The sequence below is a fragment of the Ectopseudomonas khazarica genome, assembly GCF_004521985.1.
Taxonomy (GTDB): Bacteria; Pseudomonadota; Gammaproteobacteria; order Pseudomonadales; family Pseudomonadaceae; genus Aquipseudomonas; species Aquipseudomonas khazarica.
The window spans coordinates 56,859-99,060 of sequence record NZ_SBHZ01000018.1; the positions used below are offsets into that span (position 1 = coordinate 56,859).

Consider the following 42,202-nt stretch of genomic DNA (forward strand, 5'->3'; position numbering starts at 1 on the left):
GCCCTACGTGAGACCACATGTTGCAACCGTAGGGTGGATGACGCTCTTCTCATCCACCATCGCGTACAGCAAACGGTGGACGGGTGAAGCGTCGTCCACCCTACGTGAGACCACGTGTTGCAACCGTAGGGTGGATGACGCTCTTCTCATCCACCATCGCGTACAGCAAACGGTGGACGGGTGAAGCGTCGTCCACCCTACGTGAGACCGCGTGTTGCAACCGTAGGGTGGATGACGATCTTTTCATCCACCACCACGTACAGCAAACGGTGGACGGGTGAAGCGTCGTCCACCCTACGTGAGACCACATGTTGCAACCGTAGGGTGGATGACACCTCTTCTCATCCACCACCGCGTACACCGAACGGTGGACGGGTGAAGCGTCGTCCACCCTACGTGAGACCGCGTGTTGCAACCGTAGGGTGGATGACGCTCTTCTCATCCACCATCGCGTACAGCAAACGGTGGACGGGTGAAGCGTCGTCCACCCTACGTGAGATCACGTGCTGCAGTCGTAGGGTGGATGACGCTCTTTTCATCCACCATTGGGCAAGGCCGTCAGAAGTTGGTGCTGAGGCTGGCGTAGAAGGTGCGCCCCGGCTCGTTGTAGGTGTAGGCGCCGGCCTCGCGGCTGTTGCCCTCGCGGTACAGGCGCTTGTCGAACAGGTTGCTGACACCCGCGCCGATGCTCCAGTTCTTGTCGATGGCATAGGTGCCGCCGACCCCGACCAGCGCATAGGGGGCGATCTCCCGGCGTGCATCGCCACTCAGCACGTTGCCCTGGTAGTCATACTTGCCCGGCGTCTGCCGGCCGTACCAGGTCACCGTGGTCTGCAGCGACAGCGGGTCGGTCACCTGCCAGTCGAGGGTGGAGTTGACGGTGAACTCGGGGATGATCGACAACGGCTCGCCGGTTTCCTTGTTCTTCGATTGCAGCATCCAGGTGAAGTTGGTGTTCCAGCTCAGGCTGCTGGCCAGCGGCATCTTCAGGTTGCCCTCGAAGCCTTCGACCACCGCACGCGGAATGTTGGTCCACTGAAACACGTTGGCCACGCGCGTGCTGCTGCCCTGGGTGAAGTTGACCGAACCCACCGGTGTACGGCCCGCTTCGACCTTGTCTCGGTAATCGTTACGGAACCAGGTCAGGCTGGCATGGTAGTCGGCGGATTCGAACTCGATGCCCAGCTCCTTGTTGACGCTGGTTTCCGCTTCGAGATTCTCGTTACCCACCAGGAAGCAGCCCGGCCCGCCTGTGACGAAGTCCCAGCAGCCGAGGCCGTTGCTGTACAGCGCGTAGGACGCGTTGCTCTGGTACAGGTTGGGCACCTTGTAGGCCCGTGCGATACCGGCCTTGAGGGTGAAGTGGTCGTCCAGGCGATGCGACAGGTTGAGCGACGGGCTCCAGTTGCCGCCGCTCAGGCTGTTGTGGTCGTAACGCAATCCGGGCGTGAGAACGGTGCCGGGACGCAGCTCGATGTTGTCTTCGACGAACAGCGATGCGGTACGCATGGCGATGTTGCCATCGAAGCGAGTCGGGTAACCGACGCTCTGGATCGCGGCGAGATCGGAGACGCCATCTTCCATGCGCTGCTCGTTCCACTCCGCCCCCAGCGTCACCACCTGCTCGAACACGGCCGAGATCGGCAGGCTCACTTCACTGTGCGCGGTCAGGCTCTCCAGCTCGATGGTGCCGAACTGGTCACTGTAGATCGCCCCCTCCGGCCCACCGGCCAGGCCTTCCTTGAGCCGGTTGTTGCGCGTGCGCTCGTACTGCAGGTAGTTCATCGTGGTACCGAAATCCCAGTCGCCGTGGTGCGTGACGCCGTAGGTGTTGCGGTACATGCGGTTGGTTTCGCGGCCGATCCAGGCGCTGCGGTAGTTGTCGACCACGGCACTGCTGGACAGGTTGTTCATGCTGTCGCCGGTGTAGATGTTGCCCTGGCGGCTGAAGCCGGCCTGCAGCTCGAGGGTCTGCGACTCGTCGAGGCGCCAGGTCAGGGTGCCGTCCACGTCACGGTTGCGCACCCCTTCACGACCGGCCAGGGCAGCATTGGAGGCGCTGACGGCACGGCCTTCGTTGATGTCCTCGTCGTCAGAATCGGTCTTGTTCAGGTTGCCGTACACGCGATACGAGAGGGTATCGGTCAACGGGCCGCTGAGCCCGAAGTTGAGGCGGCGGGTGGCTCCCTCCTCGCTGTGCTCGGGCATGTTGGCGTACAGGCTGAGGTTGCCGTGGTGCTCCAGGCCGGCCTTCTTGGTGATGATGTTGACCACGCCACCGGCGGCGCCGCTGCCATAGCGCGCGGCGGCGGGGCCACGCAGCACTTCGATGCGCTCGATCTGCTCGGCCGGCACCCAGTTGGTGTCGCCGCGCGTGTCGCGGTCACCGCGCCAGCCATAGCGCACGGCATTGCGCGAGCTGACCGGCTTGCCGTCGATCAGGATCAGGGTGTTCTCCGGGCCCATGCCACGGATATCGATCTGCCGATTGTTGCCGCGCGCACCCGAGCCGCTGTTGCCGGTCAGGTTGACCCCCGGCTGCTTGCGGATGATCTCGGCGACATCGTTCATCGGCGGCGCCTTCTGGATGTCCTCGGCGGTGATCACCGACACCCCGAGCGCCTGCTTGAGTTCTTCCTGGGCCGTACCGAGCACCTCGGTAGGCTGCAGCTCAAGCGGCTCTTCGGCGGCCATGGCGAACCCTGGCAGCGCCAGCAGCACAGCGATGGCCAATGGATTGAACGAGTGTTCACGACACGATTGCAGGTACATAACCCCTCCCCGGCGCGCCGCCCAATCGGGCGGCACAACAACTAATGCGAATGATTTGCATCAATAAATGGCGAGGCGTAGTCTGCCACCCTGTTTGCAGCAAGAGGTTTGCGCGCCGAGATTTGTTCTTTGCGCCAGAAGCACGCAGAGGTGCCCCGATGACCAGCAGTACCCCCATCGTCCGCGCCGGAGAGCTGGCCCAGTTGTCCGGTGACGCCATCCGCCTGGTCGGTGGCGAGAGCCGTGCCGACCGCCTGTTCCAGGGCCACCTGAGCTGGCGCCGCCTGCGCAGCGGACTGTCGCTGCACTGTTCCGACTGCCTGGAACTGCAGGACTTCGCCACCCAGGCCGAGGCCCGTCCGCACCTGAACTTCATCCTCTTCCTGCAGGGGCGCAGCGAGGTCAGCTACGACGGCAAGCCATTCACCTTCGGCACCCCGCGCACGGGCTGCGAGGGAGTGACCATCGCCCTCAACGAACCGATGCTGTTCGCCCGCCGCGCGCGCCGTGGCCAGCACATCCGCAAGGTCTCGGTCAGCCTGACCCCGGAATGGTTCGAAGCGAGCGGTTTCGAGGCCCAGGCGGAGCTCAAGGCTTTGCTGCAGGGGGACTATCGGCCGCTCAACGTGCTGCGCTGGCAACCCTCGGCACGCCTGCTGACCCTGGCCGAGCAGGTGCTGCACCCCGGGTGCGGCAATCGCCTGCTGGAGAACCTGTACCTGGAAAGCCGCGCCCTGGAGATCGCCGGCGAGGCCCTGAGCCTGCTGACAGGGCAGTCAGCCAGTGCACCGAGCAACCTGCGTCCGCACGAGCATCAACGCATTCGCCGCACCCTGGAACTGCTGCACAGCGGTACGGCCGATGGCTGGTCACTGGAGGACATCGCCCAAGAGGTAGGTTGCTGCGCCAGCACCCTGCAACGGCAGTTCCAGGCAGCCAAGGGCACGTCGCTGTTCGAGTATCAGCGCCAGCGCAAGCTGCAGCAGGCGCGTGAAGCGCTGGAACAGCAAGGGGTGAGCGTCAGTCAGGCGGCCTGGATCGCCGGCTACGGCAGCGCCGCCAACTTCTCCACGGCGTTCAAGCGCGCCTTCGGCATCAGCCCCAAGCAGGTCCGCGCGCGACTGTAGCGATCACCCGCCAAGCCGCGCCCGGCGCGGGCGAGAGGCCTACGCCCCTCCCGCAAGCGGGAGAGGGTGTTGCGCGCAGCCGCTGTTACCGGGCGCTGATCACGGGGGCGGTGAGCTTTTCCAGCAGGCCGGCCTGCGCATTGCGCGGGTTCTGGTTGCCGGTGGGCTGCTGGCGCACGTAGCGACCGTCGGACTGCAGCACCCAGGCCTGGGTGTTGTCGGTCAGGTAGCTTTCCAGCTCCTTCTTGACCCGGGTGATGAGCTTCTTGCCCTCGACCGGGAAGCAGGTCTCCACGCGCTTGTCGAGGTTGCGCTCCATCCAGTCGGCACTGGACAGGTAGATCAGCTCGTCGCCGCCGTTGAGGAAGTAGTACACGCGGGTGTGTTCGAGGAAGCGACCGATGATCGAGCGCACCTGGATGTTGTGCGACACGCCCGGCACGCCCGGGCGCAGGCAGCACATGCCACGCACCACCAGGTCGATCTTCACCCCGGTCTGGCTGGCCTTGTACAGCGCGCGGATGACCTTCGGATCGGTCAGCGAGTTGAACTTGGCGATGATGTGCGCCGGCTTGCCCTCGGCCGCCGCCGCGGTTTCCTTGGCGATCAGGTCGAGCAGGGTCTTCTTCAGGGTGAAGGGCGCGTGCAGCAGCTTCTTCATGCGCAGGGTCTTGCCCATGCCGATCAGCTGGCTGAACAGCTTGGAGACGTCCTCGCCGAGCGCCACGTCGGCGGTCAGCAGGCTGTAGTCGGTGTACAGACGGGCATTGCCGGCGTGGTAGTTGCCGGTACCCAGGTGCGCATAGCGACGAATCTCGCCGTTCTCGCGACGCAGGATCAGCATCATCTTGGAGTGGGTCTTGAAGCCGACCACCCCGTAGATCACCACCGCGCCAGCGGCCTGCAGACGGCTGGCGAGCTGCAGGTTGGACTCTTCGTCGAAACGCGCACGCAGCTCGATCACCGCCGTGACCTCCTTGCCGTTGCGCGCTGCCTCGACCAGTGCGTCGACGATCTCCGAATTGGCGCCGGAGCGGTACAGCGTCTGCTTGATGGCCAGCACGTGCGGGTCCTTGGCGGCCTGGCGCAGCAGGTCGACCACCGGGGTGAAGGACTCGAACGGGTGCAGCAGGAGGATGTCCTGCTTGCTGACCACGTTGAAGATGTTCTCCGAGTTCTGCAGCAGCTTGGGGATCACCGGGGTGAACGGCGCGTACTGCAGGTCCGGGTGGTTATCCAGGCCGGTGATGCTGAACAGGCGCGTCAGGTTGACCGGGCCGTTGACCTGGTACAGCTCGCCTTCGGTCAGGCCGAACTGCTTGAGCAGGTGATCGCGCAGGTGCTTCGGGCAGGTGTCGACCACCTCCAGGCGCACCGCATCGCCGTAGCGCCGGCTGAACAGCTCGCCGCGCAGGGCGCGGGCCAGATCTTCGACGTCCTCGGTGTCCACCGACAGGTCGGCGTTACGGGTCAAACGGAACTGGTAGCAGCCCTTGACCTTCATGCCCTGGAACAGGTCGTCGGCATGGGCGTGGATCATCGACGAGAGGAACACGTAGTTGTCGCCGGGGCCACCGACCTCTTCCGGCACGCGGATGATCCGTGGCAGCAGGCGTGGCGCCGGGATGATGGCCAGGCCGGAATCGCGACCGAAGGCATCGACGCCCTCCAGCTCGACGATGAAGTTCAGGCTCTTGTTCACCAGCAGCGGGAAGGGGTGCGTCGGGTCGAGCCCGATGGGCGTGATGATCGGCGCGATCTCGTCGCGGAAATAGCGGCGCACCCAGGTCTTGAGCTTGGCCGTCCAGTAGCGCCGACGAATGAAGTTGATGCCTTGCTTGGCCAGGGCCGGGAACAGCGTGTCGTTGAGGATCGCGTACTGACGCTCGACCTGCTCGTGCACCAGCTCGCTGATACGCGACAGCGCCTGATGCGGCTGCAGGCCATCGGCGCCGGCCTGTTCGCGGGCGAAGTTGATCTGTTTCTTCAGGCCGGCGACGCGAATCTCGAAGAACTCGTCGAGGTTGCTGGAGAAGATCAGCAGGAACTTCAAGCGTTCCAGCAAGGGATAGGACTCATCCAGGGCCTGCTCCAGCACGCGGATATTGAACTGCAACTGGGACAGTTCACGGTGGATGTACAGGCTGCTGTCATCCAGGCTGGGGGGCGGCGGTGGCGGTGTTTCCACCACCGGTTGCTCAGCCACCACCTCGACCTGGGGTTGCGGCTGGGAGCCTTCGAGCGCTTCGCTGGTGAGTCCTTCGGTGTTCATCGCTGGGTTCCTGGGGGCGTCATTGCCCCTGTTTTAGCAGTTCTGCCGCACGTACGGCGAAATAGGTGAGAATGCCATCGGCACCGGCGCGTTTGAATGCGGTGAGCGACTCCATCATCGCTGCCTCGGTCAGCCAGCCGTTCTGGATCGCCGCCATGTGCATGGCGTACTCACCGCTGACCTGGTAGACGAAGGTCGGCACCTTGAAGGTGTCCTTCACGCGCCACAGCACATCCAGGTAGGGCATACCCGGCTTGACCATGACCATGTCGGCGCCCTCGGCGAGGTCGGCGGCGACTTCATGCAGTGCCTCGTCACCATTGGCCGGGTCCATCTGGTAGGTGAACTTGTTGCCCTTGCCCAGGTTGCCGGACGAGCCGATGGCATCGCGGAACGGCCCGTAGTAGGCGCTGGCGTACTTGGCCGAGTAGGCCATGATGCGGGTGTTGACGTGATCGCCCAGCTCCAGCGCCTCGCGGATCGCCTGCACCCGGCCGTCCATCATGTCCGACGGCGAGATGATGTGCGCGCCGGCCTCGGCGTGCGACAGCGACTGACGGACCAGCGCGTCGATGGTGATGTCGTTGAGCACGTAGCCATCGTCATCGATGATGCCGTCCTGGCCGTGCGTGGTGTAGGGGTCCAGCGCGACGTCGGTCATCACCCCGAGCTCCGGGAAGCGCTCGCGCAGCGCGCGGATGGCGCGCTGGATCAGCCCGTCCGGGTTCCACGCCTCGGCGGCGTCGAGCGACTTGCGCTCGGTCGGGATGTACGGGAACAGGTCGATCAGCGGAATACCCAGCTCCACCCAGCGCTCGGCCTCGACCAGCAGCTGATCGATCGACAGGCGCTCGACGCCCGGCATCGACGCGATCGCCTCGCGACGGTTCTCGCCGTCGAGAATGAATACCGGCAGGATCAGGTCATCGACGCTCAGGCGGTTCTCACGTACCAGGCGACGGGAAAAATCGTCGCGACGGTTGCGGCGCAGGCGAGTGGCGGGGAACAGGCGGTTGGCGGGGGTAACGCTCACGGCAGACTCCAGAGCCCGCAAGAACGGGCCAGTGTGACGGTTATAAGCGACCATTATGACCAAATGATGACGGTCGCATTACTTCGTGCGACTGCGCGTCGCACAGGCAGTCGCACATTGTGGCACGGCCCGCCACCTTCCGGGCCTTTCGCGGTCGGAGTAGTCTTCACCCCCCATGATCCACGAGCGCAGCACATGCTCCAAGAGCTGATCCGCCAGTTCGGTTATCCGGCCCTGATTCTCGGCACCTTCCTCGAAGGCGAGGTGTCGCTGCTGCTGGCCGCCTACATGGCCGTGCGCGACGTGCTGCAGATCGAATGGGTGGCGCTGTGCGCCTTTCTCGGCACCTTCGCCAGCGACCAGCTGTGGTACTACCTCGGCCGTCGCCACGGCCGCGCTCTGCTGGCGCGCAAGCCGCGCTGGCAACCGCTGGGCGAGCGCGCCAGCGGGCTGATCAGGCGCTACCCGGATCTGTGGGTACTGTGCTTTCGCTTCCTCTACGGCCTGCGCACGGTGATGCCGCTGACCATCGGCCTGTCCGGCTATTCATGGCCGCGCTACCTGCTGCTCGACGCCATCGGCGCCGGCGTCTGGGCCGGCGGCATCAGCCTGCTGGCCTACAGCCTGGGCAACGCCATGGGCGGCCTGCTCGACGAGCTGCGCCACTACCAGATCCTGCTGCTCGCCGGCGTGGTGCTGCTGCTTGCGTTCGCCTGGCTATACCGGTGGAGTCAGCGCCGGCGCGGCTGAGCCACGCACCAGCCAGATACCCAGCAGGCTGGCCAGGCTGTAGGCGGCCAGCCAGCCCCAGGCGCCGCCATCCAGGCTCAGCGCACCCAGCGCACCCGCCAGCCACAAGGCCGGGACGTTGAGCAGCAGGCGCAGGTACTCGAGCCTGGCGGCGCCAGGGCGATTCTCCAGCCACAGGCCGATGCTGCACAGGCCCAGGGCGACCCACAGGCAGGCCAGCAGCAGCGCCGCCAGGGCCAGCGACTCACCTTGCGCGAGCAGCCAGACACCGGCCAGCAGGTAACAGACGAACTGCAGCAGGGCATAGCACTGCGCACCGCGCCCCAGGGCGACGTCGAACTTGCGGAAGTTGCCCAGGTCCGGCTTGGCCTGCGGATAGCGCGCCGCCACATCGGCCGGGCGCCAGCCGGTGGGCATGAACCAGATGCGCAGCCGGTCCCACCAGGAGGCGGCCCGCCGCGCATCGTTCCACAACCCGGCATAGACCTGCAGGTTGGCCCACAGCGGGTTCCAGCTGGCGAGCGGTACGGTGACGCCGAAGATCACCGGTTCCTCGTCCAGCTCTTCCTGGAAGGTGCCGAAAATTCGATCCCAGACGATGAACACACCGCCGTAATTGCGATCCATGTAGATAGGATTCTGTGCATGGTGCACCCGGTGGTTGGAAGGCGTGATGAACAGCCACTCGAACCAGCCCAGCTTGGGAATGTGCCGGGTATGCACCCAGAACTGATAGAGCAGGTTCAGCGCCGCCACCGTGAGAAACACCAGCGGCGGCACACCGGCGATGGCCATCGGCAGGTAGAAGATCCAGCCGAAGATGAAACCGGTACTGGTCTGCCGTAACGCCGTGGAGAGATTGTAGTCTTCACTTTGATGGTGCACCGCATGCGCGGCCCAGAGCACGTTGCGCTCATGGCCCAGGCGGTGGTTCCAGTAGTAGCAGAAGTCATAGAAGACGAAGGCGCTTATCCACACCCAGAGGCTGTTTGCGGAGAGCTCGAACAACGCCAGGTGCTCCCAGGCGAAGGCGTAGGTCAGCAGGCCCACCACCTTGGTCAGCAGGCCGGTGGCCTGCGACAGCACGCCGGCGCTGAGGCTGTTCAGGGCGTCGGCCAGGCGGTAGGTGCGCATGCCGCGCCAGCGGTCGGCGAGCAGTTCCAGGCCGATCAGCAGGAAGAAGAAGGGCACTGCATAGAGAACGTAATTCATGACTGCGCCATAGCGTTGTACTTGTGCCGGGATTGGGCTGATGTTCATCCTATGCGCAGCCTCGCCAGGCTTCGCGGCGGTAGATGACAGTCCAAGCGGCATATGGCGACAGACCAACGATTGCCAACACCCACGTCCGTGCTGCGGGCGTGTTTTCCTCACCAGGAGTCGAGCATGAACAAGAAAGTGGCTGTGATTCTGTCCGGCTGTGGCGTCTACGACGGTGCCGAGATCCATGAAAGCGTGATCACCCTGTTGCGCCTCGACCAGCGCGGCGCCGAGGTGCAGTGCTTCGCCCCCGACGTGGCGCAGTTGCACGTGGTGGATCACTACAGCGGCGACGAGATGAACGAGACGCGCAACGTGCTGGTGGAGTCCGCACGCATCGCCCGCGGCCAGATCAAGGACGTCAGGGCGCTGCACGCGGCGGACTTCGATGCGCTGATCATGCCGGGCGGCTTCGGTGTGGCGAAGAACCTCTCCGACTTCGCCACCAGTGGTGCGGGCTGCAGCGTGCAGCCGGACGTGCTGGCCGCGTGCAAGGCGTTCGCCGATGCCGGCAAGCCGGTCGGCATGATGTGCATCGCCCCGGCGCTGGCGGCCAAGATCTTCGGCGCCGGCGTGGCCTGCACCATCGGCACCGACCACGACACCGCCGCCGCCCTCACCCAGATGGGCGCCGAGCACCATGAGTGCGAAGTCAGCGAGATCATCGAGGACCGCCAGCGCAAGCTGGTGACCACCCCGGCCTACATGCTCGCCCAGTCCATCGCCGAAGCGGCCTCGGGCATCAACAAGATGGTCGACCGGGTGCTGGAGCTGGCCCACCACTGAGGGCCGGCGAGCGCCCATCGCAGGGCGCTTCGGTCATAGGCCAGGGCAGTCTGGCCGCCGCGCTGTTCAAGTCCATCGGGCTGCGGCAGCGTGGCGGCATGTCTTCATGGAGCGCCCCATGTCCCAGCCCTTCGTCCTCGACGCCGCCCTGCAGCAGGCGGTCGCCAGTTTCTTTCAACGCATCCCCTTCAACCAGGTGCTCGGCATCGAGCTGGATGAGCTGAGCCCCGAGCGGGTCACCATGCACCTGCCGATGAAGCCCGAGCTGATCGGCAACTTCGTCCACGGCATCCTGCATGGCGGGGTGATCTCGTCCCTGCTCGACGTCTGCGGCGGCGCCATGGCATTGATCGGCGCCTCCGCCAACCACCAGCACCTGCCAGCCGCCGAACGCATGAGCAAGCTGTCCAAGCTCGGCACCATCGACCTGCGCATCGACTACCTGCGCCCAGGCCGTGGCCAGCGCTTCAGCGCCACCGCCACGCCGCTGCGCGCCGGCAACAAGGTCGCGGTGATCCGCATGGAGCTGCACAACGACGAAGGCGTACTGGTGGCAGTGGGCACCGGCACCTATCTGTGCGGCTAGGCCAGGAGAACCCTGGCTCGTAGCCGGGGGCAATCCGTGACGACTAGCGGCTCAAGCGCGTGAGAATCCGATCCAGCGCATTGGCGAACGCCTGGCGGTCCTTCTCCGAGTAGGGTGCCTGGCCACCGCCGACCTGGCCCTGTTCGCGCAGGTCGGTGAACAGGTTGCGCACCGCCAGGCGCTCGCCCATGTTGCGCTCGTCGAACTCTCGGCCACGCGGGTCGAGTGCCGCGACGCCCTTCTTCACCAGGCGGTCGGCCAGGGGCACGTCGCTGCAGATCACCAGTTCGCCAGGCACCGCGTGCTCGACCAGATGATCGTCGGCCGCGTCCGGGCCACTGGGCACCACGATCAGTTTCACGCAGGCGAAATTCGGCCGGGCGACGGCCTGGCCGGCCACCAGCACCACCTCGAAGCCTCGCTTGAGGGCGAACTTGACCACCTGATCCCGCGCCGCCCGAGGGCAGGCATCGGCGTCGATCCATACACGCATGCAGCAACTTCCGCAGAGAAAACTGCGCCCAGTATGCCAGCAGGCGGGCGGCTCAGGTGTTGTAGAACGGCTCGCAGCGTTCGCGCACGGCACGCGACAGGTTGTCGTCCGCCAGTTCGATCAGATCCAGTTCGACCTCGTCCGGCAGCAACTCGGCGACCAGCGCCGCCAGGCGCCGCTGGCCACGGATATCGGCACCGGACACAGCCAGCAGCAGGCGCGGCTGCGGGCCGATGGCCGGATCGCGCAACGCCGCCAGGAAGGCTTCGCGCACGGCGAGCTGGGCACAGGCAGCGGACAGCGCCTGTTCCAGCGGGGGATGACGCAGCGCGGCCAGCGCCAGATCCGGGCTGTCGGCGTAATGGGTGGAATGGATCGAGGAGGACATGCGTGCACTCGGCAAAGGAATTGGAACCAGCCTAGGTGCACTGAGACTCGCTGTCGTGGCAGCGGTTCACGCTATGAGGCAAAGAGGGCGAGCAAAGCCGCCCTCGTTCACGCCGCGTCCGTTCAGGCCTGCTCGGCCGTGCGCCGACGCTCGCCGAGCAGGCTGCGCCCATACAGCAGGGCGATGCCGGCCAGCGCCAGCGCTTGTGCCGAGAGGCTCCAGGCATCGGGGTGAATGCCCAGCCAGTCGAACTCGAAGAACGCCACCGGGCGCGTGCCCAGCACCCCGGCCTCCTGCAGCGCCGCCACGCCATGGCCGGCGAACACCACGGAGAGAATGCACAGCAGCACCGCGTTGACGCCGAAGAAGGTCGCCAGTGGCAGCTTGCGCGAACCGCGCAGAATCACCCAGGCCAGGCCGAGCAGCACCACCAGGGCGGCACCGGCGCCGGCCAGCACGGCGCCATGTCCGGCCGGGCCGGCCTGCAGCCAGAGGGTTTCGTAGAACAGGATGACTTCGAACAGCTCGCGGTACACCGAGAAGAACGCCAGCACGGCGAAGCCGAAACGGCCACCGCCACCGACCAGGCTGCTCTTGATGTAATCCTGCCATGCGGCGGCGTGACGACGGTCGTGCATCCACACGCCGACCCACAGCAGCACCACGCTGGCGAACAGTGCGGTCGCCCCTTCGAGCAGTTCGCGCTGGGCGCCACTGACGTCGATGACGTAGGCAGCCACCGCCCAGGTTGCGACGCCGGCGAGCAGGGCCAGGCCCCAGCCGACGTGCACGCTGCGCGCGGCCTGCTGCTGACCGGTGTTGTTGAGGAAGGCGAGGATCGCCGCCAGCACCAGAATCGCTTCCAGGCCTTCACGCAGCAGGATCAGCATGCTGGAGAAGAAGCTCAGCGAGGCGTTCATCGCACCGCCCTCGAGCAAGGCGGCCGACTTGTCCAGTTCGACCTTGGCCAGCTCCAGCGCCTGGGCGGCCTGGGCGACACTGGCGCCGTCCTGAACCGCCTGACGGTAGGCCATCAGCGCCCTCTCGGTGGTCTTGCGCTGCACCGCGTCGAGGTTGTCCAGCGCGCTCTCGACCAGCTCGAAGCCTTCCAGGTAAGCACCCACCGAGAGGTCGTAAGCCTGTTCGACATGGCCATCGCGGTAGGCCTGCAGGCTGTGCTCCAGGGTGCTGCGGGTATGTCCGATCAGCTGCTGCGGGCCGCGTTTCTCCACGGTCGGATGAGCACGCTGGGCGCGGAAGGCGGCGCCATCGCCCCCCTCCGCGACGATCTCCGCAGGCGTGCGCCCGGCCAGGTCGGCCATGCGAAACTGCGTGCCACCCTGCGCCGGAGCGGCGCTGAAGCCGGCGATATAGCTGGCTAGGTCCCAGCGCTGGCGATCATCGAGCTGATCGGCGAAGGCCGGCATGTCGGTGCCCTCGATGCCCAGGCCGAGCGTGTTGTAGAGGTCGTAGAGGCTCAGCCGGTCCAGCCGTGCGGCATCGCGCAGATTGGCCGGCGGCGGCTCCAGGCCGATGCCCGCCGGGCCGTCGCCGGCGCCGGCATCGCCGTGGCAGACCGAGCAATGTTGTGCGTACAGCGGCGCACCGCGCTCGGGGTCGGGGGTGATGGCCGGCGTCTGCGCCACCTGATACAGCTCGGCCAGGCGGGCACTGAGCTGACGCGCCTGATGCGCAACGTCTGCACCGGGCTGACGCTGCTCGACGGCGTGCTTCAGCGCAGCGATGCCCTGTTCCAGTTCAGCGCGTTCGGCCTTGGCCGGCAGTGCGACCACCAGCCCCTGCAGGACCCCGATGAATTCCAGCTGCTCGCGGTACTCGCCCGCGTCGACCACCTGGCCGTCGGCCACCGTGGCCGGATAGTCGGCGCCAATGTAGCCGAGCATGTGCAGGGCCTGGGCGGCGCCATCGAGTGGCTCGGCCAGGGCAGCGAGGCTGCCGAGTGCCAGCAGCGGCAGCATCAGCCAGGAGAACAGGGAACGATAACGACTCATCAATGCATTCCGAAACGCGAATGGATGGCATTAAATTGTTGCCGGCCTGCCCTGCGCAGACAAGGAAAATATGAAATATTTGGTAACAACCCGCCGAGTGGCCGCCCGCAGGCGGCCGGGCATGGGCTTCAGACGGCCGCGCGCTTGACCGTGGCCAGCAGGCCCGCCGCTGCGGCGAACAGGGCGGCGAAGCTGCGATTCATCACCCGCTGCTGGCGGGGCGTACGCAGCGCCCGCAGCACGCGCGAGGCCAGGCCGGTGTAGCCGGCCATGACGATCAGGTCGACCACGATCATGGTCGCGCCCATGATCAGGTACTGGGCCAGCAGCGGCGCATGCGGGTCGAGGAACTGCGGCAGCACCGCCAGCATGAAGACGATGGCCTTGGGGTTGCTGGCGTTGACCAGGAAACCGCGCAGCACCAGGGTCAGCGGCCGGCCAATCGGCCGCTCGACGGCGCCGCTATCCAGGTCACTGGGCAGGGCCACCCATTGCTTGTAGGCGAGGAACACCAGGTAGGCGACGCCGAACCATTTGATCACGCTGAAGGCCAGGGCAGAGGCGGCCAGAATGGCACCGACCCCGGCGGCGACGATGGCGATCTGCATCGCCAGGCCGAGCTGCAGGCCCAGCGCGTTCCAGTAGCCACGCCAGAAGCCGTACTGCAGGCCAGCGGACATCGAGGCCACGGCGCCGGCACCAGGCGACAGGCTGATCACCCAGCAGGCAACGAAGAAGGCGAGCCAGGTTTCCAGTGCCATGATGCGTACCTCGAAAAGCTGAAATCAGGAGAAGGAGCTACAGCCTACTCCTGCGCCAGCGCCCAGACCAGCGGGTCAGCGCCAGCGGCGCACCGACTTCTGGAAGAACAGACTGTTGGGCACCTGCAACAGGGCGCCAGCGGCATCCTCGCTGAGGTCCTGCAGGGTGGTGTAGAACAGGTTGATGGCGATGACCCGGCCCTTCACACCTGGCTTGTCGGCGCTCTCGATGACCTCCACGGTGTCGCCCATGCGAAACGGGCCCATGGTGAAGATCAGCAGTGCGCAGAACATGTTCGACAGCACGCTCCAGATGGCGAAGAAGGCCACTGCGGCAACGGCGGTGAAGCCGGTCAGCGCCGTCCACAGTACCGTCGCCGACACGCCCAGGCGCTCCAGCACCATCAGCAGGGCACTGCCCATGATCACCCAGCGCACCAGGCCTCGCAGGGGCTGCAACACCTCCGGCGGCAGCAGGCTGTAGCGTGCGCCGAGACGGCTGATGGCGCGGGTCAGAATGCGCTGGGCGAGCCAGGCCAGCAGGATGATCAGCAACACCTGACCGGCACGCAGCAAGGGCTCGCGCCACGCCATCAGCAGTTCCAGCTGTTCCATCACTCCGCCTCCTCCAGTTGCTGTTGCAGGGCCTCCAGGGTTTCCAGCGCCAGCAACCAGGCTTCTTCCAGTTCCGCCTCGCGGGCCTTGAGTCGGGCCTGCTCGGCCAGGCGCTCGCGCAACTCGTCCTTGCGTGCCGCTTCGTACAGCGTGCTATCGCCCAGTTGCTGCTCCACCTCGGCAAGCTGTGCCTGCAGCTTGCCCAGCTCCTGCTCGAGCTTGTCGGCCTGCTTCTTGTGCGGCGCCAGTTGCTGGCGCAACGCGGCGGCAGCCTGACGCTGGGCACGCTTGTCGGTCTTCTCGCCGCCGGCCAGCGGTGCCCCCGCTGGCAACTGGCGCGCGCGGAAGTCGACCAGCCAGCGCGCGTAGTCGTCGAGGTCGCCCTCGAAGGGCTGAATGCGCCCGTCGGCCACCAGCAGGAACTCGTCGGTGGTGCTCTTCAGCAGGTGACGATCGTGGGACACCACCAGGACCGCACCGGCGAAGTCCTGCAGGGCCATGGTCAGCGCCAGGCGCATTTCCAGGTCGAGGTGGTTGGTCGGTTCGTCGAGCAACAGCAGGTTGGGCTTCTGCCAGGCGATCAGCGCCAGGGCCAGGCGCGCCTTCTCGCCACCGGAGAAATTGACCACCACTTCGTCGCAACGCTCGCCACGGAAGTCGAAGCCGCCGAGGAAATCGCGCAGGGTCTGCTCGCGCTCGCCCGGGGCGATGCGCTGCAGGTGCAGCAGCGGGCTGGCCTTGGCATCCAGCGAATCGAGCTGGTGCTGGGCGAAGTAACCGATGGCCAGGTTCTCGCCACGCGCCAGCTCACCACCGAGCACGGCGAGATCGCCGGCCAGGGTCTTGATCAGGGTCGACTTGCCCGCGCCATTGGGGCCGAGCAGGCCGATGCGCGCACCGGGCGCCAGGCTCAGCTTGACCTTCTCCAGCACCACCTTGTCGCCATAACCCAGGCGCACCTCGGACAGGTTGAGCAGCGGGCTGGAGACCTTGTCCGCCTCGCGGAAGGCGAAGTCGAAGGGCGAGTCGACATGCGCCGGCGCCAGTTCTTCCAGGCGCTCCAGCGCCTTGATGCGGCTCTGCGCCTGGCGCGCCTTGCTGGCCTTGGCCTTGAAGCGGCGGATGAAGTCTTCCATGTGCGCACGCTGCGTCTGCTGCTTCTCGTACGCCTGCTGCTGCTGGGCCAGACGCTCGGCACGGGTGCGTTCGAAGGCCGAGTAGCCGCCCCGGTAGAGGGTCAGCTTCTGCTGCTCCAGGTGCGCCACGTGATCGACCACGGCATCGAGGAAATCGCGGTCGTGAGAGATCAGCAGCAGGGTGCCCGGGTAGCCCTTGAGCCACTCCTCCAGCCAGAGGATCGCATCGAGGTCGAGGTGGTTGGTCGGCTCGTCGAGCAGCAGCAACTCGGACGGGCACATCAGCGCCTGGGCCAGGTTCAGGCGCATGCGCCAGCCACCGGAAAAGTCGCCGACGCGCTTGTCCATCTGCTCGCCGGTGAAACCCAGCCCCGCCAGCAGCTTGCGGGCACGAGCATCGGCGGTGTAGCCCTGGGCGTTGTCCAGTTCGGTGTGCAGACGGGCGATGGCGGCGCCGTCATGCGCCTGCTCGGCACGCGCCAGTTCGGCCTGGATCGCCCGCAGGTGCAGGTCGCCATCGAGCACGTAGTCCACCGCCAGGCGTTCGAGGTTGTCGACCTCCTGGCGCATGTGGGCGATGCGCCAGTCGGCGGGCAAGCGGCAGTCCCCGGCATCGGGGCCGAGTTCGCCGCGCAGCAGCGCGAACAGGCTGGACTTGCCGGCGCCATTGGCACCGATCAGACCGACCTTCTGGCCGGCGTGCAGGGTCAGTTCCGCACCTTCGAGAAGGCGTTGCGGACCGCGCTGTAGAGTGAGGTTCTGGAGTCGGATCATAATGGCCGCGGAGTCTACCAAATCGCCCCGGAGGCCGCGTGCAGGATCTGTGGAATTTCGCGCTTGAACTCTACGCCAGACCCGGCGTGGAACACGCCTGCCTGGAGTTGCAGGAGGCAGGCTGCGATGTCTGCCTGCTTCTGACTGGTGCCTGGCTGCAACGCCGTGGCGTGCGCTGTCTGGATGAACGCCTGCGCGCCCTGCGGGACGTGGCGGTGCCCTGGCAACGCGGGGTGATCTCGCCCTTGCGCCAGCTACGCCGCGACTGGCGCAGCGCCGCCGGCCAGGATGCAGCGCTGGCGAGCTTGCGCGAACAGGTCAAGCAACTGGAACTGCACAGCGAGCGCGTGCTGCTCGAGCGCTTGCAGGCAGTTGCCGAACCCTGGCCGAGCGAAGCCGGCGACCATGACTGGCTGACGCACCTGGGAAGGCAGGACAGCGCCGCGCTGCATGTGCTGCGCGGCGCCATGGCTCAGCCTTAGGACGCGCTCGGCGTCTCTGCGGCACTGGCCCCAGTGCTCGCCGCTGGAGCGGCGGGCGCGACGGGTGCCGTCGGCGCTGCGGGCTTGGCGGCGGCCGGCTTGGCCGGCTTGGCCGGAGCCTTCTTCACGGGCGCCTTGGCAGCTGCCGGCTTCTTCGCGACCGCAGGCTTGCTGACGGGCTTGGCTGCTGCTGGTTTGGCGGCCGGTTTCGCTGCGGCGGGCTTGGCTGCTGGCTTGGCTGCCGCCGGTTTACTGGCCGCGGCAGGCTTGGCCGGGGCCTTGGCTGCGACCGGCTTGGCAGCCGGTTTGGCGGCGGGCTTGGCTGCAGCGGGCTTGGCAGCCGCTTTCGGTGCTGCCGGCTTGGCTGCCGCAGGCTTGCGAGCGGCGGGCTTGGCCGCTGGCTTGCTGGCCGCTGCAGGTTTCGCTGCCGGCTTGCTGGCTGCCGCAGGCTTGGCAACGGGCTTACTCACCGGTTTGGCGACAGCCGCTTTGGCCGGAGCCTTCTTCACCGGTGCCTTGGCAACAGCGGGTTTCTTCGCCGCCGCCGGTTTGCTGGCTGGCTTGGCGGCCGGCGCGGCAGCCTTGGCGTCGCGCACGTCGAGCGCCTTGCCCGCGGCTTCTTTCACCTTGCCTACGCCCTGGGCCAGTTTCAGGCTCTCCTGAGCGTCACGCTTGAGCTGGCCGATGTAGTTGCGGGTTTCGCTCTGCCGGGTCTTGAGCGAGTCGAGCAGTTCTTCCAGCTCGGCCACCGCGTCCTTGGCCTTGGCCTGGGCCTTGGCTTTTCCAGCGACGGCGGCGTCCTGCAGCTTGCTGCGCGCCTTGTGCAGTTTTTCCTGGGCCTTGCCGCGCTGTTTCTCCAGCTTGGCGAGGAGTTTCTCGGCATCGATCAGTGCTTGCGAGCAGGCATTTTCCAGGTGCTCGAGCAGACTGGCAGACAACTGGTGAAGCAGGTGCAACGGAGTGGTTACGGACTTCTTCTTGGCCGACATGGCACGCCTCCTGGCGGATGTGGATCCGCCCATACTAGACGCACGAGCGAGGCGTCGCCATAGGCCTTTCGGCGAGCACAGCAGATACACGCAGGCACTGGCATAATCGCCGGGATCCTGTGTCGCCTCCGCGCGAGCCACAGGAAATGCACACCAGCCCGCATCCTGATCCGGAGACATCGCCATGCGCCGCGCCGCACTCGCCACCCTTGCGCTCTGCTGCAGCCTGACCGTACAGGCCGACCAGCACCAGCAAGACCTGGCCTACAGCCTCGGCGCAAGGCTCGGCGAGCGACTGCATGCAGAGGTACCGGACCTGCCCCTGGACGCGCTGATCGAGGGCTTGCGCCAGGCCTACGACGGCAAGCCGCTGCGCCTCGACAGCGCCCGTATCGAACAGCTGCTCGATGAGCACGAAGCGCGCATCGCGGCCTCGCCGCAACGCCATGCCAAGGCTATCGAAGCGGAACAGCGCTTTCTCGCCGAGCAGCGCCAGCGCCCCGGCACCCGGGTGCTGGAGAACGGCGTGCTGGTGAGCGAGCTGGGCAGCGGCAGTGGCCCGACGCCCTCGGCACGTAGCCGGGTGCAGGTGAGCTATCGCGGTTCGCTGGCAGACGGCAGTGTCTTCGACGAGAGTGAGACGCCACAGTGGTTTCGCCTGGACAGCCTGATCGCCGGCTGGCGCAGCGCACTGCTGCAGATGCGCAAGGGCGCGCACTGGCGCCTGGTGATTCCGTCGAGTCAGGCCTACGGCGAGGAAGGTGCGGGTGATCTGATCCCCCCCTACGCGCCGCTGGTGTTCGACCTGCGCCTGCTCGACGTCGCCGACTGAGCGGCAACGTGCGGCCCGGAATCTCCGGGCGCTATCGGCACCCGAGGTTCAGAGCGCTTCGGCGGCCTGTTCCTGGTGGGCGGTGTGCAGCACCTCGATCAGGCAGTCTTCCAGCTCGAAGCGCTCATGCAGCAGCTGACCCAGACGCTCGAGCTCTGCCACCAGCGAGGCGCTGTCGCGGCAGTCACCGTTGTCACAGCGATCATTGAAGGCCAGCGCCACGGCGGTGATCGCCTCGAGACGCGGGTAGATGCGCTTGGCCAGCTCCAGGCCGCGCTGATCGTTGAAGGCCTTGGCCTCGCTGGTCAGCTGTTCGTAGACCTCGAAATGGCCTGCCGACACATAGTCCACCAGCAGCTCGCAGAAACCCTGCAGAGACTCACCATTGATGGCCGGCGCCTGCGGTGCCTTGGTCAGGGCAGCGTAGGCCTGCACCAGTTCGCGCCGCTCACCCAGCCAGCGATCGATCAGCTGGTGAACCCCGCCCCAACGTTCCTGTGCGTTCCGACAACTCTCAAGCATGATGAACCTCGCTTCCCTTATCGATAAGGCCTGTTATACGTCCACTCCGGGACGTTCTTATGACCTGCGACCCTGGCGGCCACCCTTCGGGCGTCGCTACGCGACGTTGAAAATCATTCCCGACGATTTTTTGTCAATCGGTGCTTGTTCTTGGGAAGGCAACCGCAGAATGGCGTTTTTCCGACGATGCGTGCGAGCCAGATTATGCTCGTGGGCAGACACCATCAAGGCACTGCCACGAGAAATTTCATACGAGCGTTTGAGCAGCAAGCCACAGGCCTCGCGGCCTGCAGCAATACGCATTCTCAATCGCGACGCAGAAGCTGCAGCAGGCAGAAACCGATCATGCCGATGAAGCCGAGCAGGCTCCACTCGGGAATGCTCATGCCGAACAGCGTCCAGTTCACTTCGGCGCAATCGGCACTGCCCTGGAACACCAGGCGCACGATGTCCTGCAGCGGCAGCGCTTCCATCATGAACTCGAGGCTCGGCAGGCAGGCTTCGAGCTGGTCGGCCGGTACGCTCTGCAACCAGATCTGCCGACCTGCGGTGGCGGCACCGGCGACGGCGAACAGCAGCGCCAGCACGGCATAGACACGCCGACCCAGGCGGCCCGGACCATGGAGCGAGGCGATCAGGCAGACCACACCGAACAGCACCACGCAGATACGTTGCAGGATGCACATCGGGCAGGGCTCGAGGCCGACGACATGTTCCAGATAGAGCGCAGCCGCCATCAGCAGTACGCAGCCGATGAATGCCAGGAAAAACAGGGGACGCGGACTGGCCAAGTGCATGGTGGCTCCGGGAAGGAAATCGAGGGCAGTACGGTAGAGGAAAGCGAGGGCGCCTTTCAAGGCGCCCGGCAACACGCGGCAGGCTATTCATCGCGCGGAAACGCCCCTCCGTCAGGGCGGCGCGCCTGCCGCGGCAATCGGCCGCAGCCGATCAGGCATTGGCCCCCTGCGGTTGCGGCAGCGGCGGCAGGCCCTGATGCAACAGGCCGAGACTTTCCAGCAACAGCTGATTGCTGCGCTCCAGCTCACCCAGTTGTGCCAGCAGGCGCGCCAGTTCGGCGCAGGTTTCCGGGTGCCGTTCCAGCTTCAGGCTGCTCTCGAAATAATCGCGGGCCTTGCCCCAGAGCTGGTTCTGCAGACACAGCCGGCCCAGGGTCAGCAGCAGGGCCGGGTCCTGCGGATGCTGCTTGAGCCAGAGTTCGGCCGTCTGCAGCTGACGCGCCGGATCAGCGCCCCGCAGCACGCCATAGAAACGCGCCAGACGGCTGTCGTAGCCACGCTTGAGGGCACTGCGCAGGACTTCTTCGGCCTCTTCCTGGGCGCCGAGACGACGCAGTTGCTCGACGTAGGCGGCAATCAGCTCAGGCTCCTGGCGCAACGGCGCAGACAGCTGCTGCCAGGCCTGGGTCAGCGGTTGCAGCGCCGTTTCGCCCTGCCCCTGCCCGGCAAGCCCGGCTTCGCCCAGGCGCCCGCGCCAGGTTTCGCGCTCCAGTTCATCCAGCTCGGCGGCCGGCAGGGCTTTCTCCTTGCGCAACTCCGGCAGCAGACCGAGCAGCGCCGACCAGTCCTGACGCTGCAGGTACAGACGCTGCAACTGGCGCAACACCAGGTGATGCCCCGGGTGACGCTCGTGCATCGCCTGCAGCGTGTCCAGCGCAGCGTCCATGTCGCCACGGCTGCGCTGCAGCTCGGCGTGGGTCAGGGCGATGGCCAGCTCGGCCTGCGGCTGCCGGTTCAGGGCCTGCTCGAGCAGCGCATCGCTCTGTTCGTGCTGGCCGAGCTTGTTCGCCGCGCGCGCGGCGCCGAGGTAGAACATCAGCGGCTGGCTGTCGGCCTCTGCGGCACGGGTCAGCTGACGTTGCGCACGCGCCCAGCGGCCCTCCGCCAGGTCGAGCATGCCCTGCTCGGAAGCCAGGCGTACGCGCCGGTTGCGATGCAGGCGCGACCAGGGGTTGGCCAGGCGCGTCGAGCTGAGCAGCAGGCGCAGCAGCCATTTGCCCAGGTAGTAGACCAGCACCACGGCCAGCAGCAGACCGAGAAACGCCCACAGGCCGGACTGGTAGCGGAACCCCTTGTAGGCGAACAGCACGTAGCCGCGGTCGGCCTCGATGGCCAGACTCAGCAGGTACAGCCCCACCGCGACGGCCAGCAACAGCAGGAGCCAGATCAGGCGTTTCATTGCGCCTCCCCGGCCGCTGCGGCCCCCTGCCGACGCTGCGCATGCTTGCGCTGCAAGTAGGCTTGCAGGGCGTCGAGCGACTCGCTCAGGTCGGGCACCTTGACCTCGACGCGGGCATCGGCCAGTTCGCTGAAACGCTGGCGCAGCGCGCGGCTGTCGGGGTTATCCAGGTTGAAGTGCGCGTCAAGGATGTCCTCTGCCTGTTTCAGCGACTGCCGGTACACGCCGGCCTGGCCATGCAGGGCCGCCCATTGCGCCTGCTCCAGTGCCAGCGAGAGGCTCAGGCGTACCTGCGACAGGCTTTGCCCCGAGAGTAGTGGCCGCACGTTGCGGTCCGCGTCGAACTCGATACGGAAGTACTGCGACAGGTCTTTCAGCCAGTCACTCCACCAGGCGCTGCCGTCGTTCTCGGCAGCCAGTTCGGAGAGCACGTCCCCCTGCCCGTCGAGGCTTGGCGCCAGCGGGTTGAGCGTGGCCGCCTGCTCACGCAGGGCGCCCAGCTGCAGGAACAGGCCGACGCGATCGGGGCGCTCGGTGGTACGCAGGGCTTCCAGGCTGCGACTGAGCTGTTCGCGGGCACCGAAGGCCGCGGGGTCATCCTGATCGCGGAGGATCTCGTCGGCGGTCTGCACCAGCGCTTCGGCGCTGGCGACATCCTGCAGGGCGGACAGACGCAGGGTGGCGAGGCGCAGCAGGTGCTCGGCCTCGTCCAGGCGCCAGTCCTGCCGGGTGCCGTCGAGCACCGATTCCAGGCGCTGGCTCATGCGCTGCTGATCGGACTGCACATTGGCCAGAAGACGGCGACGCTCATCCAGTTCGGCCGCGCTGGGCAGGGCCGACAGGCGCGAGTCGAGGCGCTGGGCGAGCTCGTCGACCTTCTTCGCGCTGTCGTCTCGGGTACGCTGCAGGTCCGCGGATTGCTGCTGTTCCCGGCCCTGTATCTGTTGCAGCTGCCAGAGGCTCCAGCCGCCGGCACCGGCGCCAGCCAGGCCGACCAGCAGGGCGAAGGCCGCGAGGCCGGTACCACCGCCTTTGCCTGGGGTCTTCGCGGGGGGAGTGGCTGTGCTGTTCACGGCTGCGCTGGCCGGTTTTTCTTCTGGCGTATTCGGGGTGGATGCTTCGCTCACGTATCCGTCCTTTTAGAGGGCGGCAGCCGGAAACTGCTCCAGAGCTGCCTGCAAGGCCGCGGCACTGGCGCCACGACAGTCCACAACGATCTCCGCGCCCGCACGGCGTGCCTGCTCGGCGACACGCGGGCTGGGTACGAACAAGGGTAGCCGAGCCAGGCTCGGCCAGTCACCGCCGGCCAGCTGCAGCAGATTCTCGAACCCCTGCCCACTGCTGACCACCAGGCCGTTCAGGCGTTCCGCCCGCACCCTGCGGCCCAGCTCATCCGGCGCGTACTGCGGCAACGCGCGGCGGTACAGTGGCAGATAGTCGACTGTCACACCTTGGCCGCGCAAGCATTCGGCAAGAAATTCTCGGCCACCCTCGCCACGCAGGATCAGCACGCACGGCGTGTCGGCGGCGGCAATGGCCTGCTGCAGCGCCGGCAACGCGAGCAGCGCCTCGCTGTCGTCACCGGTCGGCGGGTAATGGCTGTCCAGGCCCGCTTCATCGAGCAGCGCGGCGGTCGCGGCGCCCACGGCGAACCAGGGTTGCGCCGGCGCAGGCTGCGGCCCATGCCGCTGCAGCAGGGCCAGGCCCAGGCGCGCCGCCGGCTTGCTGACCACGATCACCGCGCAGTAGCGCTGCAGATCGCGGAAGGTCTGTTGCTGCTCGACGCTCTCGGCCAGCGCCTCGATCGCCAGCAACGGCATGCAATGCCCGTATACGCCATGCGCTGCAAGCGTCCGCGCCAACGCGGCACAGTCATCGGTCGGACGCGTCAGCAGCAGGCGCCAGGCGCTCACGGGTGGCCGGCCTCACCGTACACGGCCTTGAGAATCGCATCGGCGCCCTGTGCCAGCAGGGCCTCGGCGACGCGCACGCCCAGCGCCTCGGCATCGCTGCTGGCGGCGCGCTCCTCGGCACGCAGCAGCAGACCGCCATCGGGCTGGCCGACCAGGCCACGCAGCCACAGCTGGTCACCTTCCAGCAGCGCATAACAGGCGATCGGCACCTGGCAACCGCCATTGAGGTGCTTGTTCAGCGCCCGCTCGGCCGTCACGCGCAGCGCCGTTTCAGGGTGATGCAGCGGTGCCAGCAGGGCATGCAGGTCGCTGTCGGCCGTGCGGCACTCGATGCCGACAGCGCCCTGGCCACCGGCGGGCAGGCTGTCTTCGGCACTGAGCGAACTGCGGATACGGGCTTCGAAACCCAGGCGGATCAGGCCGGCTGCAGCGAGGATGATGGCGTCGTACTCGCCGGCATCGAGCTTGGCCAGGCGGGTATTGACGTTGCCGCGCAGGAACTGGATCTTCAGATCGGGACGCCGCGCCAGCAGCTGGGCCTGGCGCCGCAGGCTGGAGGTGCCGACCACGCTGCCGGCGGGCAACGCATCGAGGCTCGCGTAGGTGTTGGAGACGAAGGCGTCACGCGGGTCTTCCCGCTCGCAGATGCAGTACAGGCCCAGACCTGCCGGGAAGTCCATCGGCACGTCCTTCATCGAGTGCACGGCGATATCGGCCTCGTTCTCCAGCAGCGCGGTTTCCAGTTCCTTGACGAACAGCCCCTTGCCGCCGATCTTCGCCAGTGGTGCGTCGAGCAGCTTGTCGCCACGACTGACCATCGGCACCAGGCTGACCTTGAGGCCGGGGTGGGCCTGCTCCAGGCGGGCTTTGACATATTCGGCCTGCCACAGGGCCAGGGCGCTCTTACGGGTGGCGATGCGAATTTCGCGGGACATGGGGGCAATTCCAGAAAACGGATTGCCGCGAATCATAACAGGCTCGCCCAGTGCCGGCTGGAGGAGGCGGCCATCGGCCGCAGCCGGCGCCCGCTACAGCGACTGCATCAGCTTGCGCACACCGGCCACGTGGCGGCGGCTGACCACCAGCGAATCACCGTCGAGCCCCTTGAGGTAGAGCTGGAAGTGTCCCAGCGGGGTGCGCTGCAGGCGCTCGATGCGCTCGCGGGCAACCAGTGCATTGCGGTGGATGCGCACGAAGCGGTCACCGAATTCGTCTTCCAGCGCCTTGAGCGGCTCGTCCAGCAGCACCTCGCCGCCCTCGTGGCGCAGCGTCACGTACTTGTGATCGGCGATGAAATAGACCACGTCATCCAGCGGGATCAGCTCGATGCCTTTGCGTGTGCGGGCACTGATATGGGTGCGCGGGCCGCCACCGGTTTCCGCTGCGGGGCGGGTCAGCGCCGCCAGTTGCACGCGGTTGGGCCGCTCCGCCTTCTTCAAGGCTTCGCTGAGATTCTCGGCGCGCACCGGTTTCACCAGGTAGCCGACGGCACTGACCTGGAACGCCTCCAGGGCGAACTCGTCATGGGCCGTGCAGAAGATCACCGCTGGCGGCGCTTCGCGCTCGCACAGCCTGGCGGCCACCTGCAGGCCATCGAGGCCGGGCATGCGGATATCGAGCAGGACCACGTCCGGCTTCAGGCTATCGATCAGGGTCAGGGCTTCCTCACCGTTGCTCGCGGTGGGCTCCAGGACCCGATAACCCTCGAGCTCACCGACCATGCGGCTGAGGCGCTCGCGGGCAAGGGGTTCGTCATCGACGATCAGGACATTCATATTGCTCTGGCTTCCTGCGTGAGTCTCGCACAAGGATAGCGTAGACAGCTGTAATGACGGCCGTCACGGCGCTCCACGCTGAGACTCGCGCGCGACCCAAAAAGTGCCGCTAGACGCGCATCGATATTGCTCAGCGCCTGATGCGTTCCCCGTGACGGTTGCTGCTCGCCCCGCTCTTCATACGGATTGCTGACACACAAGCTGAACACACCATCCTGGTAATCCGCCTCGACCCGCACCAGCCCGCCTTCGATTCGCGGCTGGATGCCATAGATCAGCGCATTCTCCAACAGAGGCTGCAGGGTCAGCTGGGGAATCGGCAGATCCTCCGGCACGCCTTCGACCTCCCACTGCAACTGTAGACGCTCGCCGAGCCGATAGTGCTCGATCGACAGATATCGTTTTGCCAGTTCCAGTTCCTCCTTCCACGACACCAGGCTGCCGGGCTTGGCCAGACTGGCGCGAAACAGATCGGACAGATCCAGCACCGCCTGCTCGGCCTTGTGCGGATCGAGCGTGACCAGGCTGGCGATGCTGTTGAGGCTGTTGAACAGGAAGTGCGGACGGATCCGCGCCTGCAAGGACTCGATGCGGGCGCGCAACTCGGCCTGTTCCTGACGACGCCATTGGCTCTGCAGATAGAAATAGCGTAGCAGCAGTGCGGACATGATCAGGCTGATCAGGGCATGACGCAGGTACAGGTTCACCTCGCCATTGCGTGGCAGCGGTCCGCCCAGGTCGTAATAGTCGGCGACCGCCGTGCAGCTGAGGGTCAGCAGCACCACCAGCATGCAGCACAGGCTGCCCGCCAGCGCCGGGCGCAGGCGCGCCAGCAGCGGCCGCAGGCGGCACATGACGGCGGCCGACAGCAGGACGATCCACTGCACGAACAGCGAGGTCAGCGCCAGGCGTACCCAGTCGAAGCCCGGCGTCATGGGTTCGGCCAGCACCAGGACCAGTACCAGCAGCTCGGCCAGCAGCACCATGCTCAGCAGCGCTTCCGGCTGGCACAGTTCGGGGACGAAGAAGTCGTCGACCGTGGCGTTGTGATTGTTCTTGGCAAACGATTGAGTGTGCATCGACGCAGTTTCCGTGTCGCCTCGCGGGCCGGCAAGACGGGCGGCTCCAGCCGGGCAAAATAAAGCACCGAAATGCCGTCTTCGGAACAAATTTGTGAAGCAGCCGACACCGCCGCTTCCTCGCCAAAGACGAACGTGGCCCGGCGAAACGCGCGCCGACCCTGTTATTATCGACGGACTTTGTCCGCCATGCTGGCCGTCGAAAACGGCTTGCCCGATCCAGAGCCCGAACCATGAGCAGCGAAAAAACCAACCAATCCTGGGGCGGCCGCTTCAGCGAGCCCGTCGACGCCTTCGTCGCCCGTTTCACCGCCTCGGTCGAATTCGACAAGCGCCTCTATCGCCACGACATCATGGGCTCCGTCGCCCACGCCACGATGCTGGCCAAGGTCGGCGTGCTCAGCGCCGACGAGCGTGACGCCATCATCGACGGCCTCAAGCAGATCCAGGCCGAGATCGAAGCGGGTCAGTTCGACTGGCGCGTCGACCTGGAAGACGTGCACATGAACATCGAGGCGCGCCTGACCGATCGCATCGGCGTGACCGGCAAGAAGCTGCACACCGGCCGTTCGCGCAACGATCAGGTGGCCACCGATATCCGCCTGTGGCTGCGTGACGAAATCGACAGCATCCTGGCCGAGATCACCCGCCTGCAGCAGGGCCTGCTGGGCCTGGCCGAAGCCGAAGCGGACACCATCATGCCCGGGTTCACCCACCTGCAGACCGCCCAGCCGGTAACCTTCGGCCACCATCTGCTGGCCTGGTTCGAGATGCTTTCGCGCGACTACGAGCGCCTGGTCGACTGCCGCAAGCGCACCAACCGCATGCCGCTGGGCAGCGCCGCACTGGCCGGCACCACCTACCCGATCGCCCGCGAGATCACCGCCGAGCTGCTGGGCTTCGACGCCGTGGGCGGCAACTCGCTGGACGGCGTATCCGATCGCGACTTCGCCATCGAATTCTGCGCCGCCGCGTCGCTGGCGATGATGCACCTGTCGCGCTTCTCCGAAGAGCTGGTGCTGTGGACCTCCGCGCAATTCCAGTTCATCGACCTGCCGGATCGCTTCTGCACCGGTTCCTCGATCATGCCGCAGAAGAAGAACCCGGACGTCCCCGAGCTGGTGCGCGGCAAGACCGGCCGCGTGTTCGGTGCCCTGACCGGCCTGCTGACCCTGATGAAGGGCCAGCCGCTGGCCTACAACAAGGACAACCAGGAAGACAAGGAACCGCTGTTCGATGCCGCCGACACGCTGCGTGACAGCCTGCGCGCCTTCGCCGACATGGTCCCGGCGATCAAGCCGAAGAAGGACATGATGCGCGAAGCGGCGCTGCGCGGTTTCTCCACCGCCACCGACCTGGCCGACTACCTGGTACGCAAGGGCCTGCCGTTCCGTGACTGCCACGAGATCGTCGGCCACGCCGTGAAATACGGTGTGCAGACCGGCAAGGACCTGGCCGAAATGAGCCTGGACGAGCTGCGCCAGTTCAGCGACCAGATCGGCGACGATGTATTCGCCGTCCTGACCCTGGAAGGCTCGGTCGGCGCCCGCGACCATATCGGCGGCACCGCACCGAACCAGGTACGCGCTGCCGTGGTACGTGGCCGGGAACTGCTGGCGAACCGATGACTGCCCCCGGCCGCCGAATTTCGGTGGTGGGTTGTTCGGGCGCCGGGAAGACCACGCTTTCCCGGCGCCTGGCTCGGCACCTGGGCTATCGCCACGTCGAACTCGACGCGCTGTACCACCAGCCCGACTGGCAGCCGCTCCCCGACGAGGAATTTCAGCGGGCCACGCACGAGGCGCTGCAAGGTGACGGCTGGGTGGTCGAAGGCAACTACTCGCTTGTGCGCCCGCAGGTGCGCGAACGCTCGGACATGGTGATCTGGCTGGACCTGCCCCGGCGCGAGGTGATGCGCCAGGTGATCTGGCGTACCCTGCGCCGCCTGGCAACGCGAGAAACTCTGTGGAATGGCAACCGCGAGCGCTGGAGCAACCTGTTCAAGCTGAACCCGCGCGCCTCCATCCTGGCCTGGGCCTGGACCCGCCATCCCGTCTACCGCCAGCGCTATGCCGAGGAAATGCGCAACGCACCGCCGTCGTGTCAGTATCTGCGCCTGGACTCCCGCCAGGCCATCAACCGCTTCCTGGCGAGTCTGCCGCCAGCCGAAGACCGCCCCTGAGAGTATTCGCCATGCCCCTGACCATCCGCCCCGCCACCCCTGACGACGCCGAGCTGATCCTGCGTTTCATCACCGACCTGGCCATCTACGAGAAGGCCGAGCAGGAGGTGAAGACCGATGCCGCCGGCATCCGCGACAGCCTGTTCGCCGAGGGCAGCACCGCCCATGGTCTGATCTGCGAGAACGCCGGCCAGCCGATCGGCTATGCCGTGTACTTCTTCAACTACTCCACCTGGCTGGGCAAGCATGGCCTGTACCTGGAAGACCTCTACGTCAGCCCCGAGGCCCGTGGCCTGGGCGCCGGCAAGGCCTTGCTGCGCCACCTCGCGCAGCTGGCCGTGGCACGCGACTGCGGTCGTTTCGAATGGTCGGTGCTGGACTGGAACACCCCGGCCATCGATTTCTACGAATCCTTCGGCGCCCGTCCGCAGAGCGAATGGACCACTTATCGCCTGACCGGCCAGGCCCTGCTGGATTTCGCCGCCGGCTGACGGCAGCCCGCTGGCCGCGTCCCGCCCCCTGACCTATGGTGATTACATCTCCCGCCACCGAGTGCAGAGCATCATGCGTACCCTACTCGCCTTGATCAGCGTCCTCGCCCCTGCACTGTCCCCGGCGAGCCCCATTCCCATTCCGGCCGATGCATCCTGGCACATGCAGCTCGACGGCAAGCTGCAGACGCCGGATCGGCAGGTCTATGACATCGACCTGTACGACACGCCGACGCAGACCATCACCGCACTCAAGGGTGGTGGTCGCATCGTGATCTGCTACTTCAGCGCCGGCACCTGGGAAGACTGGCGCAGCGATGCCGCCAGCTATCCGCAGGAAGCCCTCGGCAACGAGCTGGCGGACTGGCCGGGCGAACGCTGGCTGGACCATCGCCGCGACGACGTGCGCCAGCTGCTGGCCAAGCGCCTGGACCTGGCCGCGGCCAAGGGCTGCGACGGCGTCGACCCGGACAACGTGGATGGCTACAGCAACGACAACGGTCTCGACCTGACCGAAGAGCAGCAGATCGACTTCAATCGCTGGCTGGCCGAACAGGCGCGCAGTCGCAACATGAACGTCGGGCTGAAGAATGCCGTGGAGCTGCTTCCCGTGCTCGGCGAGCATTTCGACTTCGCCATCAACGAGAGCTGCTACCGCTACAAGGAGTGCGACGGCTACGACCACATGCGCAGCCAGGGCAAGGCCATCTTCATCGCCGAGTACCGCACCTTCAACGACAACCTTTGCAGCAAGGCCGCCACCTCGGGTTTCCGCCTGCAATACTTCAAGCGCAGCCTCAAGACCGTCGGCATACCCTGCGACTGAGCCTGCCCACCCACACCAAGAGGCACCATGAGCGACAACATCGAGCAAGAAGACGAAGCCTTCGCCGAGGCCACGCTGGTCCAGGCCATCGAGAACCAGCTGGAGAACGGTGAGCCGGCGGCCGCCCAGGCGGTCTACAACAAGCTGACCCTGGTCGGCTACGAGCGCGAGGAGATTCTCGAGCTCATGGCCCTGGTGCTCGCCCATGAAGTCGACGCCATGCTGCGTGACGACCGCCCCTTCGATGGCGCCTGGTACGAGCAGGCCCTGCGCGCCCTGCCGACGCTGCCGGAAGAAAACTGAAGGCGGATTGATCCAGGCCACTGGTTGGGTTGGCAGGTAGATTGCTACTTTCACAGCCATTCCCGACCAGAAAGGCGCGCCCCGCGATGGTCTGCTCCTTGCCACGACTCGTCACCCTGCTTGTCCTGTCGCTCTGGCTGAGCGCCAGCGGCATCGCGCGCGCCGAAGTGGTGCGTATCGGCGCCGAAGATGACTGGTACCCCTACACCGCCTGGCGCGACGGCAAGATCGAGGGCATGTCCGCTGACATCGTCCGCGCCGCGTTCGCGGTCAGCGAGACGCCTATCGAACTGATGCCCTACCCCTACTCGCGCTGCATGGAGCTGACCCGCACCGGCGCCCTGCCCGCCTGCTTCAACACCACGCCGGACCCCGGCATCCGCGCCGCCTACCTGCTGCCACAGCAGGCGCTGTTCAGCGACAACATCCTGCTCTGGGGCCCCGTCGGAGAGGCGCCCGTCGAGGACCTGTCGGCGCTGGTCGGCAAGCGCGTGGCCGTCACCATCGGCTACACCTACGGCGAGCACTTCGACAGTTACCCGGGCATCCGCCGCATCGCGGTGCGACGCGACATCAATGGCTTCCTGATGCTGCAGCGTGGCCGGGTGGACTATGTCATCGCCTTTCGCGGCACCACCCAGGCACTGCTGCGAGAGCGTCCGGAACTGGCCGGGCAGTTCGCGGCCCTGGCGACCGTCCATCGCCCGCAGCTGTACCTGACCTTCTCGCGCCACAACGCCCAGGCCGCCAGCCTGCTGCAGCGATTCGACGAGGGCATGCTGCGCATCAGGCAGGACGGCACCTACCAGCGCATCCTGGAGAAATGGCAACTGGCCGACGGGCAGACCGGGCCGCAGGGCTCTACACTGCACGAACGCCATAACAACAAGACGGAGTCACCATGAAGTCATTCGACGCTGACCTGATCGACGAACTGGAAATCCTCGCCCTGTACAATCTGGACAATCACCAGGAAGGACTCAAGGTGCACAACAACGCTTCATTCAAGGCGCAGGGGGCGATCACCCGCCTGCATGAGAAAGGCCTGGTCAGCCAGGCCGATGGCGGCTACCTGACCAGCCTCGGCATCGACGCCGCCGAACACGCCCAAGCCCTGCTCACCATCCTCGCGAAGCGCCAGACGACCGCGGCCTGAGACGCACCCCGGCAGTCTCGCGGGTAGCCTGCTGCGCCCCACGACACGCCCCTCAGCTGGACCTGCCCGCCGGCCGCCCTCAAGAGGCATGCCCGGCGGGCGATATAGCGTCACAGGCACTGCACTGGCGAGCACGCCGCTGATAGGCTTGCACCATCTCCAGTAGAGTTCGAGCATGACGCGCACGCAGGAAATCCGCCCCGACATCGACGATGGCATCGACCGCAAGGTGCTGGCACAGCTGCGCGCGCGCTTCCTGCGGATCAACCAGGGCCGCCTGCAGCGCGCCATGGAAGCCCTGTCGACGCGCCAGCAACTGGTGCTCAAGCTGCTGCCGCTGCTGCTGCACGTCAATCACCCGCTGTTACCCGGCTATGTCTCGGCCAGCACGCCTGCCGGCCTGAGCGGCTTCGAGCCGGATGACGGCAGCCTGGCCGAAGTCCAGCGCCTGACCCGCTCCTTCGTCTACAAACCACGCCGTGGCCAGGGCTCAGCGCCGCTGCATGGCCTGTTCCTGATGGGCAGCCTGGGCACCGTGGCCCAGGCCGAACAGAGTGACATGGACCTGTGGCTGTGTCACGCGCCGAACCTGACGGCGCAGCAGCTGCAGGAACTGCGCAGGAAATGCGACCAGCTGGAGAGCTGGGCCGCCACCCAGGGCGCCGAGGTGCATGTCTTTCTGGTCGACCCGCAGCGCTTCACCCAGGGCGACCGCGAAGCGCAGCTGACCTCCGACGACTGCGGCACCACGCAGCATTACCTGCTGCTCGACGAGTTCTACCGCACGGCGATCTGGCTCGGTGGGCGCACGCCGATCTGGTGGCTGGTGCCGGTGTACGAGGAAGCGCGCTACCACGACTACTGCCGCACGCTGCTGAACAAGCGCTTCGTCCGCGCCGAGGACGTGCTCGACCTCGGCCACCTGGCTCGCATCCCGCCGGAGGAGTTCATCGGCGCTGGCATGTGGCAGCTGTTCAAGGGCATCGAGTCGCCCTACAAGTCCGCGCTCAAGCTGTTGCTCACCGAGGTCTACGCCAGCGAGCACCCGCAGGTCGAATGCCTGGCGCTGCGTTTCAAGCAGGCGGTCTTCGAGGGACGCCTGGACCTGGACGAGCTCGACCCGTACATCGTCGTCTATCGGCGCCTGGAGGAATACCTGATCGCCCGGGCCGATCAGGAGCGCCTCGAACTGATCCGCCGCTGCCTGTACCTCAAGGTGAACAAGAAGATCAGCCGCCCGCCCACCCGTGGCCGCGCCAAGAGCTGGCAACGCCTGCTGCTCGAACGCCTCACCGGCGAATGGGGCTGGCAGACGCGCCAGCTCGCGGTGCTCGACAGCCGCAGCCAGTGGAAGGTGCGCCAGGTCGCCGCCGAGCGCCGCGTCCTGGTCAACGAGCTGACCTACAGCTATCGCTTCCTCTCGCAGTTCGCGCGCAGCGCGCAGGCGGGCAGCTCACTCAACAACCGCGACCTCAACGTGCTGGGGCGGCGCCTCTACGCCGCCTTCGAACGCAAGGCCGGCAAGGTCGAGTTCATCAACCCCGGCATCGCCCCGGATCTGGCAGAAGACACCCTGACGCTGGTGCAGCATTCCACGGCCGAGGCGCCGAACGAGCATCAGTGGGCGCTGTTCCCCGGCAGCCTGAACGCCCAGGAATGGCCCGACTTCGCCCCGCTGAAGCGCTCCCGGGAGCTGATCGAACTGCTCGCCTGGTGCCATCGCAACAGTGTGATCGACAGCAGCACACGGCTGTCCCTGCACCCGGGCAGCAGCGACCTGAGCGACTTCGAGCTGTCCAACCTGATCGGCAGCCTGCAGCAGGCCTTCCCCCTGCCCCTGCCTGGCGTCGAGGAGCTGGCCCTGCTGCGCGCCAGCGTGCCCAGCCAGGTCCTGCTGCTGGTCAACGTCGGCGTCGACCCCTTGCCCCAGCACAGCCAGATGAACGTGCACATGACCTCAGGCCGCACCGACGCACTGGGCTACTCCGGAGTGCGCGAGAACCTGGTGCTGACCCTCGATCAGGTGGTGCTCAACAGCTGGAACGAACTGCAGGTCAGCCGCTATGACGGCAGCGACGCCCTGCTCGACTGCCTGCGCGACCTGCTCAACAGCCTGCCCACGGGCGGCCCGCAGCCCAGGGTGCAGGTGCGCTGCTACTGCCGCAACCGTGCGCCGGCGATTGCCGAACGCGTCGAAGAGCTGCTCAACGACCTGCTCGCCACCTACGCCGAAGGGCGCCAGTCGCGCTATCTGGTACAGATTCGCCAGCACTATCACGTGCTCCAGCTGACCCCCGGGCAGGTCAGCCATGCCGCGCTGGGCGACCTGCCGGCGCTGCTGGACCACCTGGGCAGCGAGCAGGCGCGCTACAGCCCCCTGCACCTGGACCGCCACGCCCTCGACGGCGACGACCTGGCGCTGATCCTGCCGATGGGACGGCCGCAGTGCATCCAGCTGTTCTATCGCCTGCACGAAAGCAACGGCGAAGCCGAGCTGACCCTGCTCGACGAGCACAACGCGCTATGGCGCAGGCGCCTGCCGTTCCGCGACGAACAGAGCCTGCTGACGCCCCTGCAACGCTTCCTGCAGTCGTTGCTGTATCGGCGCAACGCCATGCTGCCGCTGGATGGCAGCGACAACCCGGCGCCGCTGGAGATGCTCTACTACGAGCTGCTGCCGGCGGCGCCGCTGCGCGCCCAGCGCCTCGAGCGCCGGACGGCCCCCGAGTCGCAGGTCAGCCACCCGTTCTACGACGTGCAGGCCATCGTCGAGCCCGGTGACGGGCGCCAGCACCATGTCACGCTGTACTGCAACCACCGCGAGTTCTCCGAGTTGGAGTACGGGCGCGAGCTGTACCGCGCCGTCGCCCAGCACATCCTCGCGCAACGCGCCGGTGGCGAGCGCTACCCCTGCTACATCACCGACCTCGACCTGTCCGCCGTGCTGGCCGGCCAGCAGGCGCAGACCGTGCATTACCTGCGCTACAAGAGCGAGTTGGAAGACGCCCTGAACGCCGCCCTGCAGCAGGCCTAGTCGCGCATCGGCGCCTGTGGGTGGTTCAAGGCGTAGAGGTAGCAGCCAGCCATGCTGTGATTGTCGGCGACCCCGCCATAGCTGGCGGTAAAGGTCACCGGCAGACCGAGGTGCTGGTACAGCCAGCGGTCGCTGTCCGCCGGCGGCACCTCGGGGACCAGGTCACTGTCGTTGACCAGGCGATAGGTCGGTACCCCCAGCCCGTTGTAGTAGCTGGCGAAGGCCGGGGACGCCAGGCGCGGACTGGCGAAGTTGTAGTGCTGCAACGGCCGCGACGGCCAGCGTTCGCGCAGGTCCGCCACGGCCAGACTGCTCAGGGCGCAGCCCAGGCTGTGCCCGCACACCCAGAGCAGCCCCTGTGACTGCAGATCATCCAGCGCCAGCAGAGCCTGATCGCGCAGCGACGCATAGAGCTTGAGGAAGCCGTCGTGAACCAGGCCGGCGCCGGCCTGCCAGGGGTAGTCGCACTGGTCCAGGTCGAGGTCGTCGAGCCAGTCCTGCACCGACTCGGTACCGCGAAACACCAGGTAACAATCACCCTGCGGATCACGCGCAGCAAAACCGAACGGCTCCGACTCGTTGAACAGGTGCCACTCGCTGAGCACGCTCCAGATCGGCGCTGACAGCGTCCAGCCCTCGAGTTGCGGCGCCTGCCAGTGAAAGTGCTGCGGCTTGCGCGGGCGCTGCTGCGCCAACCACTGCTCGTACTGATCGTAGGCAGTCATCACCAGCTCGGCGCAGAGCAGGGCGCGCGAGAGCTGGTAGGTAGGCGGGAAATACAGGGGCAGGCTGGACATGGCGAGGCCTCCTTGCCGTTAGCGAGAAACCTCACTCTAGACCAGCCAGGGCGGAGCGTCAGCGATCGTATTCGCCAGCCGCTTCGGGTTGATACTCGACCGCCAGCAGGGTCAGCTTGAGTACCTTGCCACCCGGCGCCGGCCAGTCGATATGCTGACCGGCGGACAAGCCGAGCAACGCGCTGCCAACGGGCGCGAGAATGCTGACCTTGCCCTCGCCGCCGGCATCCTCCGGGTAGACCAGGGTCAGGTGATAGTCCTTGCCGCTGCTCTCCTCGCGGCAATGCACCCGCGAATTCATGGTCACCACGCCTGCCGGCACTTCGTCGTGCCCCACCACTTCGGCACGATCCAGCTCGGCCTGCAACGCAGCAGCGCCAGGCCCGAACTCGTCCAGACTGTCGAGCAAACGCTCCAGACGCTGCAGATCGAGGCGGGTAACGGTGATGGTAGGTGTGCTGTTCATGATGCCGGGCGGTCTCCTTACGTAGGCCATAAAAAAGCAAAACCCCGCCCGAAGGCGGGGTTTAAGCTGACTGTCTGGTCGACCCTAACACAGCCGGGCAAATAAACAAGAGTGCCAGGTCAACGGGCCTGTCGACGCTGTTGCAGGCGTTGCTCGGCTGCCTGGCAGATCAGCCTGCGCCTGGCATTGTCGGCCGTTCCCCAGTCGAGAATTTCCTGCAGGGTGCGGCCACAGCCCAGGCACTGGTCATGCTCGTCGAGGCAGCACTGGCGCCGACACGGCGACTGCGGCGGCCGCTCCGTGGGCTCAGAGCTCATCGAACTCCAGCTCGGTGCCCGACTGCTCGAGCGTGATGCGTACCAGCATCTCGCCGAGCTGCTCGTCGCTGGTGTCGCAGATCCAGCGCCCGTCAGCCTCGTCGTAGTCGAAGTGGAAACCACCGGAACGCGCCGCCAGCCACAGCTGACGAATCGGCTCCTGGCGACTGAAGATCAGCTGGCTGCCGTTATCGAAGCGCACGGTCAGCACGCCGCCGCTGTTCTCCAGATCGACGTCCAGGCCGCTGTCGTCGAAGATGTCTTCCACCGCCTGCTGGGTGGCATCGACCAGGTCGTGAAAGCGGGCTTCGCTCAGGCTCATCGGGGTATCCTCACAAGGTGCAGCACGTGCAAAAAATAGGCGAAAACCTCAGGCCGCAACAGCCAGCCTAGGCGCAAAGGTGGCGACGGTACTCGCCCGGACTCTGTCCCGTCCAGCGGCGAAACGCTCGCGCCAGCGAACCCGGCTCGCTGAAGCCGACCAGAAAGGCGACCTCGGCCAGTTCCAGCGCCGGATCTCGCAGGTAATGCAGCACCAGCTGCTGCCGCGTCTCGTCGACCAGTTGGCTGAACGATAGCCCGCCTTCGCGCAGGCGCCGCTGCAGGGTCCTCGGGCTCAGCGCCAGGGCAGCGGCGATGCCCTCGAGATCCGGCCCGCGTTCGGGCAACTGACGCGCCAGTTCGACCCGCGCGCGGTCGAGCACGCTGTTGCCCTGGTTGAGTTCGCTCAGCAGGCGATCGGCATAGGCGTCGAGCATCCCGCGCACCTGCGCGTCAGCCTGGCCCAGGGGCACGGCGAGCAGGCGCTTGGGAAAGACCAGCGCGTTGTCGGCCTGATCGAACAGCACCGGGCAACGAAAGATGCGCTCATGCTCGCGGGTATCGGCCGGCGCCGAATGCTGGAAACGGACCTCGGTCGGGGCGATGTCCAGGCCGCTGATCCAGCGCCCGAAGCTGACCCAGCCGGCCAGGGTCTCCTCGCTCAGCTGACGCTGCTGTTGCGCCAGCAGGGGCTGCCAGCTGTGTGCGACCAGCGGTTCGCAGCCCGCTCGCGGCGGCTCGTCCTCGAGCAGCACCAGGCCCAGATTACCCACCAGCGAGGCGTAGCGCGCCTGCCGGTGCAGGGCATCGGCAAGGGTCGCGCAGCTCATGATCAGGTAGCCGAGCACGCCGTAGTAGCCGGGGCGCACCGACTCCCCCAGATGCAGGCCCAGGCAGGGGTCATCGCTCAGCCGCATGCCCTCGCCCAGCAGGGTGAGATAGGCACTGGCGGCGATACGCTGATCGCGCTGGTTGAGCGCCTCCGGACCGAGCTGGGCATGCGCGAGCAGGACCTCGGGGGCGATGCCCAGGCGCTGCAGGTGTTCGACCAGACCTTGCAGGTAGGCCACGGAGACCGAGCCGGCCAGAATTGCGGGATTGTCCATCGAGCCTCCTCGTTACTTGGCGCATGCTAACCCACGCGGCCGCGAAAGCCCTCCAGACCGGCGCCAGGCGGGCAGGCCGATTGGGCCAGCGCCCCGCCAGGCGGGCGCCTGGCGCATAGGCAAGGTGGCGGGGGGTCGGTATACTCCGGCGCAATTCACGCTTATTTTCAAGGACTGCCCCATGAAGCGACTGACCCTCGCGCTCCTCGCCGCCGTTTGCCTGCTGGCCGGCTGCGGTCAGAAAGGCCCGCTGTACCTGCCGGGCGACGACAACGCCGGTAACAGCCGAGACCGTTTCGAACTCTGACAGGAGCCTGCCATGGAAGCCTTCAACTACCGCGACGGTGAGCTGTTCGCGGAAGGCGTCGCCTTGTCCGCGCTGGCCCAGCGCTTCGGCACGCCCACCTACGTCTACTCGCGCGCCCACATCGAAGGGCAGTACCGCGCCTATGCCGACGCCCTGAGCGGCATGCCGCACCTGGTCTGCTTCGCGGTCAAGGCCAACTCCAACATCGGCGTGCTGAACGTGCTGGCCCGCCTTGGCGCCGGCTTCGACATCGTCTCCAGCGGCGAGCTGGAGCGTGTACTGGCCGCCGGTGGCGACCCCAGCCGCATCGTCTTCTCCGGCGTCGGCAAGAGCCGTGACGACATGCGTCGCGCCCTGGAAGTCGGCGTGCACTGCTTCAACGTCGAGTCCAGCGTCGAGCTGGAGCGCCTGCAGAAGGTCGCCGCCGAGCTGGACGTCAAGGCGCCGGTTTCGCTGCGGGTCAACCCGGACGTGGACGCCGGTACCCACCCGTACATTTCCACCGGCCTCAAGGAAAACAAGTTCGGCATCGACATCGAGCAGGCCGAGGCGGTCTACGCCCGTGCTGCCGAGCTGCCGAACCTGGAAGTGATCGGCGTCGATTGCCACATCGGCTCGCAGCTGACCACCCTCGAACCCTTCCTCGACGCCCTGGACCGCCTGCTGCTGCTGGTCGACAGACTGGCCGCACGCGGCATCACCATCAGGCACCTGGACCTCGGGGGCGGCCTCGGCGTGCAGTATCGCGACGAACAGCCACCGCTGGCCGGCGACTACATCGCCGCCGTGCGCAAGCGTCTGACAGGGCGTGACCTGTCGCTGGTGTTCGAGCCGGGTCGCTTCATCGTGGCCAACGCCGGCGTGCTGCTGACCCAGGTCGAGTACCTCAAGCACACCGAGCACAAGGACTTCGCCATCATCGACGCGGCGATGAACGACCTGATCCGCCCGGCGCTGTACCAGGCCTGGATGGATGTGTCGGCAGTGCAGCCACGCGCAGGCGAGGCGCGCAACTACGACCTGGTCGGGCCGATCTGCGAGACCGGCGACTTCCTCGCCAAGGACCGCCAGCTTGTGCTGGCCGAGGGCGACCTGCTGGCCGTGCGCTCGGCAGGTGCCTATGGCTTCGTCATGAGCTCCAACTACAACACCCGCGGCCGTGCCGCCGAGGTGCTGGTGGATGGCGAGCAGGCATTCGAAGTGCGCCGCCGCGAAACCGTCCAAGAGCTCTACGCCGGCGAAAGCCTGCTGCCGGCCTGAGGGCGACGCCATGCTATTGCGCTTTACCAAGATGCACGGCCTGGGCAATGACTTCATGGTCCTCGACCTGATCAGCCAGCACGCCCACGTGCAACCCAAGCATGCCAAGCAGTGGGGCGATCGCCACACCGGCGTCGGTTTCGACCAGTTGCTGATCGTCGAGCCGCCGAGCCATCCGGACGTCGACTTTCGCTACCGCATCTTCAACGCCGACGGCTCCGAGGTGGAGCAGTGCGGCAACGGTGCGCGCTGCTTCGCCCGCTTCGTGCTGGACAAGCGCCTGACCACCAAGAAGGTCATTCGCGTCGAGACCAAGAGCGGCGTGATCGAGCTGCGCGTGCAGAACGACGGCCAGGTCTGCGTGAACATGGGCGCACCGCGCCTGCAGCCCGAGCAGGTGCCCTTCCAGGCCGAGCAGGCCGCGCTCAGCTATCGCGTCGATGTCGACGGCCAGAGCGTCGAGCTGGCGGCCCTGTCGATGGGCAACCCGCACGCCGTGCTGCGCGTCGACAGCGTCGACGATGCTCCGGTGCACGCACTCGGGCCGAAGCTGGAACACCATGCGCGCTTCCCGCAGCGGGTCAACGTCGGCTTCCTGCAGGTGCAGAACCGCAGGCAGGCACGCCTGCGCGTGTGGGAGCGCGGCGCGGGTGAGACCCAGGCCTGCGGCACCGGCGCCTGCGCCGCAGCGGTCGCGGCCATTCGCCAGGGCTGGATGGATTCGCCCGTGCAACTGGAACTGCCAGGCGGCAAACTGTCCATCGAATGGGCAGGCGAAGGTCAGCCGGTTATGATGACCGGACCCGCTGCCCGCGTATACGAAGGACAGGTTCGCCTATGACCGACCAGCAGGATTCGCCCAAACCGCTCGACTCGGAAACGGTCGCCGCCTACCTGCGCCTGCACCCGGAGTTCTTCATCGACCATGAAGAACTGATTCCCGAACTGCGCATTCCGCACCAGCCCGGCAACGCCGTGTCGCTGGTGGAGCGCCAGGTCAAGCTGCTGCGCGAGCGCAACATCGAGATGCGCCACCGCCTCGGCCAGCTGATGGACGTGGCCCGCGACAACGATCGCCTGTTCGACAAGACCCGCCGTCTGGTGCTCGACCTGCTCGATGCCGGCAGCCTGGAAGAAGTGGTCGGCATCGTCGAAGACAGCCTGCGCCACGAGTTCCAGGTGCCGTTCGTGGGCCTGATCCTGTTCAGCGACAACAAGCTGCCGGTGGGCCGCTCGGTCAGCTCGGCCGAGGCGCATCAGCAGATCGGCGGCCTGCTCAGCGGCGGCAAGACCATCTGCGGTGTGCTGCGCCCGCATGAACTGGAGTTCCTCTTCGGCAAGGAGGACGCGGCCCAGGTCGGCTCCGCCGCCGTGGTCGGCCTCACCCACCAGGGCCTGCATGGCGTGCTGGCCATCGGCAGTGCCGATCCACAGCACTACAAGAGTTCGCTGGGCACCCTGTTCCTGGGCTACATCGCCGAAGTCCTGGCGCGCGTGCTGCCCAGCTTCTCGACGCCGCTGCGCTCGGTCCGCTAGAAGCAGCCATAAGCCGCACGCTTCAAGCTGCACGAGACAGGCAGACCGAACGCTTTCACTTGGAGCTTGCAGCTTGAAGCTTGAAGCCCACCTCGACGCCTACCTCGAACACCTGCGCCGCGAGCGCCAGGTGTCGGTGCACACCCTCGACGGCTATCGTCGCGACCTCGGCAAGCTGCAGGCCTTCTGTGAAGCCGAGGGCCTGCACGCCTGGAGCGAGCTGGACACGCGCAACCTGCGTCGCCTGATCGCCCGCCTGCATCAGCAGGGGCTCTCCAGCCGCAGCCTGGCGCGCCTGCTCTCGGCCACACGCGGCCTCTATCAGTACCTGCTGCGCGAAGGCCTGTGTCGCCATGACCCGGCCACCGGCCTGAGCCCGCCCAAGCGCGAACGGCGCCTGCCACGCACCCTGGACGCCGACCGCAGTGCACAGCTGCTCGACGGCGCGGTGGAGGACGATTTCATCGCCCGCCGCGACCAGGCGATGCTCGAACTGTTCTATTCCTCCGGCCTGCGCCTGTCCGAGCTGGTCGGCCTCGATCTCGACGGTCTCGACCTGAAGGCCGGCCTGGTGCGCGTACGCGGCAAGGGCAACAAGGTGCGTGAGCTGCCAGTGGGCAGCCTGGCACGCCAGGCACTGGAGCAGTGGCTGGCACTGCGCGCGCTGGCCAGGCCGAGCGACGGCGCGGTCTTCATCAGCCAGCAGGGGCGTCGTCTCGGCGCGCGCGCGGTGCAGCTGCGGGTCCGCCAGGCCGGCGTCCGCGAGCTGGGCCAGCACCTGCACCCGCACATGCTGCGTCACAGCTTCGCCAGCCACATGCTGGAGTCCTCGCAGGACCTGCGTGCGGTGCAGGAGCTGCTGGGCCATGCCGACATCGCCACCACGCAGATCTACACCCATCTGGACTTCCAGCACCTGGCCAGCGTCTACGACCAGGCCCATCCACGCGCCAAGCGCAAAGGCGGTTGCGAATGAGCATTGAACTGATCACTTTCGACCTCGACGACACCCTGTGGGACGTCACGCCGGTCATGCAGGACGCCGAGGCGGCCCTGCGCAACTGGCTGGCCCTGCACGCGCCACGCCTCGGCGCAGTGCCGGTCGAACACCTGTGGGCGGTGCGCAGCCGCCTGCTCGATGCCGAGCCGATGCTCAGGCACCGCCTCAGCGAGCTGCGCCGGCGCATCCTGTTCCACGCGCTGGAAGATGCCGGCTACGCTCACGGCGAGGCGCAGACGCTGGCCGAGGCCGGCTTTCAGGTCTTTCTCAGTGCGCGTCACCAGGTCGAGCTGTTCACCGATGTGCATCCGACCCTGGAGGCACTGGCCGAGCGCTTCCGTCTCGCGGTGATCACCAACGGCAATGCCGACGTGCGCCGCCTCGGCCTGTCCGAGTACTTCCAGTTCGCGCTCTGCGCCGAGGAGCTGGGGGTCGGCAAGCCCGACCCGAAACCCTTCCTCGAAGCCCTCGGGCGGGCCGGCGTGGCTGCCGAGCGCGCGGTGCACATCGGCGATCACCCGAGCGACGATATCGCCGGGGCCAAGGC

45 protein-coding genes are annotated in these 42,202 nt (G+C 66.6%); 20 read left to right on the forward strand and 25 right to left on the reverse strand.

Annotated elements, in window-relative coordinates; translation table 11 throughout:
* Positions 1-558: 558 nt before the first annotated feature.
* Positions 559-2,772 (reverse strand): TonB-dependent siderophore receptor, encoded by a 2,214-nt coding sequence (locus tag EPK82_RS20590; protein WP_134677861.1) that lies wholly within the window; start codon positions 2,770-2,772, stop codon positions 559-561.
* A 158-nt stretch (positions 2,773-2,930) separates the two neighbouring features.
* Here EPK82_RS20590 and EPK82_RS20595 point away from each other — a divergent pair, with 158 nt between their 5' ends.
* Complete coding sequence (locus EPK82_RS20595) at positions 2,931-3,899, forward strand: helix-turn-helix transcriptional regulator (protein ID WP_037052856.1); 969 nt, start codon at positions 2,931-2,933, stop codon at positions 3,897-3,899.
* Positions 3,900-3,984: 85 nt separating this feature from the next.
* Here EPK82_RS20595 and ppk1 read toward each other — a convergent pair whose 3' ends face one another.
* Positions 3,985-6,171, reverse strand: coding sequence for a polyphosphate kinase 1 (gene ppk1 / locus EPK82_RS20600; protein ID WP_037052855.1), 2,187 nt, complete (start codon positions 6,169-6,171; stop codon positions 3,985-3,987).
* 19 nt (positions 6,172-6,190) lie between these two features.
* The gene (gene hemB, locus EPK82_RS20605; protein ID WP_037052854.1) at positions 6,191-7,204 is read right to left on the reverse strand and encodes a porphobilinogen synthase; all 1,014 of its coding nucleotides are present in this window, start codon (positions 7,202-7,204) and stop codon (positions 6,191-6,193) included.
* Between the two features lie 195 nt (positions 7,205-7,399).
* Between hemB and EPK82_RS20610 the strand changes: the two genes are divergently transcribed.
* Positions 7,400-7,954, forward strand: coding sequence for a DedA family protein (locus tag EPK82_RS20610; RefSeq protein WP_037052851.1), 555 nt, complete (start codon positions 7,400-7,402; stop codon positions 7,952-7,954).
* Here EPK82_RS20610 and EPK82_RS20615 read toward each other — a convergent pair.
* Positions 7,922-9,166 carry a sterol desaturase family protein gene (locus EPK82_RS20615; protein WP_037052848.1) on the reverse strand — a complete coding sequence of 415 codons (1,245 nt, stop codon included), beginning with the start codon at positions 9,164-9,166 and terminating at the stop codon, positions 7,922-7,924. The two genes, EPK82_RS20610 and EPK82_RS20615, sit on opposite strands and share 33 nt — an antisense overlap.
* A gap of 174 nt (positions 9,167-9,340) precedes the next feature.
* Between EPK82_RS20615 and elbB the strand changes: the two genes are divergently transcribed.
* Both elbB and EPK82_RS20625 read left to right on the forward strand, forming a co-directional pair.
* On the forward strand, positions 9,341-10,000 hold the full coding sequence (gene elbB / locus EPK82_RS20620) for an isoprenoid biosynthesis glyoxalase ElbB (RefSeq protein ID WP_037052845.1): 660 nt from the start codon (positions 9,341-9,343) through the stop codon (positions 9,998-10,000).
* Positions 10,001-10,118: 118 nt separating this feature from the next.
* Positions 10,119-10,586: a thioesterase family protein gene (locus EPK82_RS20625; protein ID WP_037052841.1), complete on the forward strand. Its 468-nt coding sequence runs from the start codon at positions 10,119-10,121 to the stop codon at positions 10,584-10,586.
* A 43-nt stretch (positions 10,587-10,629) separates the two neighbouring features.
* Here the strand turns inward: EPK82_RS20625 and EPK82_RS20630 are convergent, their stop codons facing one another.
* From EPK82_RS20630 to EPK82_RS20655, 6 genes are all read right to left on the reverse strand, one after another.
* The gene (locus EPK82_RS20630; RefSeq protein ID WP_004373364.1) at positions 10,630-11,079 is read right to left on the reverse strand and encodes a YaiI/YqxD family protein; all 450 of its coding nucleotides are present in this window, start codon (positions 11,077-11,079) and stop codon (positions 10,630-10,632) included.
* 52 nt (positions 11,080-11,131) lie between these two features.
* On the reverse strand, positions 11,132-11,467 hold the full coding sequence (locus EPK82_RS20635; protein ID WP_037052839.1) for an enhanced serine sensitivity protein SseB C-terminal domain-containing protein: 336 nt from the start codon (positions 11,465-11,467) through the stop codon (positions 11,132-11,134).
* A 122-nt stretch (positions 11,468-11,589) separates the two neighbouring features.
* On the reverse strand, positions 11,590-13,479 hold the full coding sequence (locus EPK82_RS20640; protein WP_037052837.1) for a cytochrome c/FTR1 family iron permease: 1,890 nt from the start codon (positions 13,477-13,479) through the stop codon (positions 11,590-11,592).
* 128 nt (positions 13,480-13,607) lie between these two features.
* Positions 13,608-14,240 (reverse strand): LysE family transporter, encoded by a 633-nt coding sequence (locus EPK82_RS20645; protein WP_037052835.1) that lies wholly within the window; start codon positions 14,238-14,240, stop codon positions 13,608-13,610.
* Positions 14,241-14,315: 75 nt separating this feature from the next.
* Entirely contained in the window at positions 14,316-14,855 is a 540-nt protein-coding gene (locus EPK82_RS20650) for a mechanosensitive ion channel family protein (RefSeq protein ID WP_037052833.1), read from the reverse strand.
* The gene (locus EPK82_RS20655) at positions 14,855-16,765 is read right to left on the reverse strand and encodes an ATP-binding cassette domain-containing protein (protein ID WP_134677862.1); all 1,911 of its coding nucleotides are present in this window, start codon (positions 16,763-16,765) and stop codon (positions 14,855-14,857) included. Before EPK82_RS20655 ends, EPK82_RS20650 begins: the two co-directional genes overlap by 1 nt.
* A 38-nt stretch (positions 16,766-16,803) precedes the next feature.
* Here EPK82_RS20655 and EPK82_RS20660 point away from each other — a divergent pair, with 38 nt between their 5' ends.
* A complete protein-coding gene (locus EPK82_RS20660) occupies positions 16,804-17,247 on the forward strand; it encodes a TIGR02444 family protein (protein ID WP_134677863.1) in 444 nt (147 codons plus the stop codon).
* Here the strand turns inward: EPK82_RS20660 and EPK82_RS20665 are convergent.
* Positions 17,244-18,236, reverse strand: a complete 993-nt coding sequence (locus tag EPK82_RS20665) for an AlgP family protein (protein WP_134677876.1) — start codon at positions 18,234-18,236, stop codon at positions 17,244-17,246. The genes EPK82_RS20660 and EPK82_RS20665 overlap by 4 nt on opposite strands.
* 184 nt (positions 18,237-18,420) lie before the next feature.
* On the opposite strand from EPK82_RS20665, the gene EPK82_RS20670 reads away from it, so the two are divergent.
* Positions 18,421-19,068 (forward strand): FKBP-type peptidyl-prolyl cis-trans isomerase, encoded by a 648-nt coding sequence (locus EPK82_RS20670; RefSeq protein WP_134677864.1) that lies wholly within the window; start codon positions 18,421-18,423, stop codon positions 19,066-19,068.
* A gap of 48 nt (positions 19,069-19,116) precedes the next feature.
* Here the strand turns inward: EPK82_RS20670 and EPK82_RS20675 are convergent, their stop codons facing one another.
* The 9 genes from EPK82_RS20675 to EPK82_RS20715 all read right to left on the reverse strand — a co-directional run bounded on the left by EPK82_RS20675 (position 19,117) and on the right by EPK82_RS20715 (position 26,553).
* Entirely contained in the window at positions 19,117-19,590 is a 474-nt protein-coding gene (locus tag EPK82_RS20675) for an Rsd/AlgQ family anti-sigma factor (RefSeq protein ID WP_037052822.1), read from the reverse strand.
* A 96-nt stretch (positions 19,591-19,686) separates the two neighbouring features.
* On the reverse strand, positions 19,687-19,893 hold the full coding sequence (locus tag EPK82_RS20680) for a hypothetical protein (RefSeq protein ID WP_134677865.1): 207 nt from the start codon (positions 19,891-19,893) through the stop codon (positions 19,687-19,689).
* A gap of 2 nt (positions 19,894-19,895) precedes the next feature.
* Positions 19,896-20,387 (reverse strand): disulfide bond formation protein B, encoded by a 492-nt coding sequence (locus tag EPK82_RS20685; protein ID WP_037052820.1) that lies wholly within the window; start codon positions 20,385-20,387, stop codon positions 19,896-19,898.
* Between the two features lie 151 nt (positions 20,388-20,538).
* The gene (locus EPK82_RS20690) at positions 20,539-21,786 is read right to left on the reverse strand and encodes a heme biosynthesis HemY N-terminal domain-containing protein (protein ID WP_037052818.1); all 1,248 of its coding nucleotides are present in this window, start codon (positions 21,784-21,786) and stop codon (positions 20,539-20,541) included.
* The gene (locus EPK82_RS20695) at positions 21,783-22,913 is read right to left on the reverse strand and encodes a uroporphyrinogen-III C-methyltransferase (protein WP_037052816.1); all 1,131 of its coding nucleotides are present in this window, start codon (positions 22,911-22,913) and stop codon (positions 21,783-21,785) included. Before EPK82_RS20695 ends, EPK82_RS20690 begins: the two co-directional genes overlap by 4 nt.
* A gap of 12 nt (positions 22,914-22,925) precedes the next feature.
* Complete coding sequence (locus tag EPK82_RS20700; RefSeq protein WP_134677866.1) at positions 22,926-23,699, reverse strand: uroporphyrinogen-III synthase; 774 nt, start codon at positions 23,697-23,699, stop codon at positions 22,926-22,928.
* Positions 23,696-24,634 carry a hydroxymethylbilane synthase gene (hemC, locus tag EPK82_RS20705; protein ID WP_037052811.1) on the reverse strand — a complete coding sequence of 313 codons (939 nt, stop codon included), beginning with the start codon at positions 24,632-24,634 and terminating at the stop codon, positions 23,696-23,698. The genes EPK82_RS20700 and hemC overlap by 4 nt, the downstream gene beginning before the upstream one ends.
* A gap of 93 nt (positions 24,635-24,727) precedes the next feature.
* Positions 24,728-25,474 carry a LytR/AlgR family response regulator transcription factor gene (locus tag EPK82_RS20710; RefSeq protein ID WP_037052808.1) on the reverse strand — a complete coding sequence of 249 codons (747 nt, stop codon included), beginning with the start codon at positions 25,472-25,474 and terminating at the stop codon, positions 24,728-24,730.
* A complete protein-coding gene (locus EPK82_RS20715) occupies positions 25,471-26,553 on the reverse strand; it encodes a sensor histidine kinase (protein WP_037052805.1) in 1,083 nt (360 codons plus the stop codon). The genes EPK82_RS20710 and EPK82_RS20715 overlap by 4 nt, the downstream gene beginning before the upstream one ends.
* A gap of 233 nt (positions 26,554-26,786) precedes the next feature.
* Between EPK82_RS20715 and argH the strand changes: the two genes are divergently transcribed.
* From argH to EPK82_RS20755, 8 genes are all read left to right on the forward strand, one after another.
* Positions 26,787-28,181: an argininosuccinate lyase gene (argH, locus tag EPK82_RS20720; protein ID WP_037052802.1), complete on the forward strand. Its 1,395-nt coding sequence runs from the start codon at positions 26,787-26,789 to the stop codon at positions 28,179-28,181.
* Complete coding sequence (locus EPK82_RS20725) at positions 28,178-28,735, forward strand: AAA family ATPase (RefSeq protein WP_134677867.1); 558 nt, start codon at positions 28,178-28,180, stop codon at positions 28,733-28,735. Before argH ends, EPK82_RS20725 begins: the two co-directional genes overlap by 4 nt.
* Positions 28,736-28,746: 11 nt before the next feature.
* Positions 28,747-29,226, forward strand: a complete 480-nt coding sequence (locus EPK82_RS20730; RefSeq protein WP_037052794.1) for a GNAT family N-acetyltransferase — start codon at positions 28,747-28,749, stop codon at positions 29,224-29,226.
* Positions 29,227-29,299: 73 nt separating this feature from the next.
* Positions 29,300-30,052: an endo alpha-1,4 polygalactosaminidase gene (locus EPK82_RS20735; protein ID WP_206596757.1), complete on the forward strand. Its 753-nt coding sequence runs from the start codon at positions 29,300-29,302 to the stop codon at positions 30,050-30,052.
* Positions 30,053-30,079: 27 nt separating this feature from the next.
* Positions 30,080-30,355: a hypothetical protein gene (locus tag EPK82_RS20740; RefSeq protein WP_037052791.1), complete on the forward strand. Its 276-nt coding sequence runs from the start codon at positions 30,080-30,082 to the stop codon at positions 30,353-30,355.
* A gap of 98 nt (positions 30,356-30,453) precedes the next feature.
* Positions 30,454-31,260, forward strand: a complete 807-nt coding sequence (locus EPK82_RS20745) for a substrate-binding periplasmic protein (protein WP_244230067.1) — start codon at positions 30,454-30,456, stop codon at positions 31,258-31,260.
* Positions 31,257-31,511, forward strand: a complete 255-nt coding sequence (locus tag EPK82_RS20750; RefSeq protein WP_037052786.1) for a TIGR02647 family protein — start codon at positions 31,257-31,259, stop codon at positions 31,509-31,511. Before EPK82_RS20745 ends, EPK82_RS20750 begins: the two co-directional genes overlap by 4 nt.
* Positions 31,512-31,686: 175 nt before the next feature.
* Positions 31,687-34,545 (forward strand): class I adenylate cyclase, encoded by a 2,859-nt coding sequence (locus EPK82_RS20755; protein ID WP_134677869.1) that lies wholly within the window; start codon positions 31,687-31,689, stop codon positions 34,543-34,545.
* On the opposite strand, the gene EPK82_RS20760 is transcribed toward EPK82_RS20755, so the two are convergent.
* The 5 genes from EPK82_RS20760 to EPK82_RS20780 all read right to left on the reverse strand — a co-directional run bounded on the left by EPK82_RS20760 (position 34,542) and on the right by EPK82_RS20780 (position 37,552).
* On the reverse strand, positions 34,542-35,342 hold the full coding sequence (locus EPK82_RS20760; RefSeq protein ID WP_134677870.1) for a lipase family protein: 801 nt from the start codon (positions 35,340-35,342) through the stop codon (positions 34,542-34,544). The two genes, EPK82_RS20755 and EPK82_RS20760, sit on opposite strands and share 4 nt — an antisense overlap.
* Before the next feature lie 58 nt (positions 35,343-35,400).
* On the reverse strand, positions 35,401-35,808 hold the full coding sequence (rnk, locus tag EPK82_RS20765) for a nucleoside diphosphate kinase regulator (protein WP_037052780.1): 408 nt from the start codon (positions 35,806-35,808) through the stop codon (positions 35,401-35,403).
* A gap of 119 nt (positions 35,809-35,927) precedes the next feature.
* Entirely contained in the window at positions 35,928-36,125 is a 198-nt protein-coding gene (locus EPK82_RS20770) for a DUF1289 domain-containing protein (RefSeq protein WP_037052778.1), read from the reverse strand.
* Positions 36,115-36,447 carry an iron donor protein CyaY gene (cyaY, locus tag EPK82_RS20775; RefSeq protein ID WP_037052776.1) on the reverse strand — a complete coding sequence of 111 codons (333 nt, stop codon included), beginning with the start codon at positions 36,445-36,447 and terminating at the stop codon, positions 36,115-36,117. The genes EPK82_RS20770 and cyaY overlap by 11 nt, the downstream gene beginning before the upstream one ends.
* A 67-nt stretch (positions 36,448-36,514) precedes the next feature.
* On the reverse strand, positions 36,515-37,552 hold the full coding sequence (locus EPK82_RS20780) for an AraC family transcriptional regulator (RefSeq protein ID WP_037052774.1): 1,038 nt from the start codon (positions 37,550-37,552) through the stop codon (positions 36,515-36,517).
* Between the two features lie 181 nt (positions 37,553-37,733).
* Between EPK82_RS20780 and lptM the strand changes: the two genes are divergently transcribed.
* From lptM to EPK82_RS20810, 6 genes are all read left to right on the forward strand, one after another.
* The gene (lptM, locus tag EPK82_RS20785) at positions 37,734-37,859 is read left to right on the forward strand and encodes an LPS translocon maturation chaperone LptM (protein ID WP_017361215.1); all 126 of its coding nucleotides are present in this window, start codon (positions 37,734-37,736) and stop codon (positions 37,857-37,859) included.
* Between the two features lie 12 nt (positions 37,860-37,871).
* A complete protein-coding gene (lysA, locus tag EPK82_RS20790; RefSeq protein ID WP_134677871.1) occupies positions 37,872-39,119 on the forward strand; it encodes a diaminopimelate decarboxylase in 1,248 nt (415 codons plus the stop codon).
* Between the two features lie 10 nt (positions 39,120-39,129).
* The gene (gene dapF / locus EPK82_RS20795) at positions 39,130-39,960 is read left to right on the forward strand and encodes a diaminopimelate epimerase (protein ID WP_037052768.1); all 831 of its coding nucleotides are present in this window, start codon (positions 39,130-39,132) and stop codon (positions 39,958-39,960) included.
* On the forward strand, positions 39,957-40,655 hold the full coding sequence (locus EPK82_RS20800) for a DUF484 family protein (RefSeq protein ID WP_134677872.1): 699 nt from the start codon (positions 39,957-39,959) through the stop codon (positions 40,653-40,655). Before dapF ends, EPK82_RS20800 begins: the two co-directional genes overlap by 4 nt.
* 73 nt (positions 40,656-40,728) lie before the next feature.
* Positions 40,729-41,631: a tyrosine recombinase XerC gene (gene xerC / locus EPK82_RS20805; RefSeq protein WP_037052762.1), complete on the forward strand. Its 903-nt coding sequence runs from the start codon at positions 40,729-40,731 to the stop codon at positions 41,629-41,631.
* On the forward strand, positions 41,628-42,202 hold a 575-nt coding region (locus tag EPK82_RS20810), incomplete at its 3' end, for an HAD family hydrolase (RefSeq protein ID WP_134677873.1). The genes xerC and EPK82_RS20810, both read left to right, overlap by 4 nt.

What these genes read in the sequence shown, in the direction of transcription:
- EPK82_RS20730 (WP_037052794.1), top strand. Translation starts at nt 28,747, where the DNA reads ATGCCCCTGACCATCCGCCCCGCCACCCCTGACGACGCCGAGCTGATC.
- EPK82_RS20740 (WP_037052791.1), top strand. Translation starts at nt 30,080, where the DNA reads ATGAGCGACAACATCGAGCAAGAAGACGAAGCCTTCGCCGAGGCCACG.
- EPK82_RS20650 (WP_037052833.1), bottom strand. Translation starts at nt 14,855, where the DNA reads ATGGAACAGCTGGAACTGCTGATGGCGTGGCGCGAGCCCTTGCTGCGT.
- EPK82_RS20690 (WP_037052818.1), bottom strand. Translation starts at nt 21,786, where the DNA reads ATGAAACGCCTGATCTGGCTCCTGCTGTTGCTGGCCGTCGCGGTGGGG.
- EPK82_RS20735 (WP_206596757.1), top strand. Translation starts at nt 29,300, where the DNA reads ATGCGTACCCTACTCGCCTTGATCAGCGTCCTCGCCCCTGCACTGTCC.
- EPK82_RS20590 (WP_134677861.1), bottom strand. Translation starts at nt 2,772, where the DNA reads ATGTACCTGCAATCGTGTCGTGAACACTCGTTCAATCCATTGGCCATC.
- EPK82_RS20770 (WP_037052778.1), bottom strand. Translation starts at nt 36,125, where the DNA reads ATGAGCTCTGAGCCCACGGAGCGGCCGCCGCAGTCGCCGTGTCGGCGC.
- EPK82_RS20725 (WP_134677867.1), top strand. Translation starts at nt 28,178, where the DNA reads ATGACTGCCCCCGGCCGCCGAATTTCGGTGGTGGGTTGTTCGGGCGCC.
- cyaY (WP_037052776.1), bottom strand. Translation starts at nt 36,447, where the DNA reads ATGAGCCTGAGCGAAGCCCGCTTTCACGACCTGGTCGATGCCACCCAG.
- EPK82_RS20680 (WP_134677865.1), bottom strand. Translation starts at nt 19,893, where the DNA reads ATGCGTATTGCTGCAGGCCGCGAGGCCTGTGGCTTGCTGCTCAAACGC.
- ppk1 (WP_037052855.1), bottom strand. Translation starts at nt 6,171, where the DNA reads ATGAACACCGAAGGACTCACCAGCGAAGCGCTCGAAGGCTCCCAGCCG.
- EPK82_RS20645 (WP_037052835.1), bottom strand. Translation starts at nt 14,240, where the DNA reads ATGGCACTGGAAACCTGGCTCGCCTTCTTCGTTGCCTGCTGGGTGATC.
- EPK82_RS20685 (WP_037052820.1), bottom strand. Translation starts at nt 20,387, where the DNA reads ATGCACTTGGCCAGTCCGCGTCCCCTGTTTTTCCTGGCATTCATCGGC.
- EPK82_RS20595 (WP_037052856.1), top strand. Translation starts at nt 2,931, where the DNA reads ATGACCAGCAGTACCCCCATCGTCCGCGCCGGAGAGCTGGCCCAGTTG.
- EPK82_RS20675 (WP_037052822.1), bottom strand. Translation starts at nt 19,590, where the DNA reads ATGCTTGAGAGTTGTCGGAACGCACAGGAACGTTGGGGCGGGGTTCAC.
- EPK82_RS20755 (WP_134677869.1), top strand. Translation starts at nt 31,687, where the DNA reads ATGACGCGCACGCAGGAAATCCGCCCCGACATCGACGATGGCATCGAC.
- EPK82_RS20670 (WP_134677864.1), top strand. Translation starts at nt 18,421, where the DNA reads ATGCGCCGCGCCGCACTCGCCACCCTTGCGCTCTGCTGCAGCCTGACC.
- lysA (WP_134677871.1), top strand. Translation starts at nt 37,872, where the DNA reads ATGGAAGCCTTCAACTACCGCGACGGTGAGCTGTTCGCGGAAGGCGTC.
- EPK82_RS20760 (WP_134677870.1), bottom strand. Translation starts at nt 35,342, where the DNA reads ATGTCCAGCCTGCCCCTGTATTTCCCGCCTACCTACCAGCTCTCGCGC.
- EPK82_RS20640 (WP_037052837.1), bottom strand. Translation starts at nt 13,479, where the DNA reads ATGAGTCGTTATCGTTCCCTGTTCTCCTGGCTGATGCTGCCGCTGCTG.
- EPK82_RS20800 (WP_134677872.1), top strand. Translation starts at nt 39,957, where the DNA reads ATGACCGACCAGCAGGATTCGCCCAAACCGCTCGACTCGGAAACGGTC.
- EPK82_RS20635 (WP_037052839.1), bottom strand. Translation starts at nt 11,467, where the DNA reads ATGTCCTCCTCGATCCATTCCACCCATTACGCCGACAGCCCGGATCTG.
- EPK82_RS20665 (WP_134677876.1), bottom strand. Translation starts at nt 18,236, where the DNA reads ATGTCGGCCAAGAAGAAGTCCGTAACCACTCCGTTGCACCTGCTTCAC.
- lptM (WP_017361215.1), top strand. Translation starts at nt 37,734, where the DNA reads ATGAAGCGACTGACCCTCGCGCTCCTCGCCGCCGTTTGCCTGCTGGCC.
- hemC (WP_037052811.1), bottom strand. Translation starts at nt 24,634, where the DNA reads ATGTCCCGCGAAATTCGCATCGCCACCCGTAAGAGCGCCCTGGCCCTG.
- elbB (WP_037052845.1), top strand. Translation starts at nt 9,341, where the DNA reads ATGAACAAGAAAGTGGCTGTGATTCTGTCCGGCTGTGGCGTCTACGAC.
- dapF (WP_037052768.1), top strand. Translation starts at nt 39,130, where the DNA reads ATGCTATTGCGCTTTACCAAGATGCACGGCCTGGGCAATGACTTCATG.
- EPK82_RS20625 (WP_037052841.1), top strand. Translation starts at nt 10,119, where the DNA reads ATGTCCCAGCCCTTCGTCCTCGACGCCGCCCTGCAGCAGGCGGTCGCC.
- EPK82_RS20630 (WP_004373364.1), bottom strand. Translation starts at nt 11,079, where the DNA reads ATGCGTGTATGGATCGACGCCGATGCCTGCCCTCGGGCGGCGCGGGAT.
- EPK82_RS20615 (WP_037052848.1), bottom strand. Translation starts at nt 9,166, where the DNA reads ATGAATTACGTTCTCTATGCAGTGCCCTTCTTCTTCCTGCTGATCGGC.
- EPK82_RS20715 (WP_037052805.1), bottom strand. Translation starts at nt 26,553, where the DNA reads ATGCACACTCAATCGTTTGCCAAGAACAATCACAACGCCACGGTCGAC.
- EPK82_RS20750 (WP_037052786.1), top strand. Translation starts at nt 31,257, where the DNA reads ATGAAGTCATTCGACGCTGACCTGATCGACGAACTGGAAATCCTCGCC.
- EPK82_RS20610 (WP_037052851.1), top strand. Translation starts at nt 7,400, where the DNA reads ATGCTCCAAGAGCTGATCCGCCAGTTCGGTTATCCGGCCCTGATTCTC.
- EPK82_RS20655 (WP_134677862.1), bottom strand. Translation starts at nt 16,765, where the DNA reads ATGATCCGACTCCAGAACCTCACTCTACAGCGCGGTCCGCAACGCCTT.
- rnk (WP_037052780.1), bottom strand. Translation starts at nt 35,808, where the DNA reads ATGAACAGCACACCTACCATCACCGTTACCCGCCTCGATCTGCAGCGT.
- argH (WP_037052802.1), top strand. Translation starts at nt 26,787, where the DNA reads ATGAGCAGCGAAAAAACCAACCAATCCTGGGGCGGCCGCTTCAGCGAG.
- EPK82_RS20710 (WP_037052808.1), bottom strand. Translation starts at nt 25,474, where the DNA reads ATGAATGTCCTGATCGTCGATGACGAACCCCTTGCCCGCGAGCGCCTC.
- EPK82_RS20780 (WP_037052774.1), bottom strand. Translation starts at nt 37,552, where the DNA reads ATGGACAATCCCGCAATTCTGGCCGGCTCGGTCTCCGTGGCCTACCTG.